The sequence below is a fragment of the Halomonas sp. G15 genome (genome assembly GCF_021282295.1).
Classification (GTDB): Bacteria; Pseudomonadota; Gammaproteobacteria; order Pseudomonadales; family Halomonadaceae; genus Halomonas; species Halomonas alimentaria.
In genome coordinates this window covers 1-48,353 of sequence record NZ_JAJSPA010000027.1, presented here as the reverse complement: position 1 = coordinate 48,353, position 48,353 = coordinate 1, and the positions used below count along the sequence as shown (strand labels likewise).

52 protein-coding genes and 2 pseudogenes are annotated in these 48,353 nt (G+C 62.1%); 18 read left to right on the top strand and 36 right to left on the bottom strand.

The genetic code is table 11. From position 1 onward, the window contains the following. Positions 1 to 215: pseudogene (locus LWH48_RS12845) on the bottom strand (IS200/IS605 family accessory protein TnpB-related protein); the annotation flags it as partial. A gap of 267 nt (positions 216 to 482) precedes the next feature. Next, a complete protein-coding gene (locus LWH48_RS12840; RefSeq protein WP_232912882.1) occupies positions 483 to 1,847 on the bottom strand; it encodes a CHAD domain-containing protein in 1,365 nt (454 codons plus the stop codon). Between the two features lie 146 nt (positions 1,848 to 1,993). Here LWH48_RS12840 and LWH48_RS12835 point away from each other — a divergent pair. Next, positions 1,994 to 2,362: pseudogene (locus tag LWH48_RS12835) on the top strand (PAS domain S-box protein); the annotation flags it as partial. Between the two features lie 78 nt (positions 2,363 to 2,440). Next, on the top strand, positions 2,441 to 3,277 hold the full coding sequence (locus tag LWH48_RS12830) for a GGDEF domain-containing protein (protein ID WP_332875627.1): 837 nt from the start codon (positions 2,441 to 2,443) through the stop codon (positions 3,275 to 3,277). Here LWH48_RS12830 and LWH48_RS12825 read toward each other — a convergent pair. Continuing rightward, entirely contained in the window at positions 3,271 to 4,368 is a 1,098-nt protein-coding gene (locus LWH48_RS12825) for a YkvI family membrane protein (RefSeq protein ID WP_232912881.1), read from the bottom strand. The genes LWH48_RS12830 and LWH48_RS12825 overlap by 7 nt on opposite strands. A gap of 317 nt (positions 4,369 to 4,685) precedes the next feature. On the opposite strand from LWH48_RS12825, the gene LWH48_RS12820 reads away from it, so the two are divergent. The 3 genes from LWH48_RS12820 to LWH48_RS12810 all read left to right on the top strand — a co-directional run bounded on the left by LWH48_RS12820 (position 4,686) and on the right by LWH48_RS12810 (position 6,000). Further along, a complete protein-coding gene (locus tag LWH48_RS12820) occupies positions 4,686 to 5,093 on the top strand; it encodes a hypothetical protein (RefSeq protein ID WP_232912880.1) in 408 nt (135 codons plus the stop codon). Between the two features lie 114 nt (positions 5,094 to 5,207). After that, on the top strand, positions 5,208 to 5,555 hold the full coding sequence (locus LWH48_RS12815) for a putative quinol monooxygenase (protein ID WP_232912879.1): 348 nt from the start codon (positions 5,208 to 5,210) through the stop codon (positions 5,553 to 5,555). Positions 5,556 to 5,619: 64 nt separating this feature from the next. Further along, the gene (locus LWH48_RS12810; RefSeq protein WP_232912878.1) at positions 5,620 to 6,000 is read left to right on the top strand and encodes a gamma-glutamylcyclotransferase family protein; all 381 of its coding nucleotides are present in this window, start codon (positions 5,620 to 5,622) and stop codon (positions 5,998 to 6,000) included. 36 nt (positions 6,001 to 6,036) lie between these two features. Here the strand turns inward: LWH48_RS12810 and LWH48_RS12805 are convergent, their stop codons facing one another. Both LWH48_RS12805 and LWH48_RS12800 read right to left on the bottom strand, forming a co-directional pair. After that, positions 6,037 to 6,735 (bottom strand): Fic family protein, encoded by a 699-nt coding sequence (locus tag LWH48_RS12805; protein ID WP_232912877.1) that lies wholly within the window; start codon positions 6,733 to 6,735, stop codon positions 6,037 to 6,039. Then, entirely contained in the window at positions 6,674 to 7,189 is a 516-nt protein-coding gene (locus tag LWH48_RS12800; RefSeq protein ID WP_232912876.1) for a DUF4172 domain-containing protein, read from the bottom strand. The genes LWH48_RS12805 and LWH48_RS12800 overlap by 62 nt, the downstream gene beginning before the upstream one ends. A gap of 437 nt (positions 7,190 to 7,626) precedes the next feature. Between LWH48_RS12800 and LWH48_RS12795 the strand changes: the two genes are divergently transcribed. Continuing rightward, complete coding sequence (locus LWH48_RS12795; RefSeq protein WP_232912875.1) at positions 7,627 to 8,247, top strand: tyrosine-type recombinase/integrase; 621 nt, start codon at positions 7,627 to 7,629, stop codon at positions 8,245 to 8,247. A gap of 104 nt (positions 8,248 to 8,351) precedes the next feature. On the opposite strand, the gene LWH48_RS12790 is transcribed toward LWH48_RS12795, so the two are convergent. From LWH48_RS12790 to rloA3, 3 genes are all read right to left on the bottom strand, one after another. Then, positions 8,352 to 9,734, bottom strand: a complete 1,383-nt coding sequence (locus LWH48_RS12790) for a DegQ family serine endoprotease (RefSeq protein WP_052046785.1) — start codon at positions 9,732 to 9,734, stop codon at positions 8,352 to 8,354. Between the two features lie 140 nt (positions 9,735 to 9,874). After that, on the bottom strand, positions 9,875 to 10,849 hold the full coding sequence (locus LWH48_RS12785) for a calcium/sodium antiporter (protein ID WP_232912874.1): 975 nt from the start codon (positions 10,847 to 10,849) through the stop codon (positions 9,875 to 9,877). 41 nt (positions 10,850 to 10,890) lie between these two features. Then, a complete protein-coding gene (gene rloA3 / locus LWH48_RS12780) occupies positions 10,891 to 11,421 on the bottom strand; it encodes a retropepsin-like aspartic peptidase RloA3 (protein ID WP_332875626.1) in 531 nt (176 codons plus the stop codon). Positions 11,422 to 11,642: 221 nt separating this feature from the next. Here rloA3 and LWH48_RS12775 point away from each other — a divergent pair, with 221 nt between their 5' ends. Further along, a complete protein-coding gene (locus LWH48_RS12775; protein ID WP_232912873.1) occupies positions 11,643 to 13,001 on the top strand; it encodes a glycosyltransferase in 1,359 nt (452 codons plus the stop codon). Between the two features lie 55 nt (positions 13,002 to 13,056). On the opposite strand, the gene LWH48_RS12770 is transcribed toward LWH48_RS12775, so the two are convergent. Next, on the bottom strand, positions 13,057 to 14,094 hold the full coding sequence (locus LWH48_RS12770) for a hypothetical protein (RefSeq protein ID WP_232912872.1): 1,038 nt from the start codon (positions 14,092 to 14,094) through the stop codon (positions 13,057 to 13,059). 208 nt (positions 14,095 to 14,302) lie between these two features. Here LWH48_RS12770 and LWH48_RS12765 point away from each other — a divergent pair, with 208 nt between their 5' ends. Continuing rightward, entirely contained in the window at positions 14,303 to 14,527 is a 225-nt protein-coding gene (locus LWH48_RS12765) for an amphi-Trp domain-containing protein (RefSeq protein ID WP_023004124.1), read from the top strand. A 264-nt stretch (positions 14,528 to 14,791) separates the two neighbouring features. Here LWH48_RS12765 and LWH48_RS12760 read toward each other — a convergent pair whose 3' ends face one another. The 7 genes from LWH48_RS12760 to LWH48_RS12730 form a co-directional block, all read right to left on the bottom strand. Further along, a complete protein-coding gene (locus tag LWH48_RS12760) occupies positions 14,792 to 15,565 on the bottom strand; it encodes a nuclease-related domain-containing protein (RefSeq protein ID WP_232912871.1) in 774 nt (257 codons plus the stop codon). 72 nt (positions 15,566 to 15,637) lie between these two features. Continuing rightward, positions 15,638 to 16,126 (bottom strand): hypothetical protein, encoded by a 489-nt coding sequence (locus tag LWH48_RS12755; RefSeq protein WP_232912870.1) that lies wholly within the window; start codon positions 16,124 to 16,126, stop codon positions 15,638 to 15,640. A 177-nt stretch (positions 16,127 to 16,303) separates the two neighbouring features. Beyond that, complete coding sequence (locus tag LWH48_RS12750; RefSeq protein ID WP_232912869.1) at positions 16,304 to 16,798, bottom strand: hypothetical protein; 495 nt, start codon at positions 16,796 to 16,798, stop codon at positions 16,304 to 16,306. Positions 16,799 to 17,131: 333 nt separating this feature from the next. Next, on the bottom strand, positions 17,132 to 18,100 hold the full coding sequence (locus tag LWH48_RS12745) for a DUF4365 domain-containing protein (RefSeq protein WP_232912868.1): 969 nt from the start codon (positions 18,098 to 18,100) through the stop codon (positions 17,132 to 17,134). 129 nt (positions 18,101 to 18,229) lie between these two features. After that, positions 18,230 to 19,099, bottom strand: coding sequence for a DUF2971 domain-containing protein (locus LWH48_RS12740; RefSeq protein WP_232912867.1), 870 nt, complete (start codon positions 19,097 to 19,099; stop codon positions 18,230 to 18,232). A gap of 106 nt (positions 19,100 to 19,205) precedes the next feature. After that, positions 19,206 to 20,054 (bottom strand): DUF4365 domain-containing protein, encoded by an 849-nt coding sequence (locus LWH48_RS12735; RefSeq protein ID WP_269816203.1) that lies wholly within the window; start codon positions 20,052 to 20,054, stop codon positions 19,206 to 19,208. A gap of 225 nt (positions 20,055 to 20,279) precedes the next feature. After that, positions 20,280 to 21,308, bottom strand: a complete 1,029-nt coding sequence (locus tag LWH48_RS12730; RefSeq protein ID WP_232912865.1) for a nuclease-related domain-containing protein — start codon at positions 21,306 to 21,308, stop codon at positions 20,280 to 20,282. Positions 21,309 to 21,529: 221 nt separating this feature from the next. Here LWH48_RS12730 and LWH48_RS12725 point away from each other — a divergent pair, with 221 nt between their 5' ends. Beyond that, complete coding sequence (locus LWH48_RS12725) at positions 21,530 to 21,811, top strand: DUF503 domain-containing protein (RefSeq protein WP_232912864.1); 282 nt, start codon at positions 21,530 to 21,532, stop codon at positions 21,809 to 21,811. A gap of 27 nt (positions 21,812 to 21,838) precedes the next feature. Here LWH48_RS12725 and LWH48_RS12720 read toward each other — a convergent pair whose 3' ends face one another. Further along, on the bottom strand, positions 21,839 to 23,170 hold the full coding sequence (locus LWH48_RS12720; RefSeq protein WP_232912863.1) for a carboxypeptidase-like regulatory domain-containing protein: 1,332 nt from the start codon (positions 23,168 to 23,170) through the stop codon (positions 21,839 to 21,841). A 141-nt stretch (positions 23,171 to 23,311) separates the two neighbouring features. Here LWH48_RS12720 and LWH48_RS12715 point away from each other — a divergent pair, with 141 nt between their 5' ends. The 4 genes from LWH48_RS12715 (at position 23,312) to LWH48_RS12700 (ending at position 25,549) form a co-directional block, all read left to right on the top strand. Further along, positions 23,312 to 24,175: an SDR family oxidoreductase gene (locus tag LWH48_RS12715; protein ID WP_232912862.1), complete on the top strand. Its 864-nt coding sequence runs from the start codon at positions 23,312 to 23,314 to the stop codon at positions 24,173 to 24,175. A gap of 95 nt (positions 24,176 to 24,270) precedes the next feature. Continuing rightward, positions 24,271 to 24,516, top strand: a complete 246-nt coding sequence (locus tag LWH48_RS12710; RefSeq protein ID WP_232912861.1) for a type II toxin-antitoxin system CcdA family antitoxin — start codon at positions 24,271 to 24,273, stop codon at positions 24,514 to 24,516. Next, positions 24,516 to 24,833, top strand: coding sequence for a CcdB family protein (locus tag LWH48_RS12705; RefSeq protein WP_232912860.1), 318 nt, complete (start codon positions 24,516 to 24,518; stop codon positions 24,831 to 24,833). The genes LWH48_RS12710 and LWH48_RS12705 overlap by 1 nt, the downstream gene beginning before the upstream one ends. 128 nt (positions 24,834 to 24,961) lie before the next feature. Next, positions 24,962 to 25,549, top strand: a complete 588-nt coding sequence (locus tag LWH48_RS12700; RefSeq protein WP_232912859.1) for an NAD(P)H-dependent oxidoreductase — start codon at positions 24,962 to 24,964, stop codon at positions 25,547 to 25,549. Positions 25,550 to 25,572: 23 nt separating this feature from the next. Here the strand turns inward: LWH48_RS12700 and LWH48_RS12695 are convergent, their stop codons facing one another. The 11 genes from LWH48_RS12695 to LWH48_RS12650 all read right to left on the bottom strand — a co-directional run bounded on the left by LWH48_RS12695 (position 25,573) and on the right by LWH48_RS12650 (position 35,952). Next, complete coding sequence (locus LWH48_RS12695) at positions 25,573 to 26,031, bottom strand: hypothetical protein (protein WP_232912858.1); 459 nt, start codon at positions 26,029 to 26,031, stop codon at positions 25,573 to 25,575. A gap of 12 nt (positions 26,032 to 26,043) precedes the next feature. Then, positions 26,044 to 26,397 carry a hypothetical protein gene (locus LWH48_RS12690; RefSeq protein ID WP_232912857.1) on the bottom strand — a complete coding sequence of 118 codons (354 nt, stop codon included), beginning with the start codon at positions 26,395 to 26,397 and terminating at the stop codon, positions 26,044 to 26,046. A gap of 39 nt (positions 26,398 to 26,436) precedes the next feature. Beyond that, entirely contained in the window at positions 26,437 to 27,066 is a 630-nt protein-coding gene (locus LWH48_RS12685; RefSeq protein WP_232912856.1) for a hypothetical protein, read from the bottom strand. Between the two features lie 27 nt (positions 27,067 to 27,093). After that, complete coding sequence (locus LWH48_RS12680) at positions 27,094 to 27,549, bottom strand: DUF6998 domain-containing protein (protein ID WP_232912855.1); 456 nt, start codon at positions 27,547 to 27,549, stop codon at positions 27,094 to 27,096. 10 nt (positions 27,550 to 27,559) lie between these two features. Further along, a complete protein-coding gene (locus tag LWH48_RS12675) occupies positions 27,560 to 27,898 on the bottom strand; it encodes a hypothetical protein (RefSeq protein ID WP_232912854.1) in 339 nt (112 codons plus the stop codon). A 9-nt stretch (positions 27,899 to 27,907) separates the two neighbouring features. Then, positions 27,908 to 28,762, bottom strand: a complete 855-nt coding sequence (locus tag LWH48_RS12670) for a DUF3553 domain-containing protein (RefSeq protein WP_232912853.1) — start codon at positions 28,760 to 28,762, stop codon at positions 27,908 to 27,910. Positions 28,763 to 28,853: 91 nt separating this feature from the next. Then, on the bottom strand, positions 28,854 to 31,256 hold the full coding sequence (gene hsdR / locus LWH48_RS12665; protein ID WP_232912852.1) for an EcoAI/FtnUII family type I restriction enzme subunit R: 2,403 nt from the start codon (positions 31,254 to 31,256) through the stop codon (positions 28,854 to 28,856). A 351-nt stretch (positions 31,257 to 31,607) separates the two neighbouring features. Next, positions 31,608 to 31,739: a hypothetical protein gene (locus LWH48_RS18270; RefSeq protein ID WP_269816202.1), complete on the bottom strand. Its 132-nt coding sequence runs from the start codon at positions 31,737 to 31,739 to the stop codon at positions 31,608 to 31,610. Further along, positions 31,736 to 32,980: a restriction endonuclease subunit S gene (locus LWH48_RS12660; RefSeq protein WP_269816201.1), complete on the bottom strand. Its 1,245-nt coding sequence runs from the start codon at positions 32,978 to 32,980 to the stop codon at positions 31,736 to 31,738. Before LWH48_RS12660 ends, LWH48_RS18270 begins: the two co-directional genes overlap by 4 nt. Continuing rightward, positions 32,977 to 34,449, bottom strand: a complete 1,473-nt coding sequence (locus LWH48_RS12655) for a class I SAM-dependent DNA methyltransferase (RefSeq protein ID WP_232912850.1) — start codon at positions 34,447 to 34,449, stop codon at positions 32,977 to 32,979. The genes LWH48_RS12660 and LWH48_RS12655 overlap by 4 nt, the downstream gene beginning before the upstream one ends. Before the next feature lie 369 nt (positions 34,450 to 34,818). Next, complete coding sequence (locus LWH48_RS12650; protein ID WP_269816200.1) at positions 34,819 to 35,952, bottom strand: alkene reductase; 1,134 nt, start codon at positions 35,950 to 35,952, stop codon at positions 34,819 to 34,821. Between the two features lie 199 nt (positions 35,953 to 36,151). Here LWH48_RS12650 and argE point away from each other — a divergent pair, with 199 nt between their 5' ends. Beyond that, complete coding sequence (gene argE, locus LWH48_RS12645; protein ID WP_232912849.1) at positions 36,152 to 37,306, top strand: acetylornithine deacetylase; 1,155 nt, start codon at positions 36,152 to 36,154, stop codon at positions 37,304 to 37,306. A 34-nt stretch (positions 37,307 to 37,340) separates the two neighbouring features. Beyond that, the gene (locus LWH48_RS12640; RefSeq protein WP_232912848.1) at positions 37,341 to 38,057 is read left to right on the top strand and encodes a glutamine amidotransferase; all 717 of its coding nucleotides are present in this window, start codon (positions 37,341 to 37,343) and stop codon (positions 38,055 to 38,057) included. Between the two features lie 3 nt (positions 38,058 to 38,060). Here the strand turns inward: LWH48_RS12640 and LWH48_RS12635 are convergent, their stop codons facing one another. After that, the gene (locus tag LWH48_RS12635; protein WP_232912847.1) at positions 38,061 to 39,044 is read right to left on the bottom strand and encodes a DMT family transporter; all 984 of its coding nucleotides are present in this window, start codon (positions 39,042 to 39,044) and stop codon (positions 38,061 to 38,063) included. Between the two features lie 111 nt (positions 39,045 to 39,155). Beyond that, positions 39,156 to 40,859: a DEAD/DEAH box helicase gene (locus LWH48_RS12630; RefSeq protein WP_232912846.1), complete on the bottom strand. Its 1,704-nt coding sequence runs from the start codon at positions 40,857 to 40,859 to the stop codon at positions 39,156 to 39,158. Positions 40,860 to 41,299: 440 nt separating this feature from the next. Between LWH48_RS12630 and LWH48_RS12625 the strand changes: the two genes are divergently transcribed. After that, positions 41,300 to 41,749: a YaiI/YqxD family protein gene (locus LWH48_RS12625; protein WP_232912845.1), complete on the top strand. Its 450-nt coding sequence runs from the start codon at positions 41,300 to 41,302 to the stop codon at positions 41,747 to 41,749. Positions 41,750 to 41,800: 51 nt separating this feature from the next. Then, complete coding sequence (locus LWH48_RS12620) at positions 41,801 to 41,914, top strand: DUF188 domain-containing protein (protein WP_442908316.1); 114 nt, start codon at positions 41,801 to 41,803, stop codon at positions 41,912 to 41,914. A gap of 46 nt (positions 41,915 to 41,960) precedes the next feature. Here the strand turns inward: LWH48_RS12620 and hslR are convergent, their stop codons facing one another. Then, positions 41,961 to 42,344 (bottom strand): ribosome-associated heat shock protein Hsp15, encoded by a 384-nt coding sequence (hslR, locus tag LWH48_RS12615; RefSeq protein ID WP_161431109.1) that lies wholly within the window; start codon positions 42,342 to 42,344, stop codon positions 41,961 to 41,963. Continuing rightward, positions 42,337 to 43,044, bottom strand: a complete 708-nt coding sequence (gene yrfG, locus LWH48_RS12610) for a GMP/IMP nucleotidase (RefSeq protein ID WP_232912844.1) — start codon at positions 43,042 to 43,044, stop codon at positions 42,337 to 42,339. Before yrfG ends, hslR begins: the two co-directional genes overlap by 8 nt. Before the next feature lie 72 nt (positions 43,045 to 43,116). On the opposite strand from yrfG, the gene nudE reads away from it, so the two are divergent. Beyond that, positions 43,117 to 43,701, top strand: a complete 585-nt coding sequence (gene nudE / locus LWH48_RS12605; protein WP_232912843.1) for an ADP compounds hydrolase NudE — start codon at positions 43,117 to 43,119, stop codon at positions 43,699 to 43,701. A 6-nt stretch (positions 43,702 to 43,707) separates the two neighbouring features. On the opposite strand, the gene LWH48_RS12600 is transcribed toward nudE, so the two are convergent. The 4 genes from LWH48_RS12600 to LWH48_RS12585 form a co-directional block, all read right to left on the bottom strand. Continuing rightward, positions 43,708 to 44,793: an oxidoreductase gene (locus tag LWH48_RS12600; RefSeq protein WP_232912842.1), complete on the bottom strand. Its 1,086-nt coding sequence runs from the start codon at positions 44,791 to 44,793 to the stop codon at positions 43,708 to 43,710. 61 nt (positions 44,794 to 44,854) lie between these two features. Continuing rightward, entirely contained in the window at positions 44,855 to 46,699 is a 1,845-nt protein-coding gene (ilvD, locus tag LWH48_RS12595) for a dihydroxy-acid dehydratase (protein ID WP_232912841.1), read from the bottom strand. A gap of 83 nt (positions 46,700 to 46,782) precedes the next feature. Beyond that, positions 46,783 to 47,448 (bottom strand): ATP-binding cassette domain-containing protein, encoded by a 666-nt coding sequence (locus tag LWH48_RS12590; protein WP_232912840.1) that lies wholly within the window; start codon positions 47,446 to 47,448, stop codon positions 46,783 to 46,785. A gap of 1 nt (position 47,449) precedes the next feature. Next, positions 47,450 to 48,353: ABC transporter permease subunit (locus LWH48_RS12585; protein ID WP_232912839.1), on the bottom strand; the 904-nt coding region annotated here is incomplete at its 5' end.

Below are 48,353 nucleotides of genomic sequence, written 5' to 3'. Positions count from 1 at the left end.
AACTCGATGGCGGCTCGGCGCAGGTAGGACGGGAACTTGTAGAAACGCTTCACGAAGTAGTGGTGGCGAGGCGAGGGGTTCTTCTTGGTCGGGTGCATCAGCCGCTCCACGGCAGCGGCAAAGCTGGGGGCCTGCTGCAGCGACGGCCAGTTGGCCAGGACCACCACTGACAACGCACGGCAGAACTGGCGATACTCCGCCAGCGTCAAACGCATCAGGTGTCGCTGCTGCGTCGTGGCTTGTAGTGGCCACTTGTCCGTGCGAATCATAGTTCGAGTCATGGAAAAAGCCTAAGCCATTACCTGATATTTATCCAGCATTTGCCTTGACGTTCGCCAAGGCTCGCCGCTTAACTAGCGCATCACGCTTCGCGTCGATACGTAGGATGCGCGGCTGACTGGCTCAACTCCTGGATAGATGATGGGGACAGGTCAAAGGTGGAGGAGCCGGCCACGCAGTTCAACCCGGCCCTGCGCCTGAGCTCAGGATGCCAGCGGCTCGAGGGCGGCAACCTGCTCACGCAGCTCGCGCTTCTGCCCCTCGAGGGTGGCGCACCAGGCATCGCACTCCTGCCGGCGCCTGGGAGCATGGCGCGAAGCGGCGGCAAAGGCCTCGACCCAGGCCTGGCGGCTGCACAGGTCCTGGAAGTCGCCGAGCAGGCCCTGACGACGCTTCAAGCCTTTCAGCAGCCGCCGATGGCGCCTGGGGTCCAGTTCGGCCAGGTAGCGGATGCGCTTCACCCCCTTGCGCAGGTCATGGAAGGCCTCGTCGGGGCTGGCGACGCCGAGGGCGGCAAGCTCGCGATCGTGTTCGGCGATGCGCTCGGCAAGCACCTTGTCGACGCGCCGTGAATCCAGGCCAGCCAGCGCCTGCTGGAAGCGGTTGCCATCGAGGAAGGCCTGCCATGCCGCCATCTCCTCGGCATACTCGGGTTCACCGAGCTGCCGACACAGCGCCTCATGCCGCTCCCGCTCACGGGCGGCCAGCCAGTCATGCAGAGTCAACCGGATCCGTTCCGAGAGCGGTGCCGGCCTAGCATCCAGGCTCTCCAGGAAGACATGCAGGTCGCGCAGTTCGCTGGTGGCCTGGGCGCGGCGCTTGAGCCGCTTCAGTCGCTTCTTCAACCCGGGCACCCTGGCGATGGCGAGCAGCGACTCGCCGATGGCACGGCTGCGGCGCAGATTGACCCGATACTGGTGCAGGAACTCGGGGGCGACACCGGCGATCACGCCCGGCCCCAGGGCACGGACCAAGCGATACTGGTGGCACAGCAGCGCGTGAACCCGGCTCGCCGGGTCGGCCTTGCGCAGATCGGGTGCGACCGGGGCCCGGCGCTTGAAGAGGGCATGGCTCGCCTCGGCGGGCGTCAGGCTGGCCGTGAGCTCGGCGCCATGCCTGGCCAACGCCTGCCAGGAGGGCACGGGCAACGTCAGGCATACCAGGCCGCCGGTCGGCAGCGACGCCGGCGCCTCGGGACACAGCCAGCGAGCCAGCTGCAGCAGGGCCGGGTTATGACCGATCACCAGCACGCGCTCGCTCTCCTCCGGCAGGCGTCTCAGCCACTCGAGAAGCGCCTGCCCCTCGAAGGTATAGAGATCATCGTGAAGCTGCATCCGATCGGCCACCCCGAGGCCGGGCAATACGCTGTCCACGGCCTCAAGGGTCTGCAGGCAGCGCCTGGCGCTGCTCACGTGAATGTCACCCTCCAGTGCCCCCCAGCGCTGCAGGGGAGCGGCCATCGCCTCGGCCTGATGCCGGCCTCGCCGCCGCAAGGGACGCCGATGATCGGCCAGGTCGGCACGTGACGACTTCGCCTTGGCATGGCGCATCAGGTAGAGATGGCGCATGAACTCGCTCCGAACCCCGGTGTGTGGTGCCAAGCGTAGACCACTCCCGCCGCCACCACCTCGCCGGTCAACAGTGCACCAGAATGACGCAACGTGAGGTACTATGATAACCAGTCACCCACACCTTGAGGCTCGGGAATCCGCCCATGCCATCATCCGGGAATAACGAGACCATCCTCTGGAACGCCCTGTTCGAGGCGTCCTGGGATGGCATGGGGGTGCTCAGGCTCGACGGCAGCCTCTACCGGGTCAACCATCGCTATGCCGAGATGCTGGGCTACACGCGCGAAGAGCTGTAGGCCCTGCACATCTGGGACCTCGACACCCGCTTCAGCCAGCCCGAGATCGAGGCGATGCTGCATAGCGTCGACAGCGGCGGCGCCCACTTCGAGACCCGGCAGCGCCGCAAGGATGGCAGCGTCATCGACGTGGAGCTCAGCAACAACGGCGCCACCTACCAGGGTGACAAGCTGATCTTCTGCATCGTGCGGGACATCACGGCACGCAAGACCACCGAGGAACGGCTGCGGCAGAACGAGGCGCTGCTGCAAGGCATCGCCTCCCAGGTAGCCGGGGTGCTCTACCAGTACCGCATGGCGCCGGATGGCTCGCGCAGCTTCCCCTACTTGAGCGAGGGCCTGGTCAAGCTGGGCAGCCTGTCGATCGACACGATGGCCGGGGCGGAGGTGGTGCCGCTGATGTCGCGGATCCTGCCCGAGGATGCCGATCTCGTCGAGGCCCAGACCCGGCGCAGCGCCGCCACCATGGAAAACGTCCATGTGGAGTTCCGGTTCCGCCATGGCGACGGCTCCATTCGCTGGATCGAGTGCCGCTCGACACCCAAGCAGGAGCCCGACGGAGGCATCCTCTGGACCGGCATCCTGCTGGACATCACCCAGCGCAAGCGGGCGGAGGAGCGCGTGCAGGCCATGGCGATTACCGACGGCCTCACCGGCATCACCAACCGCCAGGAATTCAGCCGCCTGCTGGACAGGGAGATGGAGCGCGCCAGCCGCTACGCCTCGCTCCTCTCGCTGATCATGTACGACCTCGACCACTTCAAGCGCATCAACGACCGCTTCGGCCACAACACCGGTGATGACGTGCTGAAGACGGTCGCTGGCCTGGTGGGTGACAGCCTTCGCGATGCCGACCTTCACGGCCGCTGGGGCGGCGAGGAGTTCATGGTGCTGCTGCCACACACCGGCCTCGAGGCGGCCAGCAGGGTCGCCGAGAAGCTGCGGCAGACGATCGCCAACCATCGCTTCGAAACACTCGGCAGTGTCACCGCCAGCTTCGGCGTGGTGGAACTGGCTGGCGGCGAGAACTCCCGCTCACTGGCCCAGCGGGTGGACGAGGCGCTCTACCGGGCCAAGGAACTCGGCAGGAACCGTGTCGAGGCCCGGGCGAGTCATCAGGGTGCTCAATAGCTGGACGAACTGGCCAGACCCGCCCTGGCCTCGCGGCGGGCGGTGTGCCAGCGGTAGCCCAGCGCCACGATCAGGACCAGCCCCACCACGCCCAGCATGGGGTAGACGGTGCCGATCAGGGTGCTGAACCCGAACTGGCTGAGCACCAGCCCCACAGTGGTAAAGAGCACGCTGAACACCTTGAAACGGCTGGTCTCCGGCGTCGCGAAACGCGCCGTGAAGGCGAAGAACATGCCCACCGCCGTGCTGTAGATCATGCAGATCAGGGCCAGCGACATGACCATGGCCACCAGCGGAGACACCGCCGTGGCCAGCATCAGCGACGGCATATCGACGCCGACGAGACGTTCGAGGTTGGCAAACAGGCCGATGTTGAGCAGGAAGATCAGCACGCCGAGGCCAACCCCGCCCAGGATGCCCCCCAGCGCCGCCTGGCGGGAATCGCGGGTCAGCCCGCCGATCACCGAGAGCATGGGGAAGCCCACGGCGATATTGAAGGAGGCGTAGAGCAGTGCGCCGATGAACCAGTGCGAGACCGGCCAGCCCTTGCTGATGGTCGGCACTTTGGTCGCCGCGGCCTCCAGCGTCTCCAGCGAGGCGCTGCTGGTGAAGAAGGAGTAGACGGTGATGGTCAGCACCAGCAGCAGCAGGACCGGCATGATGGCGCTGATCAGGTTGATGATTCCCCGGACCCGCAGGCACAGGGTCAGGATGACCAGCACGCTGAGCAGCACCCCGCCGAACAGCGGCGGCAGGCCATACTGCTGGGCGAAGATGGAGCCGCTGCCGGCCAGCATCACCACGCCGACGCCGAACAGGAAGAAGGAGAGCACCAGGTCGATGGCAAGCCCCGCCCGCGTGCCGAACAGCTCCACCAGCACCTCCTTGTGGGAACGCGCCTGCATGCTGGAGCTCATCCGTGCGATCTGCATGCCGAGAAACGCGAACAGCAGGGCGCTGACCAGGGTGCCGGCGATCCCGATGACGCCGTAGCCGGTGAAGAACTGCAGCACCTCCTGGCCCGAAGCGAAGCCACCGCCGATAATGATCGACATGAAGGTCATGGCGATCAGGAAGGGTTGTTTGCTCATCAGAAATACCTCGTTGCACTGCGGGCTCACGCCGTCCGCGAGGGATCGGGAACCCGGCTCGGGTCGGAAGCCGGCGCGCGCCGCTCCAGATCGGGGATGGACTGGCACCGGCAAAAGGGAGCGGGTGCCAACGGAACCTTAGGGTGCACGAAGTATACGATAAGAAAAATAGTTTCCTATCGTAAAAAAGTATTCCTCCCTCCCGATCACACTCGCCACATGCTGCGGCCCCATGTCGCTGATCGGGGCATTGACCCCGAGCCCGGCTTTGGCCATTATCGATAACAATTCTTGTTTCCCTGAAAGAGCCGACCCCCATGAGCCCGCAACGTCCCAAGGCCTACTACACGGCGGTCTTCCTGCAGGTCTCCTTCCAGGCGATCAAGAACTCCATGGCCGGCAAGGCCAGCGTCACCATGCCCTGTTGGCTCGACAGCAAGATGCTGATGATGCTCTCGCGGGAGCTCAAGGAGTGCCAGGCGCAGGCCGAGGACAACGACGCGGCCCGCCGCGCCCTGGCCCAGGCCAGCGACGAGTGCGACGCCCTGCTGAAGCGCTGCCCGGGTGGCCTGGATGCCCCCCTCTGCCACCGCCACCTGGATGCCATCCTCGACGCCCTGCAGCGCGCCAGCGCGGCCCTGCCCAAGGCGCCTGCCGCACCGCCCGGTTCCCGCTGGGAACACGCCCGGCAGCGCTTCCGTGAAGGCTTCAAGCGCCTGAACTGAGGGCCTGGCGCCACACCTCTCCCCGGGTTCGGCCTGCACGCGGTTGCCCCGATTCGTTCGCTCTGCCTTGGGGTGGTATCGTCGGCGCCTTACTCACTCATCAGGACAGCCGCGATGTCACAGAAGATCTACTGCACCGCCAGCTTCAAGCCCAAGCCCGGTCGCGAGGAGGCGCTCTTCCGCGCCCTGCAGGCGCTAGAGCCCAACGCCCACCGGGAAGATGCCTGCCTGCTCTACACGGTGACCCGCAGGATCGACAACCCCTTCGCTCAGGGCGACAGCTACCCCATCGTCTTCCACGAGATCTGGGCCAACCGCGAGGCCTTCGAGGCCCACTGCCAGCGCCGCGAGATCCGCGAGTTCTTCGCCACCCACCTGGAAGACCCCGCCGGCGACATCGCGGACGCCAACGTCTGTGTCTATACCGACGAGCCGCTCAACTACGACGCACCAAGGCTGTAACGCCAGCCCCGTCGCCAGGCAGCGTGTTAGCATTCTGGCATCGACGGCTGACGAGAGACCCGACATGCCGCCCCCTGCGCTGGCCATCCCCCGCACGCCGCTGGTGGCCGTCTACGGCACCCTCAAGCGCGGCCTGCGCAATCACCACTGGCTTGATGGCGCCGGCTTCATGGGCAGCGATCGCCTGACAGACGTTACCCTCTATGACCTTGGCCCCTTCCCCGGGGCCAAGCTCGAGCCCTCGCACGGAGTGGAGATCGAGGTATTCGAAGTGGATGTCCGGCTGCTTAGCGGCCTCGACCGGCTGGAGGACTACCGCCCCCACCAGCCCCGGCATGGCCTCTATGATCGCGCCGTTCACCCCACCGCCTTCGGCCCTGCCTGGCTCTATCTCTACAATCCCGACGTGACGGACTTCACGGCCATACGGCAGGGCGGATGGTGAGTATCTTCAGGATCGCCCCGTCGTCATGGGGGACGTCTATTCCCCGCCGTCCTGACGGAGCCGTTCCGGCACCTGATAGCGCGTGCTGCGGCCACCACCTGGAAGCTTCACCAAGCAACCCTTCTCGACCAGCCCAGCGAGGTGACGGGTGGCGGTTGCCTTACTGACCTTGGCGACTTTCTGGTACTGCGACGCACTGATACCGTGTTCGAAGCCTCTCTCACCGCCATCCAGCAGGCGGTTCAGCACCCTCACCTGCTCAGGCAACAGGCCAGCCGCCCTGAAGTGCTGCCAGAAGCGGGCCTTGGCCAGCGTCCGCTCGACCTGCGCCAGGACATCCAGCAAGGAGGCATCCAGAGTTTCCAGGAACCAGACAAGCCAGGCCGTCAGATCTGGCGTGCCACGCTGGCTCGCTTCCAGGCGGCGATAGTAGTCCGCGCGGCGCTCCAGGATGGCCGCCGACATGGCATACAGGCGGATACTCTGCTGATCCGCCTGCGCCAAGGCGCGATCGGCGATGGCCCGGGCAATCCGGCCATTGCCATCTTCAAACGGATGCAGCGTCACAAACCAGAAGTGTGCCAGACCCGCCCGAACCAGGGGATCCAGCTCGGGGTCATGACGGCTGGACTCGAACCACGCGAAGAACTGATCAACCTCGTGTTCCAACCGCTCACGCGGCGGCGCCTCGAAATGCACCTTGGGACGATCGAGGCGACCCGAGACCACCTGCATGGGCTCCCCCCCACGCCACTGCCCGGGCCTTAGCGTCGTCAGCATCAGGGAACAACCAGCGATGCCACTGAAACAGCCTCTCGGTGTCCAGCGACGTGTCAGGATTGAGGGTCGCATCCAGCATCAGCTCCGCCAGGCCTTCGGAACGTGGTGAGGTAACGCCCTCAGGCTCCTCCACGCCAAGGCGTCGGGCCAGGGATGAGCGGACTGAGGCCACATTGAGCCGCTCCCCCTCGATGGCCGAGGACGTGACAATGCTCTGCAACAGCGTATCCAGTGCGGCTCTTGCCTCGGCGTCCTGATCGTCCGCGGGCGTCAGGGCCCCAGACCGGCCGACCAAGATACCGAGATCCCTCCAGCATGCCTGGACCCGTGGCTGAATCTCTGCCGCCTGCCAGGTAAAGTTCGGCCAGCCAGGATGCTGCCAGATCCATGTCGAGGCGTGATCGGTCATGCCAGACCTCCGAGAATACGGATGAGCCGAATCGCACGGATTTCGGCTCATATAGTGAGCCGAATATAGATAGGTTTCGGCTCAGCTGGCAAGCCTGGGAATAGCCGATCAGTGCCAGTGGCATCCCTTTTGTCCGCTATTCCGTCCGCCTATCTTATTGCCCGAATACCCATTTTTTTCAGACAGTCGGCATTACAAAAGTCTCTTGCTGACTATCATGGGACAAAATCAAGGGAAGGAATTCCTCAGCAAGCGAAGTGCCTTTTTGAAACGCCGTGAATGAAGGAAGCGATCATTTGGGGCATAGCCGCTATCGGCCAAAAGCGGACAATCATAATTCTCTAAAATAGGAATTCGGAAAACATCAATTACCCTTAATCAATAATGACAGAAGCATTTTGGGCCATCCTAGAGATTTGACCCTAGGAGAGCGCCCCATGAACACTCCCTCTGAAAAACATCACTCCCCGTGGAACAAGGGCAAGCTGGTTGGCCAAAAGCACCCACTCCGATTGAAAGACGTTTGGGCTATTCGTGTCAGGCTTCAACTCAATAATAGACAACGTGGCTTGGCGCTGTTTGAACTAGCCATTGATAGCAAGCTAAGAGCCTGCGATTTGGTCGCATTGCATGTCCGAGACGTCTCTCACGGAGATATGATATCTTCCCGAGCCATCGTAATGCAGAGAAAGACCCAAAGACCGGTCCAATTCGAGATAACCGAAAAGACTCGTGGCGCACTACGCCAGTGGATCAAGAACGAAAGCCTTGGAATGGATGATTTTTTATTTCCGAGTCGAAAATCGAGACAGCTTCATTTATCTACCCGTCAGTATGCTCGGATAGTAAAGAACTGGGTGACATCCATTGGTTTGGACTCATCTTCTTATGGGACTCACTCACTCCGGAGAACGAAAGTCACGATCATCTACCGTCAAACCAAAAACTTGAGAGCGGTGCAACTTCTCCTTGGCCATACGAAACTGGAGAGCACTGTCAGATATCTTGGAATAGAAGTCGACGATGCGTTGATCATGGCCGAACAAACTGATGTCTAGCTGCAAGGTGCCGGGAGAGTATTCGACACCAAGAAGGTATGACAATGCGCCTCGGCGAAACGCGTCGCCGAGGCGCTACTGGCAGAGATGCACTTCAGCTGTGATCAGTCATCATGGCCCAGTTGCAGGGCCACAAAGTAAGCACGGCCCTCTCGGTTGAGCAGCACAGGCACTGCTCGGTCATCCGGCAGGCTGGTCAGCATCTCCTTCAGCTGTTGTGGACCCTCTACCGGCTGCTGGCCCAATCTGACCAGCACATCGCCGGGGCGGATACCGGCGGCAGCGGCGTGGCCGGTCGGGTCGACCTTGGCGATGCGCACCCCGTGCTCGAGACCGAGCCGGCGCTTCTCCATCTCGGTTAATGGCTGGACCACGATGCCGAGTCGAACCGAGTCGCCATCGGATTGCTCGGGGCCGGCATTCGGCCACTCGCCGACTTCCACCGTAATGGTCTCGCGCTGGCCATCGCGCAACACAGAGAGCTCAACGTCTTCGCCAGGCGCAGTCTCACCGATCAGGCGCGGCAGGGTCGTGGAGCGGTCCACTTCCTGGCCGTTCACTTCGAGGATGACGTCTCCTGCCTGAAGGCCACTGTCCGCCGCGGGGCCGCTGGGGTCGAGTTCGGCGACCAAGGCGCCCTCGGCTTGCTCCATGCCAAAGGATTCCGCGAGGTCCTTGGACACCGGCTGGATGCTGACGCCGAGCCAGCCGCGGCTCACGTAACCCTCTTCGCGAAGCTGGTTGGCGACATCCAGTGCCACGTCGATGGGGATGGCGAAGGAAAGGCCCATGTAGCCGCCGCTACGAGTCAGGATCTGGGAGTTGATGCCCACGACCTCGCCATCCAGGTTGAAGAGCGGCCCGCCCGAGTTGCCCGGGTTGATCGCCACGTCGGTCTGGATGAAGGGGACGTAGACGTCCTGGGGCAGCGTGCGGTTGATGGCGCTGATGATCCCGGACGTCACAGAGTGATCGAAGCCGAAGGGGGAGCCGATGGCGGCGACCCACTGGCCGACCTTGAGATCGGTGGACTCACCCAGCTCCAGGGTCGGCAGGTTGTCCGCCTCGACCTTGAGGACCGCCACGTCGGTCTTTTCGTCGGCACCGACCAGCTCCGCCTTGAGCTCACGGCGGTCGTTGAGGCGGACCAGGATCTCGTCGGCCTCCTTGACCACGTGGGCGTTGGTCATGATGTAGCCGTCTTCATCGAAGATGAAGCCGGACCCCAATGACCGGCGTGGCGTATCACCTCGGTTAGGTCCGCCATCAGGCGGCATCGGGATGCGGTCGCCGAAGAAGTGGCGGAAGATCTCCGGCACCTCCTGCCCACCAAATTGCCGAGAGGACGTCATGGACCTTTCGACATCGCGGGAGGTGGAGATGTTGACCACGGCCGGCGCGGCCTTGTCGACCAACTCCGTGAAATCCGGCAGTCGTGACTCGGCAAGGGCTGGCGTTGCCACCAGCAACAGCAGGGCCAGGCTCATCAGCCAGGAGAGCGAATGGCGCTTGGATATCACGATGGGCTCCTGTCTTTCGGGTGCATGAAACATGACAGCGCCCTTGATACAGCGACCACGTGGCAAAGTTCCTTACCCCATCCACCCCTGGCCTGCGATTGGTTCAATCAGGCCATCAGCACGGCGTTGACCAACCAACCGTTGTAGGCCACCAGACCCAGCAGCAGGGCGCTTGCCTCGATGCGGTTGATACGCCCCTCACCGCGGAACCCATAGCCCATGACGAACAGGCTCACGACCATGGCCATCATTACCGGCCAGTCACGCAGCATGATATCCGCTGAAAGGGCTTCCATCGGCGCGATGACGCCGGCAATGCCCACCACCGCCAGCAGGTTGAACATGCAAGAGCCGACGACATTGCCCATGGCGATATCGTGTTCTCCTTTGCGTACCGCGGCGATCGAAGACGCCAGCTCGGGCAGGGAGGTACCGAGGGCCACGATGGTCAGGCCGATGATCAAGTCGCTCACGCCCAAGGCACTCGCCACGGAGACGGCCCCCCACACCAGCATCCGCGAGCTCACCAGTAGCAGCGTCAGGCCGACCACCAGCCAGACGATGGCCCGGCCGAGCGTCATGGCATGCGAGGCGAGCTCCTGCTCGGTCTCCGCGGCCAGCGGGTCATCCTTGCCACGCAGTGCCGTCCAGATCGTCCAGCCCATGAGACCGAAGAACCCGAGCAGCAGTAGCAAGGATTCCAGTCGGCTGAGCTGTCCGTTCCAGAAGAGTGCCCCGGCCACGGCCCCAAACAGCAGCAGCAGCGGCAGTTCACGGCGAATGATCGTCGAGTGGACGGCGATCGGCACGATCAGTGCCGTCACTCCGATGATCAGGCCAATGTTGTAGATGTTGGATCCTAGCGCATTGCCGAGGGCCAGGTCGGGGTTGCCATCCAGGGCCGCCATAATGGATACCACGATCTCCGGTGCCGAGGTGCCGAACCCGACGATCACCATGCCAATTACCAGAGATGGCAGTCCGAGATGCCCGGCCACCGCCGCGGCGCCCTCGACGAAGCGGTCGGCACTCCACAGGAGCAGCACGATCCCCAGGATGATGGCCAGAATTGGTAACAGCACAGCGTCTCCTCAATGGTCGCGAGTGGCATGACAGCGTCCCGTCAGATGCCGATGTCTTCGTCGTAATCATGGTCGGCGTGGCGAATCAGTTGGCTATCCTCATCGCAGTCGGGGTCATGCACGAAGGTGCGCGTGACATCGACCTCCCCCAGGCTCTGGATAGTGCGACGCCCGAGCAGCACGGGATAGTTCATGTCATCGCGATCCTCCAGGCTGAACTGCTCCTCATGGAGGGTCTGGCCCATGCAGATCGTCATCAGTACCACGGGGCGACGATCCTCCCCACCGGCGCCACTGACCAACAGGTTACGAAATACCTCACGTTCGAAGGTGCGTGATACTACCTCATCCGTGTCCTCATCCTCGACTTCGACGGTGAAGCGCACCCACTCCTCGCCGTCACGTTCGAATGTCTCGATCTCTTCGGCTTGCATCGAGGAAGTGAGCGCACCGGTGTCCAGTTTTACCTTAACCTCGGCCCCCCAGGGTTCGACGGTGGCGGTCTCCACCCAGCCATAGGTCGCCGCGTCTGCACCCATGGCGGCGGTGGCCAGCCCTCCGGCGACAACCAAGATCGTTGCATAACATGCTGATTTTAAATATTTCATATCTAGGCTACTCCTTGCTATGGAACGGTATGCCGCCCTGCGGCTTAGGGCCTTGTGCCAAGCCCCCCCTGACCAGGTCACTACAGTGAAGTTCCGGATCCCGATAAGTTGGTATGAAGGCAGGACTGGAGGATCCTGAGTGAGGCCGTCAGAATAGCGCCGCAGACCCACCTTGGAGCACCCATGTGAATATCCTGATGTTCACCAACACTTTCCTGCCGATTGTCGGTGGCGTCAGCGAGTCAGTGCAGCGCCTAAAGCGACAGTTGCAGGGGCAAGGGCACAGGGTATTGCTGGTAGCGCCGAAACTGGAGGGCCAGCCGAAAGAGGAAGAGGGCGTGATCCGAGTCGCCGCCGTTCAGAACTTCAATGGCAGCGACTTTTCCTTGCCGGTGCCGATTCCCGGACAGCTGTATGACGCCATCGAGGCCTTCGAGCCCGATATCGTGCATTCCCATCACCCCTTCCTGCTGGGCGATACAGCCTGTCGCGCCGCTGAGACCTATGGACTGCCGCTGGTATTCACGCACCACACCCTCTACGAACACTACACCCACTATGTGCCAGGGGACTCGCCACGGATGCAGCGCTTCGCTACCTCCCTGGCGACGCAGTACACCTGGCTGTGCGATGCCGTGATCGTCCCCAGCGAGAGCATTCGTCAGCTGCTTCTCGAGCGCGAGGGCAACCCAGCCATCAGCGTGGTGCCCAGTGGCGTCGCAACGGCACGGTTTGCCCAGGGGAATCGGTGCTACTGGCGTGAGCGTCGCGGGATCCCTCAACAGGCCTACGTGATTGGGCACGTAGGTCGCCTGGCTCACGAGAAGAATCTGGCTTTTCTTGCCGAGGCGGTTAGCCAAGCCCTCCAGGCTTGCCCGACGGCTCATTTCCTCGTGGTGGGTGAAGGTGCGGCTCAATCCAGCATGGTCGACATTGCTCACTCACGGGGCGTTTCCGACCGCCTGCACTTCACCGGTCGACTGCAGGGCCAGGGACTGATCGACGCCTACCACACCATGGATGTCTTTGCCTTTGCTTCCCACAGCGAGACCCAGGGGATGGTGGTGGCCGAAGCCATGGCCGCCGGCCTGCCGGTCGTCGCGGTGTCGGCCCCCGGCATCCGCGAGGTGGTGATTGATGGCGACAACGGTCGTCTGCTTGACAGTGACGATGTCGAGGAGATGGTCGATGCCCTGGTGAGCCTGCAGGAACCCCAGCGCCGTCTTCCTCTTTGCGAGTCTGCACTGGTGACGGCCGCGACCTATGATGAAGCCCGTTGTGCCGAGCGGTGTCTTGCCGTGTATCGGCAGGTCATTGCTCAAGGTGGCCCCTTAACCCACGCCGACGATGGCGGATGGGACCGGATACGCAGCCGACTGGGCGCCGAGTGGCACATGCTGTGCTACCGGGGCCGTCTGCTCAAACGCCTCGTGCGGTCGGAACTGAGTGAGCATGGCCCCGCCTGGTTGCCGGAAAACAGCGAAGGTGCCCCAACACCTATCGGAACGGTCGACAGTGACGTCGATACTGGATCGGATCGCTGATTGGGGGGTTCAAGGCACTTTTCGTCAAACCCAGAAAAACGCCTTACCACCGCAGTCAGGAAACATTAAGCAGGCTATAGGGTGCCTCGCAGGCGTGCCGCTCGTCGCGTTCGTCGATGCTGCCGAGGGCATAGTTGCGGTCGTTGTCGTAGGCCACGAAGAGTCGGTCGTGATCCAGCACCGCGAGCCCTTCCGCCTTGTGCTCGAACTCCAGCGGTAGACCCACCGGCGTGGTCACAAGCGTCGGGCGACGCCCGGCACGGAAGTCCTCCAGGCCGACCTCCCACAGGTAGCCACCAATATGCTCCTCGCCATTCGCCTCGACCTCGTAGCTATTCAGCAGGTAGAGGCGTGCGTGGTAGGGGTCGTACTCCAGGCTTGAGAGGCCACAGTCATAGCGCACTGCGGGGTGATCACCAGGCTCGAAGGCATAGAGTTCGCGCAGCTGGTCGATGAACACCAGGTTGCCACCCTCGCTGATCTCGTAGTGGGCCCCCACGACCCGGCTCACATAGGCGAAGTCATCGTGGGCACGCCCCTGCTCACGCACCCCGAACAGCAGCAGGCCGTCGCCCCGCTCCCCGGGGATGGCGGCGAGCCCCTCGATCTTGTAGTAGGGAAAACCGATGGCATGATCGAGCTTGCTTCGCAGCTCCAGCGAGCCCTCCACGCCATCCCGCGGGTCCGGGTCCACCACCTGCACCCGCTCCGGCTCGCCCAGCGGCCAGATCAGCAGGTGGTTGTAGTCGTTGAGGGCGTGGCTCTCCGCATCGATACGATCGAACCCCGTGGTGGCCAGCACGTGGCGGCCATCGGCGGTGAGGGCCAGGTCCTCGTACTTGACCGCCTGCTTGATCAGCGGGGTGGTGAAGTACTCGAGCCGACTGTCGTCGGGCCCCTGGGGCGTCATCGGCACGGCAAACACTGCCGAGCGCGCCTCGCCGGGGATGGGCTTGTCGCTGGCCAGTATCAGCCGCTCGCCGTCGAAGAGCACCGCGGACACCTCGGCATTGACCAGCTTACCTTTCTCATCCCGCAGACCAGCTGTGAAGCAGTGGATCGTACCTTGCTGCAGAATTCTGGCGCTCGTCATGGTGGAGGATCCTCCTGGATATCGGGGGGCAGATGAGAGCTTACTAGGCCTATGTGCGAGGGTCGAACGCTCAGCGCATCAGGATGGTGACGGTGCTGTCGTTTTTTCCGGCGTCGCCAGGTAGAGGGGGTAAGAGAGCTGCTAGACTGGAAGCGAGCCTGCTTGCTCTACAGGCGCTGGCGACAACCACGTTACCGAGGAGCGAAAAATGGGATCCAAAGACGAGAGAGACGTAGAAAAAGGTTACCCAAAGGCCGACTTCGTGGCCAAGCTACGTCGACTGGCGGATGCCATCGAGAATGGGGAACGCTTCGACATTCAGATTGCCGGCGAGCGCATCTATGTTCCCGCCAGAGCCGAATTCACCATCGAACACGAACGGTCGGATAATGAAGAAGAGATAGAATTTCAGATTAAATGGAAAAATCAATAGACCAGTGTATCTAATAGGATCGCCACCTCTATCTCAGCGACAGGATGAAGGAACTGAGTGGATCACTTGAGCCAAAAACACCAACTCGGGCCGCACTCCCCCGATTTCACTTTCTCAAAAGTGGAGTCATAGATGTCGAAGGCACCAACCGACTGTGCTATGTAGAGCTGCTCAGCCAGTTAAGCCTGACCTTAAATTGATCAGCTTCTACTGACGGATGATTTCGGCCAATAGCAGCCAAACGCAAATCTATCGTCACCACAACTACCCAACCTCCTGCACCACCCTGCACTCCGGGTAACCAGAACACCCCCAGAACTGATTGCCAGCATTCTTACCCCTTTTGGATGTCCGCAATACCATGCTGCTGCCGCATTTGGGGCATTTGCGCTGAGCATTAGGATCAGACCTAGTTTTAAGTTGTGCAACGTGTCTTCGGTGGGTCTCACGTGTGGGGGCAAGCCTGCCAGCCTGGATTTTCATGAAGGCCTCTTGAACCTCCGTCTCAGATAGAACGACCTCCTGAAACGACTTGATGTAATTCACATAACCACCGCCACGAGTGATGCTCTTCGGCATCCTGGTCTTTAGTTTCGCACTACCAGTAAACACCACAAGAGAGTGAATGACTGCCGAAGGAACATCGAGAGCGCTCTCCAGAGCTTTTACATGCTTGTAGTTCTGGTGTAACGGATTCTGGAACCTGAATGACTTCTGATAAATCTTTTGGGTCCATTGTGCCTGATGTTCGTCACCAAAGATCCAACCTTTCATATTCTTTGTTTCCACGACGAAGATCCCGAATCGGGACACAAAGATATGATCAATCTGAGTTGAGCCGTCCAGCGTAGGCAGGGTCACATTGTGGATCGGTTTGTATGTTTCCGCTGGCAACCGAATCCTGGCGGCCGCTTTAACCAAAGCCTCTCCGAAAAAGCCCTTGAACCATGATGACTTGATGAGACCAATCAGAAAGGCTACGGGAATGACCCACCACAACGGCCCTAATACTTCATTGATGAATAAAGAATAATCCAAGGTTTATCTCACTGGAAAATTTTTAACAAATACATTCTGTTAAGAATGCCTGTCATTTTGAGCGCCTTACCTTTAAGGTTCCTCACTTTTTAACGCTCGATAGCGCGCGCATGCCTGATTGCGAGATTCCGCGCTTGCAGTTTTATCAAATGTAAGTCTATTGCATTTCCTTTTTGCCAGCTCAAGTGGTGAAGCTTTGCTGGAAGATGCAATAGAAGCTATTGTAGGCCGAAAAGAGTTAGATGCTGAGCAGTACATATTCTTCAGCTGATCATATCTAACACCATATTTTTTATTTTCCTGAAGGTATTGACATGCGTTGACAAAATGCTCTTTTGCCGCCAGTGTGCATTTTGAGAACTCGTCAATACGCTGTCTTTTATCTGCACAGACAGAGTCACCCCGTATACGCCACATCTGGTGCTGATACGAGATGAGCTGATCGGTATGATCAACTACGACAGTTTTTACCTCAGTTCCCACGGACTCTTGTATGTGATTGCTTACGGCACTTGAAGTGCTATCCAGTAACGCTGCGAACAGGGCTGAAATGGGGTCCATGTGTTCCTCTATCTTAATTCCTAACTGTACATGCTCTGCTATTCAATGAGCGCGAATACCACCCTGCCTGCTCACGCTTATTATATCTCTATCTTCTATGACATATTCATCAGTATAAGCTGAAAGTCGTCATTCGGCTAGAAGCGGACTTTCAGTATTAACTGATAATGTAACGCTTTAAGCAGATACGTCATTTTCTCCCACATCCTTCTGATTTATCTTATTGCGAGAGTTTGGCATGATTTCATACACAAACTTGGCAAACTCACTGTAATATGTAGAATCGAGATTAAGTATCTCCCAGGCCTCCAAGAAAGCTGTTTTTGAAAAGGCTAATCTCATCCCTGCCTCCCACTCTTTCCAGGTTTCACTGTCTATGTGACCTTTTCTCTTTAGAAAGTATTCCTCGCTACATAGGTCAAAATACGCACGTACATATCTCAGAGTCTTATCCCTGTCTTCAGGCGTAAGTGAACCATAGTCAAAACCATCTGCATTGAATGATATTGGAAAGTTTAAAACTATCTCTTGGTACCGCCTGGTGTACTCTGAGAAAAAGCTTAGCTGGAGTTGTTTTTTAAAGCTGAGCACGGTGAATAGCAGGGCTATAACAGTAATCAATACACCGATTATCGAGGCCAGTTCCGTGGCTTCCTTTATCGTCATACTCATGCTGCCTTTTCCTCAGAGAAGAAACACACTTTTCTTTTTACGTGAACACATATTAACAAGCATTACTTATTTCATAACAAAAAAACTAAACACACCCTTAATTAATATAGCATAACAGCAGCCTCAGGGATAATTTTCGCTTTGCAAAACAGTTAGCCTAGAGAACTAACTGTCGCTCCATGATTTTTAATTTAGATTAAGTTCAGCATCTGGCCAGAAGCGGCCAGTGAGAGCTTTCTTATACATAACGCTGCGGCTGATCGGTGGCTTCGCCCGCAGGGCGATGCATCCGATTGTTACGTAGCCAATGTGTCAAAGTATCACCGCTCCCACCTAGATTTCGCGTCCGTGCCAGGGCGCTACGCTGATGAACTGCTCCTCACAGAGACCTAGCTCAATGAGTCCAACGTGCTCTAAGAAGACAATCCAATCGAACATCTGCCTACCGAGATCATTGAGCTCTACCCTCATCTCGAAGGCGAAGTATTCGGATGCCGCATCAATGCCCCGAAGAACAGTTCCGTCGCTCAGCTCCGCCGTCGGTTGCCATTCATCGTCATCGCACCAGTCGCTTTGGTCATCATCGTTCTGAGAAAACTCTAGATATGGATAGGCGCTTTCCAGTTCAGAAATGCTCATCATGTACTGCCAGTGCTCTCTGAGCACCACTGAATGCTCGTCGTCAATCTCACGAATGAAGACCTGGCTCCGTGTCTTACTCTGCCAATCCCAGAATTCAAGTTCGTGCTGTACACCACGGTCCCCGGCTGTCCCTAAATGCCAAATCAGCCCATAGTCTCGGTAGCATACGCCGACGTACTTTTGGTCCGTTCCAAGCGCCTTCTCCCACTCCTTAACGTCATTGGTCTGGAGAAGAAGGCGAAACGCCTGCTCATCGAGTAGACTAGTACTAGGCACCTTCACAACCGCAGTCTGTTGGTCGAGGTAAAGTATTCCGCGCCCCCATTGGGTTTCGACGTACGCTTGAATATTGCAGAAGAAAAAGCGATCCAGAGACTCAACGTAGAGAGCAAGGTAGGTTGGCATCGGCTGAAGATACCAAAATCGCAAGTGCTTAACGCTCAGGGAAACTGGGAAACTATCCGCCGACTCAGCCGTCGATGCCGGGAAAGTCGTAGCCATTATCCCTTTCATCTGGAACCATAGCAATGAACTCGACATTCGCTCTGACCCCGAGCGCAGCTTCTGGGTCAGATGAATGCCGATATCGCGAGCCCCTCTGTCTCGTTCATAGTTAACGAACTCACCGAACGACGATGCGAGGGCGCGAAACTTCGCCATGTACTCCCGTTCGAAAGCGTCTTTCTTACCAACCGTTGGCATGCGAACCCCCGACAACGTAACGCCGTGCTCTGCGGCAAATTTGGAGCGCAGCGGAAAATTTGTCCGACAGCAGCGCCTAGTTAATTTTCACCAACTGCTAAACGGGATAGATGAACTTTCAATCTCTACTGCATCAAGCCCGTGTGAGTTAAGTAAACTCCTTATTGATGATACACACCTCTTGGTATTTGGGTTAGGGCCAACAATAATCTTTTTAATGGAGTTTATATCCTGCTTGATAACAGGAAGCTCAATATAAGGCACCAAATGGGAGGTAGAATATCTGTGAAAGACCCCATCAATAGGATTTCGAGCAATCACCCTCCATTCTGCCTCCTCATGGAAGCCATAGTCCTTCATGATGGGAGCGCAATCGTTTATTGAGTTACAAAGCTCAGATAGTGCGGCATCTGCTTCAGGCTTCCCTTCGCCCTCAGATGTATACAGCTGATATTCAATTTCATGATTACACTGACCTTTGGGATCTAAACTCTCATAATCAGCTCTTGAAATTTTTGCCTTAGGGAATTTTTGTAAACACGAATTGACCAATTCAGTAATGTACTCTTGCTGCTTGTCATGATCATACAAACATTTTGAAAGCTTATATCCTTTTTTTGAACAGAAGATTTCAATTGCATTTTTATCAAAGCCTATACAAATACCAGCACCTTGCGGGCAATAACCTCGCCACTGACTCAATAAATCTGGTTTCTCGCTAAAGCTACTCACATAGATATCATGTTTATCCATTTTCTCTAGTGCGTGCCTCATCCCCCATCCAAATGCCGCTAGATAGTCATCTTCCATATATATGCTACCAGAATGGGATTTGGCAAAACTTAACGCATGTAAGAACTCGCTTGAGTCATTCAAGAACTCGCAATGACTTGCCCAAATACTTTGACTTTTGAGTATGCCTATCAACCCTTCAAGGCTAGTGTAGTGATATAACATGGCGGTACTCGTGATAAGTTAACGCCAGCCCTAACCGGCGCATTTGTAGTGGGCGCAGCGGACGAAAAATGCGTCCGCGTTTACGGCCTTGTTAGCTTTGTGTTGATTAATACGCAACCGAGCCCTCGTTTTCTAAAACCATGTTCTCGACAAAATCCAACCCGGTCATGCTGGTGGCAAGCATTTCCAAATTGTATTCATCGGGGATCGGTTTGTTGCGACCATCCACAGTGTCCAACTCAGTGATGTATTGAATCAATCCATCTAAGCTCTTCCCATCAATGCAGCAATTATTGCGCGTCAGAAGAACATTGAGTCTACGTGCACGGTAAGCACGATTTTTAATGTCTTCGATTACTTCATCGTTGACCTCATGCTGGCCGACTCGCATAGCATTTATTCTTTTTCCGATGTCCTCGTATATTTGAGAGAACTCCAAAAGTTCTTCTAGGTACTTTGGGCGAAAAGCTATATCCTCAATCTTCTTTAGACCTTGAGGTAGCTCGTTTTCAGGAGGTATGCAAATTGTGATCGAATTTTCATTCTCTTCGCGCCACATTGGATTCTCACGATCCATGACATCTTTGATGTATCTTTGTATCCAAAGGAAGTAAATTTTCTGAGGGTCGGCAACGCTCACACGAAACAGAAAAAACGGGATGCTGAATTTTTCCACATAGGCGAGTGATTTCTTGCCAATGCAGTAATTGATTGTTCCGGCTTTCACTGGCTGGATCTGCTCATCTACACCCTTGATCTGTATGTGGAAAATGGCTCCAGTTTCGGCAAACGCATCCTTCCCGTTTGCATCCGTCAATCCCGGAGCAAAAATTTCCACCATAAGGTCAATGCCATAATCGCGCTCTGTCAGCTCTCGCACGACCCAATGGTCAGGGAGCCGAGCTATAACGGACTTAACAGCTCTGGAATCGATAATGTGTGTTTGTGTTCTCATATAAAAAGCTAACAGGTATTAGATAGAACGCTCTGATATTGAATGAACGCGCCGTCACGTTCAACAATGTTATGCTGCCCGCCGTTTTCACCATGGCATACTGAAAAATCGAAAGATTAAGTATGGATTGGCAGTATAACACCGATCATAGCAGCCGGCTGCATAACACCAATGAACGTGCTCGCTGCCTTTGCCGGCATGTCTGCTGTGGGTCGATATCCGCCATTACACCTCCCCCTCTCTCTGCCGGAAAACCAGATACTGGTGATCGCACTTCCGGCATGTCGCCGTGTAGCTCAGGCCGTCCTTGGAGACTCTTACGGCCTTCCAACCGCAGGCCGGGCATGAGGGTTGCTTCATCGACGTGTTGGTATTGCAGTTGGCACACCTGACGTAATAGCCATACTGGCCATACATGCCGATCAGGTTGTCGGCCTCGCCACACTGCTTGCAGGTCAGCAGTTTTTCAGTGGTGGCTGCAGTGTCTATAGCGGGCTCTGAGGCAACACGCTCGGCATCAGTCGCCACATAGCTTTGTGGCGCAGGTTCGCTGACGAGGACAACATCAGGGGCTGGCTCCTTAGCCAGCGTTACGTGTGCTGGCTTCTCCAATTCCGCCTGCAGCTTGTAGGTATGCTCCACAAGAAAGGCGCCGAGGTTCTCGAGCTCCTGTAAGGAGAAGCGGGGCTTTGCCTTGAGATACTCCGTAACGATGTTACCCACAAGATCCCGGACTTTCTTGGCCACGAACTCCGTCTTCACGACCTTGCGAGCAACGGATTTCGGCATCTTATCGCGATGCAATATCGCGGTACTGGAAACGGCGCATAGCGTTTGCCAGTCACGGCCGCCTACTTTCGATTGCACACCTAAGATCTTGCCGAGCAGATGCTCCACATTAGCTCTGATCAGACGGTGGAGGACCTGCTTTTGCAACTCCGCCTGGCGAATTGGCGACGGCATGCCCATCCATTTGCCCTGATAGCTTCTCGACCACTCCCCTTCGGCGTTGACCTGAACCTCGCCGACGATGCTCTTGGACTCGATGATGATGAAGCCGTAGGGGTGGATCACCAGGTGGTCGATCTGGGCGCGCTCGCCACCATGCTCGATGATCAGGTCGTTGATGATGCGGATCTGCTCGCTGTCGCCGAACTCGCGGCGCAGATGGAAGGCCACGTCCTGCTCCTGCTTGTGGCCGTAGTAACCGCGCTCATCGGTGCCGTTATAGGCATCCTTTTCCTTGAGGATCATCAGTGGTTCCCTGCGCATCTTCCGCTGGCTGCTCTGGTCGGCCGTTCTTTTTGCGGCCATGTCCAGCAACATTCTGTAACCAGAAAGCCTGGCACCTAAGTCCCTTGAGCACCAGTGGGAAAAGGCTTACAAGTCAGTGTCGCTTTTCTCTTACGCCCTGGGTTCAAGTTGCTGTATGGCTATCGCCAGGGCGAAGCCACGAGAGCTATGGAGAGGTTGTGATGCATATAGGAATCCTCACCCTGCACATTTCGCTGCCCGGCTGCCGGTCGCTGAAGGAGAAGCGCCAGCGTATGGGCGGCCTTCACGAGCGCTTCGGGCGCAACCCGGCGGTGGCGGTCTGCGAGAGTGGCGAACACGACCGGCTGGAGGCGAGCGAGTGGACCTTCGTGGCGGTGGCCAACGAGGGCCCCAAGGTGGAAGCGCTGCTCGGCGAGATCGAGGACAAGATCCAGCGCAGCGTGGATGGCCGGGTGATGGAGGCGACCCGGGAGATGCTCTGACGGTGAGCCGCCATGCGGGCGCAGTTCTTAATGACCCTGCCGGGGCGGCGAGGTGCAGCCGGCGGGGCCTGCATCGCCAGGCAACTCCCGCAGGCGGAGACGAAGGTCATGGCGGCGATAGTCGAGGTCGAAGGCCATCACCTCGAACACGGTATCGTCCCGTGTGCTGACCAGGCGTGGCGCGGAGTGGTGCACGAAGCGATCGCCATCCACCGTCAACTGCAGGTGCGGCAGGCCATCCGTGTCGTACTCCAGGCGCATCGCCTGGAAGCGCCAGGTCAACGGCGCCTGCCGGGCACAGCTTTCCACATCCAGCGGTACGCCTGGAGCCAGCTCGACGTGCTGGCGCTCCAGTTCCCTGCCCTCGGCATCGGTCACGACCAGCCGGTAGGCACGCGGTCCCGTGAAGGGCGCTCCCTGCTCTGGCAGGGAAGCCAGCAGCGCGGCGCGAACAGGCTCCACCGGCCGTAGTGGTGGCTGGTACACCACCGACTTCCCCGGCCCGGGACGATAGACGAAGCGCAAGGAGATCAGCCGCTCGCTACTGGTATCGAGCCCCGGCACGCTGCCGGACATCGCCAGCGCCTCGCCCGGCTCCCAGGCGAGCTTGGCGTGGCGATCCCGGGCGGTGCGCAGGAAGAGCGTGCCGGGGGTGTCGTCCAGTGTCAGCCGGGATTCGGCAGGCGGCTCGGGCGAGGTATCCCGATAGCGCAGCAGGTAGTCGTAGGAAGGATGGGTGATCCCCTGCGCCTCGGCCGAGACGAAGTGCAGCCCGCCCCCATCGGCGGAGGCCAGGGTGATTCGCAGCGGCTCGCGCTCCAGGGCGACGGGGAAGAGGTCGGCCCCGGCCGGGTCTCGCACCGGGGCGTGGTCGATGAAGGACCAGCCGAAGGGCTCGCCGTCCTCGTCCCAGCCCAGGTAGGCGATCCCGCCGGGCAGGCGCTCCTCCCGTTCGGCCACCGTCTGCAGGGTCAAGGCCGCGCCAGGGGCCACATAGCCCGCATCGAGCCGCTGAAAGCCCTGCGCCTCGGCCACGAGACGGCCGCTGCCGTTACCCAGCAGCCACACCGGGCCGGGCAACGGCAGGCGAAAGCGCCCCTCGCCATCAGTGGTCGCGGTGGTTTCGTAGCGCTTGTCCCAGACCAGTTGTCGATCCGCGCCGCTCAAGCCCCAGCCCTGGCGGCTCAGGGTCAGGGTGGCGCCAGCCACCGGTGCATCACTGTGATACTCGATCAACCGCCCAGTCACCGGAGCGGGGGTAAGCCACTCGAGCACCAGCCACACCGCCAGCACCAGCCCCGAGAACGTGACCCCCGATATCACCACCCACCGCCAACGGCGCCCGGCATGCTCGCTCATGGTTCGCCTCCCCTCCTCGCCACCGGCAGCGTAGCACTCCGTCCATCGCCACACGCTCCCTTTCGGCCACCATTGCCGAATCGGCTCCCGGGCCCTATGGTCGAGGCCCACCTCGCTCCCCCGCACTGAAAGGAAAACCGCATGCCAGCCACCCCGCCGCAGACGACCCGAAGCCTGCTGATCACCGGCTGCTCCAGCGGCATCGGGCATGCCGCGGCACACGCCATGGCCGAGCGGGGCTGGCGGGTTTTCGCAACGGCGCGCAAAGCAGAGGATGTGGCCCGGCTGCGCGAGGAGGGCTTCGAGGCACTTACGCTGGACCTGGACAGCAGCGACTCCATCGAGGCGGCGGTGGCAGATGTGGCACAGCGCACCGGTGGCACATTGACGGCGCTCTTCAACAACGGCGCCTACGGCCAGCCCGGCGCAGTGGAGGACCTCTCCCGCGACGTGCTGAGACAGCAGCTCGAGACCAACCTGCTCGGCACCCACGAGCTCACCACCAGGGTGTTGCCGATGATGCGTGCCCAGGGGCACGGGCGCATCGTGCACAACAGCTCGGTACTGGGCTTCGCCGCCCTGCCCTACCGCGGCGCCTACGTCTGCTCCAAGTTCGCCCTCGAGGGCCTCACCGACACCCTGCGCCAGGAGCTTCTCGGCAGCGGCATCCACATCAGCCTGATCCAGCCCGGCCCCATCTCCAGCCGCTTTCGCGAGAACGCCCACCGCGCCTTCCGCGCCAACATCGATACCCGGCACAGCGCCCATGCCGAGACCTACCGCAAGGTGGAGGCGCGCCTGGCCAGCCAGGACGGCAAGGGTGCCTTCACCCTGGGCCCCGAGGCGGTGGTGGCCAAGCTGATCCACGCCCTGGAGCACCCGCGCCCCCGGCCCCGCTATGCGGTGACCCTGCCCACCCACCTCTTCACCGCCCTCAAACGCGTGCTGAGCACCCGAGGCATGGATCGGGTGCTGCTGCGCGCGACGCGGGATGAACGGGAATGAATGCCCGGACAATCCGCCACGCAGAGCATGCCTTGCCGAACAACCATGATGCGCATACGCTATACGCATCGCCTATCTCGACGAGAGATCTCACCATGTCGCCACTCTTCGATGTCACGGCACCCAAGAAGGCCACCAATGTCAGCATCAACAGCGACCTGCTCCAACGCGCAAGGCGCCTGGGGATCAACCTCTCTGCCACCTTCGAGAGGGCGCTGACAGAAACGGTGCGTACCGAGCAGCAGGAACAGTGGAGGCGGGAAAATGCCACGGCCATCCAAGCCTACAATCGGACCGTGGAAGATCACGGCACCTTCGGCGATGGCGAACGGCAGTTCTGATGGCCCAATTCAACGCCTACGAAAACCGGAATCCAGCCTCGCGGCATCGCTATCCCTACCTGCTTGATATCCAGAGCGACCTGCTCGACGAACTGCGCACAACGGTAGTCGTGCCACTCAGCCCTGCGGCTCAAGCCGAAAGCATGCGAATGACCCATTTGAACCCCATCATCGAGATCGATGGCCAGCCCTTTATCCTCATGACACAGGAGCTCGCCGGTATCGAAAGGAAGCGACTCGGTAAAGCGGTTCATGACCTTGGCGGCTATCGCGACCGGATCATGACTGCTATCGACTTCCTGATTACCGGCATCTGATTCACCCGGCAGCCAGCGGATAGGCCACAGTGCCCGCTCTGCCCATGCCTTGATACCCGTCAAGGTGATTGCCGACCTGACGACTACACTGAGGGTCAGGCCCCCTGCCTCACCGAGAGGTCGTCGTCATGCACCAGCGCATCCTGATCCTGCAGGGTCACCCCGACCAGAGCGAAACTCACCTCTGCCACGCCCTGGCCGACCACTACCGCGCTGGCGCGGAGCAGAAGGGCCACGAGATCCGCCAGATCGACCTGGCCAGCCTCGAGTTTCCCCTGATTCGCAGCCAGAAGGAGTGGGAGCACTCGCCCCTCCCCGACAGCCTGGCCGAGGCCCAGCAGGCCATCGGCTGGTGCCAGCATCTGGTGCTTATCTTCCCGCTGTGGCTTGGTGACATGCCGGCCATGGTCAAGGGCTTTCTGGAGCAGGTGCTGCGCCCGGGCTTCGCCTTCGAGTACGAGGAGGGCAACCCCCTGGGCAAGAAGGGGCTGAAGGGGCGCTCGGCACGGGTCATCGTGACCATGGGCATGCCGGCGGCCATCTACCGCCACCTCTATCGGGCCCACAGCCTCAAGTCGCTGGAACGCAACATCCTCGGCTTCGTCGGCCTGTCACCGATACGCGAGACGCTGATCGGTGGCGTGGAGGGGATGAGCCAGAAGCAGGTCGACGACTGGTTCCGAGAGGTGCACACCTTCGGCGAAGAGGGCCGGTAGGCGGGCGTCACCTCGCCTCCTCCCTACCGATCAACTCCCAGATACTTGATCCGGCGGTAGAGCACGGCTATGCCACCATTGCCCAGCATCATGCCGAGGCCCAGCACCACCACGACCAGGGCGTCATAGGCCACGGCACCCGCGCCCGTGTAGGCCGCCACCAGCATGCCGACGTGGCGCATCACCAGGTACACACCGATCAGGAAGGTGCCGGCACGCACCAGGGCCTCGTCCGCGATGCGAGCACCGGCGTCGGCCTCGACGCCGCCATGCAGCCTCTCCGCCAGCCGGCCGGCGAAGCACCACAGCAATACGCCGCCCACCATGGGTACCGCCACCGTGGAGATCAGCACCGGCAGTAGCTCGGCTGACCAGAACTCCCCGACATTCGGGCCCAGCAGCGCCGGCAGCACCGAGAACAGGGTCTTCAGGAAGAGATAGAGACCCAGCAGGCGGATCAGCAGGATGGAGAAGGGCTTCATGGTGGCTCCCGGTCAGTCCTCCGCCTCATCGTCCTCGATGGACGTGCCCAGTGAATCGACGATCGTACTGTGGCACTCGACATCGAACCACTCGTCAAAGCGCTTCAGGGTGAGCTTCGGCCATAGCGTGGGGTCGGTGTACCAGCCCTCCAGCTCGGATTCGAACAGGAGGCGCCAGTTGGCCTTGACCCACCGTCTGACCTCCTCCGGCGACTCCGCCACCTCGTCGCTGATCAGGTAGACGGTCAGGTCGCTGTTGACCTCTGCCAGGGTAACGCTGCTGCCACCCGGCGAGGGATTGGCGTCGTTGATCCACTGCACGGCCGGAGCCTTGTAGCGCAGCAGCAGGGCGGAGCGGTTGAGCATGGAGCACTCCTCTATCGAAATCGAAGGCAGCTCTGACGTTCAGGTTGAAGGAAAGGTGATAGAACGATGAACGCTCGGTCCGAAGCCAGCCTGCAACGCCCTCACGGTAGACTTCGGCGTCAGCACATTCACCACGGTCCTTGAACCGCAAGGCTCTGACTGATGGTAGCCCTCGAAGCTCCAGCGCCAGTGGTTGCCTTCCCAGACGAGATACGCCTGACCATCATGCTCGAAGAAGGCACCATCCGGCAGTGCTTCAACGGAGCTTTGCCAGGTCACCTTGCGCCGCCGAGCTATCCGCTCATGGTGCAGCTGCCGATCCATCTCGGGCATAAGCACACCATCCGGATCTTCAGGTCGATTGGCCAGCGCCCAATACCGCTTGAACTCGAGGGCCCGCTCTCGCTGGCACTCCTGGCAAGGTCGATGGCCCGCTGCAAGCGCCGACGCCTCGTCAAGGAAGAACAGCTCCGTGTATTTGCCGGGGGTCATCAACTCCCGGCGTCGCCCCTTGAACTTAAGGACACAGATGATCCAGCGCTGGACGGAGTGGGTCTTGACCACCTTCTTCTCGGCATCATGAAGGGTGCCGCGGTTTCCCATCAGGGTGCCACGAGCCGGAGATGACAAGATCTGACCAGACGGATCGACCCGGTTTTGTAGTGGCATGACTCACATCCTTATGAAGGAAAATAATCACGTGACAGCTGGTAACCGATCATCCTCTGCCACTGTCTGGTTAAGTTGACCCAGTCGCCTGATGGAGATCTGAAACTGTCCATTGCTGGGACGACGTTTGCCTGAAAACTGCTCCCAGACGATACGCCCCGGGCCATTGAAGACCTCCTCAAAGCTGCCGTCATTCAGGATTCTGATGACAATGGCATGCGCCGGCTGGCTCCGAAACGCCACGCTTCGAGACTGGGTTGCCTTGATTTCCACTTCCAGGCCCGAAGGTGACAGAGCATCGAAGCCCTTGTTGGATGCCGTCAGCAGTTCCAGGCCATAGGCATCGGCAACCAGGCACTCACCAAGGCTGCCAACCATATGCCCATCGGGAGTGAAATGTCGTCCGGGGAACATGGCCTCCAGTTCCGACACCGTCGCATAGAGCTGTTGCACCAGCGACTTCAGCCTGTCGTGATCGATCATGGGAGGCCTGTCATTCACGATGCATGAGCGACGCGTCGATCACGGCTTGAATCTCTGAAAAGGCAGAAAGTGAATTTGCCGCTCGATATAGAAGGCGCTTGACCTCCTCTTTCTCACCCTCCTTCTCAAGGAGCTCCAACGCCATTGCAATATTGTCCCGTACCGTATTAGCCCAGATACCATAGCGTGACAGAGTTGCAGAGCCATGATCCAACTGGTTCATAACAGCACGTTCGAGCCTTGGAAAGAGAGGATCCATGCCTCCCCCGACGAGGGAAGAAGAGCGAAAAAGGATGCTCTCTTCACTGTACCGTAGGATGATGTTGTCAATTTCTTCTTGGTTGCTCATAAACACCTCTCAATGCGGTGAAATGCACCACATGAATGACTGGACGTCAATCATGTCCCTTGGCTCCAGCTCAGCAATCTCGACCTTGATGGTGTTAGAGAAGTCCAATACCGACTTGTAGGTCAGCCAGTTTAGCTGTGGTTGGTAGTTGATCTCGAAGCGGCATATCTCTGCAGCATGTTGGGTGATCGTCGGCTTGATGAACATGCTGGTTTCGGAATGTACCAGGAAAGGGAAATAGGTGGCTGTTGTCCACTTCGCTGCACCTAGGGTTTCGAGACAGCGGCAGAATGCCTCGAAGCGTGATGAAAGGCCTTCCTCGCCATAGAGCAGTGCATAGAGGCGCTCGACAAATAGCTGCTGATTGGCCCGAGATTGAAGACCATCCTTCAGCGCCATCTTCTCATTCGGGAACACGAGGTTTGTCGCTGCTATAACCCTCATGGCGCTACGGCATAACTCAGCATAATCCTCTTGTTGAATGCCCGGATTCAAAGCACCTTCAGACAGAGTCTCTCTTGCCAACGCACTGGCCTTTTCCTTGTAACCTCGCTCCTCATCATAAAATTTTTCACCATAGAATCCGCCAGGAAACTGAGAAAGAAACGTCTCGATTGAATCAGGAAGGCTCTTGTATTTCTCAAGCGTTTTGGAGCTTTTAATCCTTAGATTATCCAGCAGCTCATGGCTTGCTTCATCACCAGTGACCAGCACAGGCGCCACATAATCCAAGCGTAGTGACTTCTCGCCAGCACCCACAAAAAAAATACGCGCAACGCCATTCCTTGAATCCTCAAGGACTTCCCCAACACCCCAGCCTTCCATCTTTGGATGCCTGACCCGCTGCCCCTTGGTGTACTCCATAACACCTCCTAAAAAATCTCTCTAAAATAAAACGTCGAAAACCTTATCGACTACGAAAAGGATATTAATTACTGGATAACGACAAGGCGAACTACTCATACAACCTCGCCTGGAACCCGATAAAGACGTCACGGATATTCTCGACGCTGCCTAGCTCGGCGATGGCGTCGGTGGGTGTCTGGTACTTCAGCTGGATCAGGTTCGGCAGCCGCTCCTGAGCGAGCACACCAACGCCGCTTTCGACGTAGTGATCCAGGATAAAGCTCAGGAACTCACGCTGGCGGTAGTCATACTCCGCAAACAGCTGGCTTCGGTGGCTGGCGACCCGCTCCTCGCGGCTAATCGGTGGCAGCGCGAAGGCGATGTAGGCCAGCACGTCGAAGAGGTCGCTGTTCTCGGCATCCACCAGGCGTGCGATATCGCGCAACTGCTCGCTGCCGTAGCCCTTCTCGGCCAGGCGATCCAGCAGCCCCTGGCGAGTGTCAGGTTGGCTCCACAGCTCGCGAAGGGTGTCCTCGTCCTGAAACAGGGCCGGCAGGTCGCCGTAGAGGCGACGGATGAAATCGGCAGCGCTGATCGGCGTGCCATCCGGGCTCCAGAAGCTGGTCGCGCTCATGTGCTGCAGCTGCCGGTACTTGCCCGGCGCCAACTCGATCTCCACCACGCGCCTGCCGCCCCCGCCGTCGCACTGGCAGGGCGACTCGCCACACACCGGGCAAGGCTCCGGCGGTTCCTTCTCGCAGGTGCAGGGGCGGTTGCCGCAGGCCTCGCATGGCTCCGGCGGGCTGACCACGCAGGTGCAGGGGCTCTCGCCGCAGCGGCCACAGGGTTCGGGCGCCATGGGCTCGCCGTCCCACTCGGGGTCGTTGAAGTGCTCGTAGGCGCGCACGAAGTCGAGGATGGTGAAGTGGTCCTTGCCGTCGAACAGGCGCGTGCCGCGGCCGATGATCTGCTTGAACTCGATCATCGAGTTCACCGGGCGCATCAGCACGATATTGCGGATGTTGCGCGCGTCCACACCGGTGGAGAGCTTCTGCGAGGTGGTCAGGATGGTGGGAATGGTCTTCTCGTTGTCCTGGAAGCGGCGCAGGAAGCGCTCGCCCTCGGCCCCGTCATCGGCCGTCACCCGCACGCAGTAGTTGGGGTCGGGGTGCGTCTTGGCCTGGTTGATCAGGTCGCGCACCGCCAGGGCGTGTTCCTGGTTGGCGCAGAACACCAGCGTCTTCTCGCGCGGGTCGATCATCTCCATGAACACCTGCACCCGATACTTCTCGCGCTCCTTGATCCTGATGAGGCGGTTGAAGTCGGCTTCGGTATAGCGCCTGCCCTGCTCCACCTCGCCCTGTACCACCTCGTCATCCGGGGTGTAGACGTAGTCGTCCAGGGTGGTGGCGATCTGGCGCACCTTGAACGGCGTCAGGAAGCCATCGTTGATGCCCTCCTTCAGCGAGTAGACGTAGGCCGGCTCGCCGAAGTAGGCGTAGGTGTCGGTGTTGGTGGTGCGCTTGGGGGTGGCGGTCAGGCCGAGCTGCACCGCCGGCGAGAAGTACTCGAGGATGGCGCGCCAGCTGCTCTCGTCGTTGGCGCCGCCGCGGTGGCATTCATCGATGATGATCAGGTCGAAGAAGTCCGGCGGGTAGTCGCCGAAGCTGGGCGCCGGGTTGCCTTCTGCATCGCGGCCGCTCATGAAGGTCTGGAAGATGGTGAAGAAGAGGTTGCCGTTCTTGGGCACCCGCCCCTGCTTGCGGATCGCATCGGGGGCGATGCGCACCAGGGCATCCTCGGGGAAGGCCGAGAAGCTGTTGTAGGCCTGGTCGGCGAGGATGTTGCGGTCGGCCAGGAAGAGGATGCGCGGCCGGCGCCGGGTCGCCTCGTCGCCCTGCCAGGCAGCCAGGTTCCAGCGGCTATGGAACAGCTTCCAGGCGAGCTGGAAGGCGATGGCGGTCTTACCGGTGCCGGTGGCGAGCGTCAGCAGCACGCGCTGGCGACCGGCGGCGATCGCTTCCAGCGCCTGGTTGATGGCGTTGTGCTGGTAGTAGCGCGCCTGCCACTGGCCGCCATTGTCGTGGAAGGGCACCTCGCCGAAGCGCTCGCGCCAGGAGTTGGGCTCGGGGAAGGTCTCGGCCCACAGCGCCTGGGGCGAAGGGTAGCCGACCACCGGGCCTTCCTCGCCGGTGTGCATGTCGACCCGGTAGAGCCCCACCCCGTTGGTGGCATAGGCGAAACGGGCCTGCAGCCGTTCGGCGTAGCGCTTGGCCTGGGCCAGGCCCTCGGTGACAGGAAGGTCGCGCTTCTTGGCCTCGATCACCGCCAGCTTCTGGCCCTGGTAGAAGAGCACATAGTCGGCGATGTCACCACGGGTGCGCTGCCCGGCGACCTGGAGCCGCCCCAGGGTGATGACCTCGCGCCGTACCCGGCTGCCCGCCACCACGCCCCATCCTGCCTCCTTCAGGGCGGGGTCGATCAGCTCGGCGCGAGTGTCGGCTTCGTTCATGAGCGGCTTCCCTGTGGTGCGTTCCCTGCGTCCTTGAGTACCCTTCGGCTCACTATCTCGATTCGGCGGCGGCTTGTCCAACCATGGGCAACTCATCAGAAATCCTTACAAGTTGCCCGGCCGGTAGCGAGGCGGCTGATGAACAGCCGAGGATTCCTCGGCAGTTCATCGGGATATGGCTCGCCTACGCCGTAACCATCCGGAATCTCCGGATGGTTCATCATGCTGGAACAGTGCCATAACACACAGGGCACCAGCTGTTGCATTTTTTGCAGCAGCTGGTTAGGAACCTGACCAGGCAGCACCCAAAGCGAACTGCTTCCAAAATGGAAACAGTTGCATTTTGTCTCGTCAGAATATCCTGATGGACTGGCAGATAGCCTTCAGTATGTGCAATTTTTGCACATTGCTTTCCCCATATATATCGACCGCCTGATCGGCTTCCTGGTAGATGATGATGGGGGTCTGGTTATCGGTACTCATGCCGTCTCCTCCTCCACCGCCGCCTCGGCCTTCTTGGCCGTCAACTCGCCGGAGAAGGCCTTCTGCAGCAGGGACTGCTTTAGCTCGGCGAGGGCGGTGAGCTTCTGCTGGTAGATGGCTTCGATACTGCTTACTGCCGATGACAGTTCATGCAGGTTCGCCGCTATCTCCACCTGCTTGACCAGCGGTGGGAAAGGAAACTTCTCTTTCTCGAAGGTGCCAAGATTGATATTGTCCTGCGCACTGCCCTTCCCCTTAGCCTTCAGCACCGTCTTGACTGACTGAAGGAGGTACTCAACGTACTCTTTAGATGCCTTTTTCTCGTCAACCACCAGGCCAATGATGCTATCAGGGAAACAGGCATCGAAACCCAAGATCCCGGTTTCCGCGATATTAGCCGCAATCGTTATGCATATCGTCCCTTCCAGCCATAGCTTGCTTTGCGCGAGACCGGCTTCGTTATAGGTCGCTGAATATTTCTTGATGACATGATTAGATTTCCGAACATCACCAGTCTGAATGAAGGGGTAATCCCCGCCATATAACATGGGGTCGTTACGAGGCCTGTGCTTTGACTTTCCCCGACCATAGTCAACGCATACATCTTTCAATGGCTGGTCAACCCAGCCGTCACCGCGCTGGGCGAAGACAGCGGACAAATAGCCATCGAAAAGCTCACGCACATTGGCGAGATTATTTTCGGTATTGGCAACGACCGTATCGATTCCCTCGAAGGCCTCATCAAGAATGGCAACGATGCGCTTTTGTTCTTCTATCGACTCAGGAAACGAGACGAAGAACTGGTTTTCCAACTTCTGCCTTGGAAGCTCCGTCTGACCACTCGCCCCTTCACCGCTATTAATTATTTCATCTTCTATCTTGATCAGCATGTAGCCGAAGAAATCGTGATAGAAAACTCCGTCAACGGGCCTAACGATTGTCACATGGGTATCAACAGTAGCTGGCTCATCCGGATCTCTTCGAACTTGAGCAACTCGCCCTAAAGTCCCTGTACCAGTCGAGTTCACCAGCACATCGCCAAGCTGGATGAAGCGTTCCTGCGGAACCTTCTTGACCTCAACATTATGCCGGCGCGCAAGATCGTAATTTATGGAATGATCTCGAATACATTTCTGGTTGATGACGCAGACGCCACCCGCATCAATGTACTTGGGGGCAATGCCCCGCTTGATCATCTCACTGACTTCACCTAGCTTCGCGCTCTTCCACCCTTCCCTCATAACATCCCCCGAATCCCTTCCAGGATCTCCTCGGCCTCGCGGTCCAGCGTCTCGATCTCGTTGATGATCACCTCGGGGTCGCGCAGCGGGGCTTCCTCGGCCCTGTTGGGGTTCTTCACCGAAAGATCGAAGGTCTCGCGGTCCAGGTCGTTGACGCTGACCTTCCACGAATTGTCGGAGTCGGCGAAGGTCGCCTGCAGCTGAATGAACTCGGCCAGGTCGTCGTCATTGAGCGGATTGGTCTTGCCCAGGCTGCGGCCGGGGTCGAGCTGGTAGTACCAGATATCGCGGGTGGGGGCGCCCTTCTCGAAGAACAGCACTACCGTCTTCACGCCGGCGCCGAGGAAGGTGCCACCGGGACAGTCGAGTACTGTGTGCAGGTTGCAGCTCTCCAGCAGTTCCTGGCGCAGCGCTCTGGAGGCGTTGTCGGCGTTGGAGAGGAAGGTGTTCTTGATCACCACCGCCGCGCGGCCGCCGGCCTTCAGCCGCTTGATGAAGTGCTGCAGGAAGAGGAAGGCCGTCTCGCCGGTCTTGATCGGGAAGTTCTGCTGGACCTCCTTGCGCTCCTTGCCGCCAAAGGGCGGGTTGGCGAGGATCACGTCGAATCGGTCCTTCTCCTGCAGGTCGGCGAGGTTCTCGGTCAGGGTGTTGGTGTGCACCAGATTGGGCGCCTCGATGCCATGCAGGATCATGTTCATGATGCCGATGACGTACGGCAGGCTCTTCTTCTCCTTGCCAAAGAAGGTGTGGTTCTGGAGTGTATCGAGCTGCTCGGTGGTGAGCCGGCGCGGTTCGTCGCTGCCAAAGCCATAGCGCAGGTAGTCGTGGGCCTCGCAGAGGAAGCCAGCCGACCCCGCCGCGCCGTCATAGAGGCGCTCGCCGATCCGGGGGTCGATCACCCGGATCATGGCGCGGATCAGCGGGCGCGGGGTGTAGTACTCGCCGCCGTTGCGCCCGGCGTTGCCCATGTTCTTGATCTTGGCCTCATAGAGGTGCGAGAGCTCGTGCTTCTCGGCCTGGGAGCGGAACTGCAGGCTGTCCACCAGTTCCAGGGCGTCGCGCAGGCTATAGCCGCTCTGGAACTTGTTGCGCACCTCGCCGAAGATCTCGCCGATCTTGTACTCGATGGTGTCCGGCCCGCTGGCGCGCTCGCGAAAGCCCTGCAGGTAGGGGAAGAGTTCGCGATTGACGAAGTCCAGCAGGTCGTCGCCGGTCAGGGCGCGGTCGCGATCCAGGTTGCCGTTGCGATCGCGGGGTGCGGCCCAGGTGGACCACTGGTAGGGCGTGTCGATGATGAAGTCGAAGGACTTGCCGGCCAGGGTGGCGTTGATGGCGCGGCTCTGCTCCAGATCGTCCAGGTACTTGAGGAACAGCAGCCAGGAGGTCTGCTCGGTGTAGTCCAGCTCGGTGGCGCAACCGGCCTCTTTCCACAGCACATCGTCGATGTTCTTGAAGGTCTGCTCGAACATGGGGGTCCGCGGGTCCTTGCGATGAGAATCGTGGGAGTAATGCTACGCCGGGGCGCCTGGCGGCGCCAATCGCCCGGCAGAGCCGGCCTCCTACAAGGCTGCTTCATGCCAAGGTGCGATGACCTTATTTTAATTTCGGGCCGAAATTAAAATAACCGGCATCGCTATTTTAACTTCCTGGCGCTTCACGCTGGTCGTCATGTCGATGCCATCGACATATCGGCAGACATGTCGAAAAAATTGCGTTTCGTGAACATGTCCCGACGACCTTTCGACGCCTTGGACATATCGCCGAAGGCCTCTCCCATCACGCCACAAGCCCGGCTCGATGGCCGGGCTTGTGGCGTTAAGCGGCTGGCTGGCGTTGGGTCAGCCGAGGCGGTCGTAGCCGTTGTCGAGGAAGGGGTAATCGGTGTAGCCCGCCTCGGCGCCGCCGTAGAAGGTGGCGTGGTCGGGCTCGTTGAGCGCGGCGCCCAGCCGGAAGCGCTCGGGCAGGTCGGGGTTGGCGATGAAGGGGCGGCCGAAAGCGATGGCGTCGGCGCTGTTCTCGTCGAGGCGCGCCTGGGCGCGTTCGGCGTCATAGCCGCCGCAGTAGATCAGCCCGCCCTTGAAGCGCTCGCGCATCTGCTCGCGGAAGCCCTCCGGGTAGGTGATGTCGGCACCCGCGAAGCCGGGCTCGTTGAAGTGGAGATAGGCCAGGCCGCGACGATTGAGCTCATCGGCCAGGTAGTGAGCCATTTCCTCAGGCTCCTCGTCGGTAAGGCCGAACAGCTCGAGGAACGGCGTCAGGCGGATGCCGACGCGCTCGGGGCCGAACACCTCGGCCACCGCATCGACCACCTGCAGCGGGAAGCGAGCCCGATTCTCCAGCGAACCGCCGTACTGGTCGGTGCGCTGGTTGGTGCCGGTAGCCAGGAACTGGTTGAGCAGGTAGGCGTTGGCGGCGTGGACCTCGACCATGTCGAAGCCGGCGCGCTTGGCGCGCACGGCGGCCTGACGGTAGTCCTCGACGATGCCGGGGATCTCGTCGGTCTCAAGCGCCCGCGGGGTGCTGGTGGGGTGCGGCCCCGCCGTGCCGTCCTCGAACTCGACGAAGCACTCCGCGCCCTCACCTTTCAGGGCGCTGGGGGCCACGGGCGGCTGGCCGTCGGGCTGGACCATCTCGTGGGAGACGCGGCCGACGTGCCACAGCTGCAGGGCGATGCGCCCGCCCTTGGCGTGCACGGCCTCGACCACGTCACGCCAGCCGGCTTCCTGAGCGTCGGTCCAGATGCCCGGGGTGTAGACATAGCCCCGCGCCGTGGGCGAGATGTTGGTGGCCTCACTGATGATCAGGCCCGCACCGGCTCGTTGGCCATAGTAGGCCTGCTGCAGCTTGCCCGGCACGCTGTCCGGCGTGCGCGAGCGGGTCAGCGGCGCCATGATCACCCGGTTGGGCAGGGTCAGGCTGCCGATCTGCAGCGGCGTGAACAACCCGGGGTTGCGCAGGGATGTATCGGTCATGGATCGCCTCCTGAGGCAAAGGGTATTTCACTGAATGAAGATGCGACACACCATAAGCCTGTTAACGGCCAGCGCCAAACCAGAGAGAGGATCGACCAGATAGCCTGGCGCTATCACCCACGCACCCTGCCCCGCCTTCGGCCCGCCCCGCCGGCGTGGTAGTCTGCTGCGACTCTCTTCCTCAGTTCAGGAGTGCAGCATGACCGCCGCCGAGATGCTCGACCGCCTGGTGGGCTTTCCCACCGTCTCGCGAGATTCCAACCTGGCCCTGATCGAGTGGGTCGAAGCCTGGCTCGACAAACACGACGTGGTGCACTGGCGGGTGGAAAGCGACGACGGTCGCAAGGCCAACCTGCTGGCGCGCATCGGTCCGGACGTGGCCGGTGGCGTGGTGCTCTCGGGCCATACTGACGTGGTGCCGGTGGAGGGCCAGCCCTGGGCCACCGATCCCTTCACCCTGACCGACAAGGGGGATGGTCGCCTGTATGCCCGCGGCACCTGCGACATGAAGGGCTTCATCGCCTGCGCCCTGGCCGAGGTGCCGCGCTGGGTGAGCATGGAGCTCGAGACGCCGATCTGGCTGGCGCTCTCCTACGACGAGGAGGTGGGCTGCATCGGCGCGCCGCGCATGATCGAGAAGCTGATGGCCGAGCATCCGCTGCCGGCGGCGGTCATCGTCGGCGAGCCGACCCTGATGCACCCGGTGGTGGCCCACAAGGGGGCCACCAACCTGCGTACCACGGTCACCGGCCGCGCCAGCCACTCCAGTCAGGTCAACCAGGGGGTCTCGGCGATCCACGTGGCGGCGCGGCTGGTCACCTATATCGAGGAGGTGATGGCCGAGCTGCGCGCCGAAGGGCGGGTCGACGAGGCCTTCAATGTGGTGCACTCGAGCCTGCACGTGGGCAAGATCAGCGGCGGCACGGCGATCAACATCATGGCCCGGGAGTGCACCTTCGAGTGGGAGATTCGCCACCTGCCCTCGGACCGCTTCGAGGACCTGATCGGCCGGGTCGAGGCCCGCGCCGCCGAGCTCGAGGCGGAGATGCGGAGCCGCGCGCCGGAGGCGAGCATCGTTACCCAGGCGCTCAACCAGACGGTGCCGGCACTGGCCGACGACAACAATGCCGAGGTGCTGGCGCTGTGCAACGCCCTGCTCGGCGAGCGCCCCGCCGGCGCGGTGGCCTACGCCACCGAGGCCGGCCAGTTCCAGCGCCAGGGGCTACCCACGGTGATCTGTGGCCCAGGCAGCATCAGTCAGGCTCACCAGCCGGACGAGTACATCGAGCAGGAGCAGCTCGAGGCCGCAGTGCGCTTCATGGCGGCACTGGGCGAGCGCCTGCAACGAAAGTAGAATACGGAGCCGTCATCCCACGCCAGGAGTTCCCATGCCCCGACTGCTGATCGTCAAGACCGGCGATGCCTTCCCCGAAGTGATCGAGCAATACGGCGACTTCGAGGCGCTGTTCCGGCAGGCACTGGCGGAGGCCGGCTTCGTGGCCGAGGTGTTCGACGCCCGCCACGAGCCGCTTCCCGACCTGGCGGAAGTCGACGGCCTCATCGTCACCGGTTCCCACGCCATGGTCAGCGACGCGGAGCCCTGGAGCGAGGCACTCAAGCCCTGGCTGGTCGCGGCCCGGGAGCGCAACCTGGCGATGCTCGGGGTGTGCTACGGCCACCAGCTGATGGCGGCAGCCTTCGGTGGCGAGAGCGGCTACCATCCGGCGGGGCGCGAGTCCGGCACCCACGGGGTGTCACTCACCGACTCGGGCCGCGAGGACCCGTTGCTGGGCACCCTGCCCCGCCACTTTTCCGCCCAGCTCACCCACGCCCAGTCGGTGCTCAAGGCACCCAGCGGCGCGGTGGTGCTGGCGCGCAACGACCACGATGCCCACCAGGCCCTGCGCTACGGCCCGCGCCAGTGGAGCGTGCAGTTCCACCCCGAGTTCACCCCCGAAGTGATGCGCGCCTACCTGGCCCGCCAGGTCGACAAGCTGCGCGACCAGGGGCAGGACGCCCACGCTCTGATGCGCCGCGTCATCGACACGCCCGAGGCGCGCTCGCTGCTGGTGCGTTTCGCCCAGGCGGTGGCGCCAGCCTCCTAGGGGTCAGTGGCGCTCGCCCACCGGCGGGGCGGGCTCGCCACGTGCAATGCTCGCCTCGGCGGCCTCATCACGCAGCCGCCTGGCATCCGGCGCGCCTTCGGCGGCCTTGCGCCGCTGGCGAGCGAGGTCACGCAGCGAGCTTGCCAGCATGGCGGCGACGATCATGCCGCCCCCCACGAAGGCCAGCGGTGCCGGCACCTCGCCGACCCACCACCACACCAGCAGCGTGCCCACCAGGGTCTCCAGCAACATCACCAGACTCACCTCGGCGCCCGGCAGATAGCGTGCCCCGGTCTGGATCAGGAAGTAGGCCAGCGGCAGCAGCAGCCCCATCAGCAACAGGCGCTGCATATCCTCGCCCCCCGGCAGCTGGGCACCTCCCATGAGGGCCGCGGGCAGCAGCATCGCCAGGCAACCCAGCGGCAGTACCACGGTGGTATCCAGGCCGCGCTTGCCGGTACCAGGCCGGGAACTGGCCACGCTGGTATTGACCGCAATGGAGACCGGGATGATCAGCGCCACCCCCAGCCCCAGCAGGCTGCCCTGCCCCACTTCGCCGGCGGCCATCAGGCTGGCCCCGACGATGCATACGCCGATCACCACCCAGGTCTGGCGGCGCAGTCGCTGGCCGAAGAACAGCATGCCGATCAGCCCGGCCACCAGCGGCGCCAGGTTGAGCATCACCAGCACGTTGCCTGCCGAGGTCAGGCGGGTTGCCCCCACGAAGGCCCAGGCACTGGCGGCGAACGCCAGCGGACACCAGAGCGCCGCCGGGCCGCAGTCGAGGATCGCCTGACCCAGACGCTGGCGGTAGCGTGCGGCGGCGATCAGCAGCAGCACCAGGCCCAGCATCAGCCCGCGCCAGAACATGAAGGTGGCCACGTCCACCGAGGTGTCCTTGACCAGCAAGGCATCCGGCGAGAGCAGCAGCACGCCGCTCATGGTGATCAGGTAGCCGCGCAGGCGAAACGGCAGCCGCTTCCACATCGGGGAGTCCTCCTTCCAGGCGAGATGGCGTAGTTACCAACGACGACAGGCCGGAGCGAGGCTCCGACCTGTCGTTGGGTGGGGTGCCGCCCGAGGGCGGCATCCGGGGCGTTACGCGCGCGACTGGCGACGAATCGGTGACTCGCCGTCATCGCTGCGACGACGCGGGGCACGCTCGGGGGCGCCACGGTCCTCGCTGATCTCCAGCGGACGGCCGGCGACGCGGGCGCGGGCCATCTTGGCCAGGATGCTGGCGGGCAGCGAGTTGGGCAGCTCGACCACCGAGAAGGCGTTGCGGATATCGATGCGCCCGATGCGGGCCCCTTCGATGCCGCCCTCGTTGGCCAGGGCGCCGACCAGCTGGCCGGGCTTGACGCCGTCCTTGTGGCCCACGGAGACGCGATAGCGAGTCATGCCCTCGCTGGGACCACGCTCGCGGCGCGCCGGCTTGCCGTCACGCGGGGCGCGATCGTTGCGCTCCTTGCGCGGTGCCTGCAGGCGACCGATGGGCGCCTCGTCGGCACGCGCCAGGCGGGCGAAGGCACAGGCCAGCTCGACGGGGTCATAGCCCTCGCCGATCAGGCGCTCGACCAGGGCCTGCTGCTCTTCGGCACCGGCGGTCAGGGCGGCGATCACCTTCTGGTGGAAGGCCTCGTCGCGATGGGCGCGGATGGCCGCCTCGTCGGGCACCTCCATCTCGCTCATCTTCTGGCCGGTGGCCTGCTCGATCCAGCCCGCCTTGCGACCTTCGCGGAAGCCCACGAAGGTGATCGAGATACCGGTACGTCCGGCACGGCCGGTACGACCGATGCGGTGGGTGTAGGCCTCGGAGTCCTGGGGCAGGTCGTAGTTGAAGACGTGGGTGATACGCGGCACGTCGAGCCCGCGGGCGGCCACGTCGGTGGCGATCAGCACGTCAACCTTGCCGCGCTTGAGGCGCTGGATGGTGCGCTCGCGCAGGCTCTGGTCGAGGTCACCGGAGAGGCTGGCCACGTTGAGACCGCGGGCGGAGAGCTGCTCCATCAGAGTGGTACAGGCCGCACGGGTACGCACGAAGACGATGGCACCGTCCACCGGCTCCACCTCGAGGATGCGGGCCAGCGCTTCCAGCTTGGCGCCACCATCGACGCGCACCAGGCGCTGCTCGATGTTCTCGCCGGTGGTGGTGCGGGACTCGATGGCCACCTTCACCGGGTCCACCAGGTAGCGATTGACGATGCGCTCGATCTCGGCAGGCAGGGTAGCGGAGAAGAACACCCGCTGGGCCGCCTTGGGGGTGTCGGCGACCACACGCTTGACGTCGTCGATGAAGCCCATGCGCAGCATCTCGTCGGCTTCGTCCAGCACCAGGGCGGAGAGGCCGTCGAGCTTGAGGCTGCCGCGATCCAGGTGATCAATGATCCGGCCCGGGGTACCCACCACCACCTGGGCACCGCGCTTCAGCGCGCCCAGCTGCTCACGATACTCCTGGCCGCCACACAGGGTGGCCACTTCCAGGCCCTTGAGGTTCTGACCGTAGCGGGTGAAGGAGACGGCAACCTGCTGCGCCAGCTCACGGGTCGGGGCCATCACCAGCACCTGGGGCTCGCGACGGGTCAGCTCGAGACGCGAGAGCAGCGGCAGCGCGAAGGCCGCGGTCTTGCCGGTGCCGGTCTGGGCCTGGCCCAGCATGTCGCGCCCTTCCAGCAGTGCCGGAATGGTCTCGACCTGGATCGGCGAGGGGGTCTGGTAACCCAGAGACTCGACAGCAGAGAGAACGGCAGGCAGCAGAGCGAGATCGCCGAAGCTCGGCGAAGCGACAGAAGAAGAGGTCATCAATCACACCTTGGTAGGCCGGGATCACCGGCGTAAATTCATTGGCGTCCCTGACGCAGCAATAACGGTCAGGCGCGCTGTGCCCTCGAGGGGTGGCAGCACGGGACATCGGAGTCGGGGACGCCGGTCGCACCTGGCATCGGGTCAGCGCCATCGACGATGGCAGCGAACCCCTGTGGCGACCGTTTGCGCCGATCTCGCCAGAACGGCGGGATCTCGGTGGCGCTCCATCTACACAATTCGAACGCTTGCGGCCTTCAGCGATGGCGCTGGGCCTGGCGTTGCGGCGCCCATCCTGTGCTCGGTTGGTGACCGGCGGCGGTGGCGTCGTACATGATGGTGGGGTCAACACATGCGAGGAGCGCGCATGCTACCATCGTCGACCCGCCCTGGCCAGCCTTTTCGGCTGCCCTGTTGTTGCTGCTGATCGAGGAGATGTCATGCCTAGCGTGTGGGTCGATGCCGACGCCTGTCCCAAGGTGGCCCGTGAGATTATCGTGCGTGCCGCCGAGCGTACCCGCATGGCGGCCTGGTTCGTGGCCAACCATACGGTGCCACTGCCCCGCTCCCCGTGGGTCAAGGCGCTGGCCGTCAGCCAGGGCTTCGATGCCGCCGATAACGAGATCGTCGAGCGCATCCAGCCGGGCGACCTGCTGATCACCTCGGACCTGCCCCTGGCCATGGCGGCCATCGAGCGGCAGGCGAAGGTGATGACCACCCGCGGCGAAGCCCTGGACGCCAACAACATTCGCGCCAGGGTGCAGATGAGGGACTTCATGGAGACCATGCGCGCCAGCGGCGAACACACCGGCGGCCCCAACGGCTATTCCGACAGCGACCGCCGCGAGTTCGCCAACGCCCTGGATCGCTGGCTTGCGAAGAACGTCTAAGCGATGACGCATCTGCACCCGGGGTGCAGATTCGGCTGATTCAAGGGCAGCATGGAGACCATGCGCGCCAGCGGCGAACACACCGGCGGCCCCAACGGCTATTCCGACAGCGACCGCCGCGAGTTCGCCAACGCCCTGGATCGCTGGCTGGCGAAGCAGCGGTAACAGGACCGGGGCACCTGACGGCGCCAATCGCGCAGGATCTGCGCTCCTACTCCTGGTTGCGTTGGAAGCGCTGGATCTCGCGGCGCTGCTTCTTGTCGGGACGCTTGAGGGGATGCTGCATGGCCTGGTTGGTGAGCCGGCGCGCCTCGGCTTCGCGCTCGCGGCGGGCCACGCTCTCCTCGGTCTCACGGTAGAGGGCGCGGGCCTCTGGGGCGCCGCGGCGCTGGTCGGAGAGCGCAATGACCTCCACCTCGAGGATATCCCAGCCCTGGGGCACGCGGATGATGGCCCCCACCTCCACGGTCTTGCTGGTCTTGGCCCGGGCACCGTTGTAGTGCACCTTGCCGCCCTCGATGGCCTTCTTGGCCAGGCCGCGGGTCTTGAAGAAGCGTGCCGCCCATAGCCACTTGTCGAGCCGTACACTATCCATGGGCATTCTCCCCTCCGTTCCTCTCCGCCCCCGGGGCCAGCGGCGGCTCGTTGCCGGGCAGGATGGCAGCGAAGGTATCCAGGGCGACGAACTCCTCCAGCTCACGCTCGGGCCGTCGACTGTCGGGCTGCTTGATGCCCAGCAGATGGCGGATACCGAACGTCCGAGCGCTCTCCAGCACCCGCGGGTTGTCATCGATGAACAGGGTGCGAGCGGGGTCGAAGGGCTCCACCTCCTGCAGCGCGAACCAGAACGCCTGCTCCTCCTTGGGCACGCCGAGGTCGGCGGAGGAGACGATGGCGTCCAGATACTGCTCCAGGCCGGTGAGCGGCAGTTTGAGCTCGAGGCTGGCGCGGTCGGCGTTGGTGGCCAGCACCACCCGCGGGTGGGCCTGCTTGAGCCATTTGAGGAAGTCCAGGGCGTCGCCGCGCAGGCCGATCAGGTGCTGGATCTCGCGCTTGAGGGCGACCACGTCGACGTCGAGCTCGCGGCTCCAGTAGTCGAGGCTGTACCAGCTGAGGGTGCCCTGCTCGTGGAGCACCTTCGAGCGCACCACCTCCTGGGTGGCCTCATCGAGCTGGTGCAGCTCGACGTAGCGGCGCGGCAGGTGCTCGAGCCAGAAATGGCTGTCGAAATGCAGGTCCAGAAGGGTGCCGTCCATGTCCAGCAGGACGGTATCGATGGCGCGCCAGTCGATCATGGGGATTCCGGGTCGTGGCTTGCGGGAGGTGATATGGTAACAGGCGATCCCTCCCCCAGAAACGGAGCCGCCATGACCTCGCCCAGCTGGCCGCAGAAACCCGCTATCCTCGACCGCCGCTCGGTGGCCAGGAGCCGCCTGTTCCACGTGGAGTCACTGGACCTGCGCTTCTCCAACGGCGAAGAGCGCACCTTCGAGCGCCTGACCGGCAGCGACAGCGGCGCGGTGATGATCGTGGCCATGCCCGACCCCGAGCAAGTGCTGCTGATCCGCGAGTACGCCGCGGGATTCGAGGACTATGTGCTGACCCTGCCCAAGGGGCTGGTGGACCCCGGCGAGGACATCATCACCGCGGCCAACCGTGAACTGATGGAGGAGTGTGGCTTCGGCGCCCACAACATCCAGCCGCTGGTCGAGCTGTCGCTGGCGCCCAACTACATGCGCCATCGCATGCAGGTGCTGCTGGCCAGTGACCTCTACCCCAAGCGCCTGCCCGGTGACGAACCCGAGCCACTGATCGTCGAGACGCACTCGATCCACGAGCTGCCCGCCCTGCTCGCCCGGGAGGACTTCCATGAGGCCCGGGCCATCGCCGCGCTGTATATCGCCCGCGACAAGCTGCTCGAACGCGAAGCGGAGACGGCCCTACGCTGGTAGCGGGACTCAGCGCCGGTGCAGTCGCTGGCGCAGCAGCCCGTTGCCCTCCTTGAGACGCACCCAGCGCGCCTGGCGATAGCTGTCCAGGCCCGCCTCCAGCAGTTCCATCACCTCCATGGCACCGTCCAGCGGCACCGGCGGTGGCGCATCGTGCAGCAGCATCTCGGCCACCCCGGTATAGAAGGCTGGGTAGTCGCCGGGCCGGTTGGGCTGCTCATGCACCGCCGGTGTTTCGCTCTCGTCACTGGCCAGGGTCAGCCGTCCGGGCTCGGGGTCATCGCCCAGGCCCGCCACCACCGCCAGGTTCTCCCTGAGACGCGTCTCCTGGGGATCCTGGCCGAACTTCACATAGCTGCCGAGGGTCCCGTGCACCCGGAAGCGGGGCGTGGGGTCGGCCACCAGAGAGCTCGCCTGGAGGGTGACCCGCGGGCCGTCGTACTCCAGCAGGCAGAGGAAATCGTCGTCCACCTCGGCGCCGTCGCGCAGGGTGGCGAGCTCCAGCAGGATCGCCCGCGGCATGCCGAACAATTGCACCACCTGGTCGAGCAGGTGCGGCCCCAGGTCGTACCAGATCCCCCCGCCCGGTCGATGGTTCTCGAGCCAGCGATCGGTCACCGTGGGCCGGAAGCGATCGAGGCGTGACTCCAGCGACACCACCCGCCCCAGGGTGCCCGCCTCGAGCAGCCCCTTGAGGGTCAGGAAGTCGCTGTCCCAGCGGCGGTTGTGGAAGACACTCAGGCTACGCTCGGCGTTATCCGCCTGGGTGCGCAGCAGGCGTGCCTCGGAGAGCGACACCGTGAAGGGTTTGTCCACCACCACATGCTTGCCCGCGGCGAGCGCCGCCTTGGTCAGCGGGAAGTGGGTATCGTTGGGGGTGGCGATGACCACCAGGTCGATATCGCGACGCGCGAACAGTGCCGGCGCCTTGGCCAGCACCTCCACCTCCGGCAGGTCGGCGTGGACCCGTTCGGCATCGCCGCTGACCACGGCGACGAGCTCCATGCCCTCGGTGGCCTGGATCAGGGGCGCGTGGAACACCTGGCCCGCCTGGCCGTAACCGACCAGCCCGACGCTGAGCGTATGGGTCTTCATCGCAGCCTTCCTTGAAAGAGACGCCGACGCCCCGGCCTGGGCCGGGGCGTCGGGGAGTGGATCAATCGAGCTTGGTCAGATCGCGTACCGCACCCTTGTCGGCCGAGGTGGCGAGCAGTGCATAGGCCTTGAGTGCCGCGGAGACCTTGCGGTCGCGCTGGATACTGGGCTTCCAGGCATCGGCCCCCCTGGCCTCCATGGCCGCGCGGCGCTCCGCCAGCTCCTCATCGGAGAGCTTGACGTTGATGGCGCGGTTGGGGATATCGATCTGGATGATATCGCCCTGCTCGACCAGGCCGATGGCGCCGCCGGCAGCGGCCTCCGGGGAGGCGTGGCCGATGGAGAGCCCGGAGGTGCCGCCGGAGAAGCGACCGTCAGTCAGCAGCGCGCAGGCCTTGCCCAGCCCCTTGGACTTCAGGTAGCTGGTCGGGTAGAGCATCTCCTGCATGCCGGGACCGCCCTTGGGTCCCTCGTAGCGGATGACGACCACGTCGCCCTCCTTCACCTGGCCACCGAGGATATGCTCCACCGCCTGGTCCTGGGACTCCACCACATGGGCCGGGCCCTCGAAGACCAGGATCGACTCATCCACCCCGGCGGTCTTCACCACGCAGCCGTCGACGGCGATGTTGCCCTTGAGCACGGCGAGACCACCCTCGGTCGAGAAGGCGTGGTCCAGGTCGCGGATGCAACCGCTGGCACGGTCGCCATCGAGGCTCGGCCAGCGCGCGCTCTGGGAGAAGGCCACCTGGGTGGGCACGCCACCGGGGCCAGCGCGGTAGAACTCCACCACCTCGGGACTCGGGTTGCGCATGATGTCCCATTCGTCCAGGGCCGCCTTCAGGGAGTCGCCGTAGACGGTGGGCACCCGGGTGTCGAGCACGCCGGCGCGATCCAGCTCGCCGAGAATGGCCATGATGCCGCCGGCGCGGTGCACATCCTCGATATGGTACTTCTGGGTGTTGGGAGCCACCTTGCACAGCTGCGGCACCTCCCGCGAGAGGCGGTCGATATCGGTCATGGTGAAATCGACCTCGGCCTCCTGGGCGGCGGCCAGCAGGTGCAGGATGGTGTTGGTGGAGCCACCCATGGCGATATCCAGGGTCATGGCGTTCTTGAACGCCGCCTTGGAACCGATGGCACGCGGCAACAGGTGCGCCTCGTCACCCTCATAGACCCGCTTGGCCAGCTCGACGATGCGATGACCGGCGGTCTCGAACAGGCGGCGGCGGTCGGCGTGGGTGGCCACCACGGTGCCGTTGCCCGGCAGGGCCAGACCCAGCGCCTCCATCAGGCAGTTCATGGAGTTGGCGGTGAACATGCCGGAACAGGAGCCGCAGGTGGGGCAGGCGCTGCGCTCCACCTCGGAGAGGGTCTCGTCATCGACGCTGTCGTCGGCGGCCATCACCATGGCATCCACCAGGTCGAGGCCGTGGTCGAGCAGCTTGGTCTTGCCCGCCTCCATGGGGCCGCCGGAGACGAAGATCACCGGGATGTTCAGGCGCATGGCGGCGTTGAGCATCCCGGGGGTGATCTTGTCGCAGTTGGAGATGCACACCAGCGCGTCGGCGCAGTGGGCGTTGACCATGTACTCGACGCTATCGGCGATCAGGTCGCGGCTGGGCAGCGAATAGAGCATGCCGTCGTGGCCCATGGCGATGCCGTCGTCCACGGCGATGGTGTTGAACTCCTTGGCCACCCCGCCGGCCTTCTCGATCTCGCGGGCCACCAGCTGCCCCATGTCCTTCAGGTGCACGTGCCCCGGCACGAACTGGGTGAAGGAGTTGGCCACGGCGATGATCGGCTTGTGGAAGTCGTCATCCTTCATGCCGGTGGCGCGCCACAGGGCGCGGGCGCCGGCCATGTTGCGACCGGCGGTGGTGGTGCGGGAACGATACTCGGGCATGGTGTCCTCTTCTTCGCGTGCGGCCGCCTGTGCCGGCGGCTCGGTGTCCAGGTCAGCCCCCGATTCTGTCACGCGCCCGGCCGTCAGGCCAGTGGCTCAGGCAGCGGCACCAGCCGTCCCGCCTCCAGCCGACAGCGGCGATCGGCCAGGGCATCAATGTCGTCGCGGTCGTGGCTGACCAGAATCACCGCCGCGCCCGGCTCCTTCTGCCGGTGCACCAGGGCCCACAGGCCCGCGCGGGTGGCCTCGTCGAGGCCGGTGAAGGGCTCGTCGAGCAGCAGCAGCGGCGAGGCCCGCAGCAGGGCGCGCAGCAGCGCCACCCGCTGGCGCTGGCCGCCGGAGAGTTCGCTGGGCAGACGCGCCTCGAGGCCGGCCAGGCCCACCTCGGCAAGGCCTTCGGTGATGCGCCGGCGCTGGTCGGTGGTGAGCCGCAGGTCCGGCGCCAGGCCGAGCCCCAGGTTGGCCCACACCGGCAGGTGGTCGAAGAGGTTGTGCTCCTGGAAGACGGTGGTGATGCCACGCTCCCAGGGCGGGTGCGCCAGCAGGTCCTGCCCCCGCCAGGTCAGGATGCCGCCCTCGGGCTCGAGGAAGCCGGCCAGCAGCCCCAGCAGGGTGCTCTTGCCGCAGCCCGAGGGGCCCTCCACCGAGAGGCATTCACCCGGGGCCAGGCGGAAGGTGAAGCAGAAGGCCGGCGTCTCGCCGGGGTCGGCGCGGTCATAGTGGAAGGTCAGGTCGCGACAGTCGAGCATCTCAGGGTCTCCAGCGCGGACGGGGTGGACGGCGGGTCAGGCCACCCAGCACGGCGAAGGTCAGGGTCACCAGCACCAGCAGCAGCAAGGCGGTGGCCGCCGCCCCCTGCCAGCGGTAGCCACCCAGCTGCTGGTAGAGCAGCATCGGCAGGGTTGGCGCCGAGGGGCTGCCGAACAGGGCGATGACGCTGAAGTCCCCCAGCGACAGCGTCATGGCGTAGGCCAACGCCAGGGCCAGCGGACGGCGCAACCGCGGCCAGGTGAGCCAGCGCAGCCGAGCAGCCCCGCGCACGCCGAGCTGGTCTGCCAGGCGCGCCTCGGGGGCGGTGAGCCCCGGCAGTGCCCCGCGCAGCACCTGCATGGCGAAGGGCAGCGCCATCAGGGCGTTGACCAGCACCACCAGGGCGTAGCCCTCCCAGCCGCTGCCCAGGGTGGGCCGCAGCAGCAGGAAGAGCCCGGTGCCCAGCACCAGCGCCGGTACCACCAGGATCAGCTGACCGCCGCCCTCCATGACCAGGCCCAGGGCCCCGCGACCGCGGCGGCGCAGCCAGCGACTGCCGGCCAGCAGCGCCAGCGCCAGAGCAAGCGCTCCGAGGCCCGCTCCCAGCGCCATGACCAGGCTCCTCGCCGCCGCCGGCCACAGGCTCGCCGCCCGGGGTAGCTCGGCGAGCCCACCCAGGCCGGCGATGACGATGGCCGCCAGCGGCGGGGCCAGCAGCGCGACCAGGGCCAGCAGCCAGCCGGCGTCCACCCAGCGCGAGAGCCCCGCGGCGTCGCGGCGCCGCCAGCGCCCCAGGGACGGCCGCCGCACGCTGCCCACCATCAGCGAGGGCGCCCCGCCTCGGGAGAGCGCCAGCAGCCACAGGCCCAGGCAGATCGTCAGTTGGGTCAGCGCCAGCAGGGCG

Excerpts from the sequence above, each read along its gene's own strand:
- LWH48_RS12840 (WP_232912882.1), bottom strand. The coding sequence starts at position 1,847 with ATGCGCCATCTCTACCTGATGCGCCATGCCAAGGCGAAGTCGTCACGT.
- LWH48_RS12830 (WP_332875627.1), top strand. The coding sequence starts at position 2,441 with ATGGCGCCGGATGGCTCGCGCAGCTTCCCCTACTTGAGCGAGGGCCTG.
- LWH48_RS12825 (WP_232912881.1), bottom strand. The coding sequence starts at position 4,368 with ATGAGCAAACAACCCTTCCTGATCGCCATGACCTTCATGTCGATCATT.
- LWH48_RS12820 (WP_232912880.1), top strand. The coding sequence starts at position 4,686 with ATGAGCCCGCAACGTCCCAAGGCCTACTACACGGCGGTCTTCCTGCAG.
- LWH48_RS12815 (WP_232912879.1), top strand. The coding sequence starts at position 5,208 with ATGTCACAGAAGATCTACTGCACCGCCAGCTTCAAGCCCAAGCCCGGT.
- LWH48_RS12810 (WP_232912878.1), top strand. The coding sequence starts at position 5,620 with ATGCCGCCCCCTGCGCTGGCCATCCCCCGCACGCCGCTGGTGGCCGTC.
- LWH48_RS12805 (WP_232912877.1), bottom strand. The coding sequence starts at position 6,735 with ATGCAGGTGGTCTCGGGTCGCCTCGATCGTCCCAAGGTGCATTTCGAG.
- LWH48_RS12800 (WP_232912876.1), bottom strand. The coding sequence starts at position 7,189 with ATGACCGATCACGCCTCGACATGGATCTGGCAGCATCCTGGCTGGCCG.
- LWH48_RS12795 (WP_232912875.1), top strand. The coding sequence starts at position 7,627 with ATGAACACTCCCTCTGAAAAACATCACTCCCCGTGGAACAAGGGCAAG.
- LWH48_RS12790 (WP_052046785.1), bottom strand. The coding sequence starts at position 9,734 with ATGAGCCTGGCCCTGCTGTTGCTGGTGGCAACGCCAGCCCTTGCCGAG.
- LWH48_RS12770 (WP_232912872.1), bottom strand. The coding sequence starts at position 14,094 with ATGACGAGCGCCAGAATTCTGCAGCAAGGTACGATCCACTGCTTCACA.
- LWH48_RS12765 (WP_023004124.1), top strand. The coding sequence starts at position 14,303 with ATGGGATCCAAAGACGAGAGAGACGTAGAAAAAGGTTACCCAAAGGCC.
- LWH48_RS12755 (WP_232912870.1), bottom strand. The coding sequence starts at position 16,126 with ATGGACCCCATTTCAGCCCTGTTCGCAGCGTTACTGGATAGCACTTCA.
- LWH48_RS12750 (WP_232912869.1), bottom strand. The coding sequence starts at position 16,798 with ATGAGTATGACGATAAAGGAAGCCACGGAACTGGCCTCGATAATCGGT.
- LWH48_RS12745 (WP_232912868.1), bottom strand. The coding sequence starts at position 18,100 with ATGGCGAAGTTTCGCGCCCTCGCATCGTCGTTCGGTGAGTTCGTTAAC.
- LWH48_RS12740 (WP_232912867.1), bottom strand. The coding sequence starts at position 19,099 with ATGTTATATCACTACACTAGCCTTGAAGGGTTGATAGGCATACTCAAA.
- LWH48_RS12735 (WP_269816203.1), bottom strand. The coding sequence starts at position 20,054 with ATGAGAACACAAACACACATTATCGATTCCAGAGCTGTTAAGTCCGTT.
- LWH48_RS12730 (WP_232912865.1), bottom strand. The coding sequence starts at position 21,308 with ATGATCCTCAAGGAAAAGGATGCCTATAACGGCACCGATGAGCGCGGT.
- LWH48_RS12725 (WP_232912864.1), top strand. The coding sequence starts at position 21,530 with ATGCATATAGGAATCCTCACCCTGCACATTTCGCTGCCCGGCTGCCGG.
- LWH48_RS12720 (WP_232912863.1), bottom strand. The coding sequence starts at position 23,170 with ATGAGCGAGCATGCCGGGCGCCGTTGGCGGTGGGTGGTGATATCGGGG.
- LWH48_RS12715 (WP_232912862.1), top strand. The coding sequence starts at position 23,312 with ATGCCAGCCACCCCGCCGCAGACGACCCGAAGCCTGCTGATCACCGGC.
- LWH48_RS12710 (WP_232912861.1), top strand. The coding sequence starts at position 24,271 with ATGTCGCCACTCTTCGATGTCACGGCACCCAAGAAGGCCACCAATGTC.
- LWH48_RS12705 (WP_232912860.1), top strand. The coding sequence starts at position 24,516 with ATGGCCCAATTCAACGCCTACGAAAACCGGAATCCAGCCTCGCGGCAT.
- LWH48_RS12700 (WP_232912859.1), top strand. The coding sequence starts at position 24,962 with ATGCACCAGCGCATCCTGATCCTGCAGGGTCACCCCGACCAGAGCGAA.
- LWH48_RS12695 (WP_232912858.1), bottom strand. The coding sequence starts at position 26,031 with ATGAAGCCCTTCTCCATCCTGCTGATCCGCCTGCTGGGTCTCTATCTC.
- LWH48_RS12690 (WP_232912857.1), bottom strand. The coding sequence starts at position 26,397 with ATGCTCAACCGCTCCGCCCTGCTGCTGCGCTACAAGGCTCCGGCCGTG.
- LWH48_RS12685 (WP_232912856.1), bottom strand. The coding sequence starts at position 27,066 with ATGCCACTACAAAACCGGGTCGATCCGTCTGGTCAGATCTTGTCATCT.
- LWH48_RS12680 (WP_232912855.1), bottom strand. The coding sequence starts at position 27,549 with ATGATCGATCACGACAGGCTGAAGTCGCTGGTGCAACAGCTCTATGCG.
- LWH48_RS12675 (WP_232912854.1), bottom strand. The coding sequence starts at position 27,898 with ATGAGCAACCAAGAAGAAATTGACAACATCATCCTACGGTACAGTGAA.
- LWH48_RS12670 (WP_232912853.1), bottom strand. The coding sequence starts at position 28,762 with ATGGAGTACACCAAGGGGCAGCGGGTCAGGCATCCAAAGATGGAAGGC.
- hsdR (WP_232912852.1), bottom strand. The coding sequence starts at position 31,256 with ATGAACGAAGCCGACACTCGCGCCGAGCTGATCGACCCCGCCCTGAAG.
- LWH48_RS18270 (WP_269816202.1), bottom strand. The coding sequence starts at position 31,739 with ATGAGTACCGATAACCAGACCCCCATCATCATCTACCAGGAAGCCGAT.
- LWH48_RS12660 (WP_269816201.1), bottom strand. The coding sequence starts at position 32,980 with ATGAGGGAAGGGTGGAAGAGCGCGAAGCTAGGTGAAGTCAGTGAGATG.
- LWH48_RS12655 (WP_232912850.1), bottom strand. The coding sequence starts at position 34,449 with ATGTTCGAGCAGACCTTCAAGAACATCGACGATGTGCTGTGGAAAGAG.
- LWH48_RS12650 (WP_269816200.1), bottom strand. The coding sequence starts at position 35,952 with ATGACCGATACATCCCTGCGCAACCCCGGGTTGTTCACGCCGCTGCAG.
- argE (WP_232912849.1), top strand. The coding sequence starts at position 36,152 with ATGACCGCCGCCGAGATGCTCGACCGCCTGGTGGGCTTTCCCACCGTC.
- LWH48_RS12640 (WP_232912848.1), top strand. The coding sequence starts at position 37,341 with ATGCCCCGACTGCTGATCGTCAAGACCGGCGATGCCTTCCCCGAAGTG.
- LWH48_RS12635 (WP_232912847.1), bottom strand. The coding sequence starts at position 39,044 with ATGTGGAAGCGGCTGCCGTTTCGCCTGCGCGGCTACCTGATCACCATG.
- LWH48_RS12630 (WP_232912846.1), bottom strand. The coding sequence starts at position 40,859 with ATGACCTCTTCTTCTGTCGCTTCGCCGAGCTTCGGCGATCTCGCTCTG.
- LWH48_RS12625 (WP_232912845.1), top strand. The coding sequence starts at position 41,300 with ATGCCTAGCGTGTGGGTCGATGCCGACGCCTGTCCCAAGGTGGCCCGT.
- LWH48_RS12620 (WP_442908316.1), top strand. The coding sequence starts at position 41,801 with ATGGAGACCATGCGCGCCAGCGGCGAACACACCGGCGGCCCCAACGGC.
- hslR (WP_161431109.1), bottom strand. The coding sequence starts at position 42,344 with ATGGATAGTGTACGGCTCGACAAGTGGCTATGGGCGGCACGCTTCTTC.
- yrfG (WP_232912844.1), bottom strand. The coding sequence starts at position 43,044 with ATGATCGACTGGCGCGCCATCGATACCGTCCTGCTGGACATGGACGGC.
- nudE (WP_232912843.1), top strand. The coding sequence starts at position 43,117 with ATGACCTCGCCCAGCTGGCCGCAGAAACCCGCTATCCTCGACCGCCGC.
- LWH48_RS12600 (WP_232912842.1), bottom strand. The coding sequence starts at position 44,793 with ATGAAGACCCATACGCTCAGCGTCGGGCTGGTCGGTTACGGCCAGGCG.
- ilvD (WP_232912841.1), bottom strand. The coding sequence starts at position 46,699 with ATGCCCGAGTATCGTTCCCGCACCACCACCGCCGGTCGCAACATGGCC.
- LWH48_RS12590 (WP_232912840.1), bottom strand. The coding sequence starts at position 47,448 with ATGCTCGACTGTCGCGACCTGACCTTCCACTATGACCGCGCCGACCCC.